General features: G+C 61.8%; 58 protein-coding genes and 4 pseudogenes. 43 read left to right on the top strand and 19 right to left on the bottom strand.

The window, feature by feature from the left end:
* Positions 1-432: 432 nt before the first annotated feature.
* The 3 genes and pseudogenes from E4Q08_RS00005 (at position 433) to E4Q08_RS00015 (ending at position 2,355) form a co-directional block, all read left to right on the top strand.
* Positions 433-1,008 carry a TerD family protein gene (locus E4Q08_RS00005; RefSeq protein WP_034909985.1) on the top strand — a complete coding sequence of 192 codons (576 nt, stop codon included), beginning with the start codon at positions 433-435 and terminating at the stop codon, positions 1,006-1,008.
* 5 nt (positions 1,009-1,013) lie between these two features.
* Positions 1,014-1,731, top strand: a pseudogene (locus tag E4Q08_RS00010) (TIGR00266 family protein).
* Positions 1,732-1,773: 42 nt separating this feature from the next.
* Complete coding sequence (locus E4Q08_RS00015) at positions 1,774-2,355, top strand: TerD family protein (RefSeq protein ID WP_034909988.1); 582 nt, start codon at positions 1,774-1,776, stop codon at positions 2,353-2,355.
* A 76-nt stretch (positions 2,356-2,431) separates the two neighbouring features.
* Here E4Q08_RS00015 and E4Q08_RS00020 read toward each other — a convergent pair whose 3' ends face one another.
* A complete protein-coding gene (locus E4Q08_RS00020) occupies positions 2,432-3,040 on the bottom strand; it encodes a sugar-transfer associated ATP-grasp domain-containing protein (RefSeq protein WP_169068902.1) in 609 nt (202 codons plus the stop codon).
* Positions 3,041-3,098: 58 nt separating this feature from the next.
* The gene (locus E4Q08_RS00025) at positions 3,099-3,539 is read right to left on the bottom strand and encodes a hypothetical protein (RefSeq protein WP_169068903.1); all 441 of its coding nucleotides are present in this window, start codon (positions 3,537-3,539) and stop codon (positions 3,099-3,101) included.
* Between the two features lie 474 nt (positions 3,540-4,013).
* On the opposite strand from E4Q08_RS00025, the gene leuC reads away from it, so the two are divergent.
* The 18 genes from leuC to E4Q08_RS00115 all read left to right on the top strand — a co-directional run bounded on the left by leuC (position 4,014) and on the right by E4Q08_RS00115 (position 22,506).
* A complete protein-coding gene (leuC, locus tag E4Q08_RS00030) occupies positions 4,014-5,438 on the top strand; it encodes a 3-isopropylmalate dehydratase large subunit (protein WP_169068904.1) in 1,425 nt (474 codons plus the stop codon).
* A gap of 14 nt (positions 5,439-5,452) precedes the next feature.
* On the top strand, positions 5,453-5,563 hold the full coding sequence (locus E4Q08_RS00035) for an entericidin A/B family lipoprotein (RefSeq protein ID WP_372703478.1): 111 nt from the start codon (positions 5,453-5,455) through the stop codon (positions 5,561-5,563).
* A gap of 142 nt (positions 5,564-5,705) precedes the next feature.
* Positions 5,706-6,344: a 3-isopropylmalate dehydratase small subunit gene (leuD, locus tag E4Q08_RS00040; protein WP_034915998.1), complete on the top strand. Its 639-nt coding sequence runs from the start codon at positions 5,706-5,708 to the stop codon at positions 6,342-6,344.
* Positions 6,345-6,354: 10 nt separating this feature from the next.
* A complete protein-coding gene (gene leuB / locus E4Q08_RS00045) occupies positions 6,355-7,419 on the top strand; it encodes a 3-isopropylmalate dehydrogenase (RefSeq protein WP_169068906.1) in 1,065 nt (354 codons plus the stop codon).
* Between the two features lie 22 nt (positions 7,420-7,441).
* Positions 7,442-8,572 (top strand): aspartate-semialdehyde dehydrogenase, encoded by a 1,131-nt coding sequence (gene asd / locus E4Q08_RS00050; RefSeq protein ID WP_169068907.1) that lies wholly within the window; start codon positions 7,442-7,444, stop codon positions 8,570-8,572.
* 142 nt (positions 8,573-8,714) lie between these two features.
* Positions 8,715-11,735 carry a motility hub landmark protein FimV gene (locus tag E4Q08_RS00055; protein WP_169068908.1) on the top strand — a complete coding sequence of 1,007 codons (3,021 nt, stop codon included), beginning with the start codon at positions 8,715-8,717 and terminating at the stop codon, positions 11,733-11,735.
* Positions 11,736-11,808: 73 nt separating this feature from the next.
* A complete protein-coding gene (locus tag E4Q08_RS00060; protein WP_169068909.1) occupies positions 11,809-12,405 on the top strand; it encodes a CbiQ family ECF transporter T component in 597 nt (198 codons plus the stop codon).
* A gap of 3 nt (positions 12,406-12,408) precedes the next feature.
* Complete coding sequence (gene truA, locus E4Q08_RS00065) at positions 12,409-13,194, top strand: tRNA pseudouridine(38-40) synthase TruA (RefSeq protein WP_169068910.1); 786 nt, start codon at positions 12,409-12,411, stop codon at positions 13,192-13,194.
* A 20-nt stretch (positions 13,195-13,214) separates the two neighbouring features.
* On the top strand, positions 13,215-13,862 hold the full coding sequence (locus E4Q08_RS00070; RefSeq protein ID WP_169068942.1) for a phosphoribosylanthranilate isomerase: 648 nt from the start codon (positions 13,215-13,217) through the stop codon (positions 13,860-13,862).
* Between the two features lie 144 nt (positions 13,863-14,006).
* Positions 14,007-15,206: a tryptophan synthase subunit beta gene (trpB, locus tag E4Q08_RS00075; RefSeq protein WP_034916005.1), complete on the top strand. Its 1,200-nt coding sequence runs from the start codon at positions 14,007-14,009 to the stop codon at positions 15,204-15,206.
* A gap of 2 nt (positions 15,207-15,208) precedes the next feature.
* A complete protein-coding gene (trpA, locus tag E4Q08_RS00080; protein WP_034916007.1) occupies positions 15,209-16,042 on the top strand; it encodes a tryptophan synthase subunit alpha in 834 nt (277 codons plus the stop codon).
* Positions 16,030-16,902 (top strand): acetyl-CoA carboxylase, carboxyltransferase subunit beta, encoded by an 873-nt coding sequence (accD, locus tag E4Q08_RS00085; protein WP_034916009.1) that lies wholly within the window; start codon positions 16,030-16,032, stop codon positions 16,900-16,902. The genes trpA and accD overlap by 13 nt, the downstream gene beginning before the upstream one ends.
* A 10-nt stretch (positions 16,903-16,912) precedes the next feature.
* On the top strand, positions 16,913-18,271 hold the full coding sequence (folC, locus tag E4Q08_RS00090) for a bifunctional tetrahydrofolate synthase/dihydrofolate synthase (RefSeq protein WP_169068911.1): 1,359 nt from the start codon (positions 16,913-16,915) through the stop codon (positions 18,269-18,271).
* The gene (locus tag E4Q08_RS00095) at positions 18,268-18,873 is read left to right on the top strand and encodes a hypothetical protein (RefSeq protein ID WP_169068912.1); all 606 of its coding nucleotides are present in this window, start codon (positions 18,268-18,270) and stop codon (positions 18,871-18,873) included. Before folC ends, E4Q08_RS00095 begins: the two co-directional genes overlap by 4 nt.
* A 190-nt stretch (positions 18,874-19,063) precedes the next feature.
* Positions 19,064-19,285, top strand: a complete 222-nt coding sequence (locus tag E4Q08_RS00100; RefSeq protein WP_169068913.1) for an SPOR domain-containing protein — start codon at positions 19,064-19,066, stop codon at positions 19,283-19,285.
* A complete protein-coding gene (locus tag E4Q08_RS00105; RefSeq protein WP_248594593.1) occupies positions 19,282-19,836 on the top strand; it encodes a CvpA family protein in 555 nt (184 codons plus the stop codon). Before E4Q08_RS00100 ends, E4Q08_RS00105 begins: the two co-directional genes overlap by 4 nt.
* Entirely contained in the window at positions 19,781-21,307 is a 1,527-nt protein-coding gene (gene purF, locus E4Q08_RS00110; protein ID WP_169068914.1) for an amidophosphoribosyltransferase, read from the top strand. The genes E4Q08_RS00105 and purF overlap by 56 nt, the downstream gene beginning before the upstream one ends.
* Before the next feature lie 17 nt (positions 21,308-21,324).
* Positions 21,325-22,506, top strand: a complete 1,182-nt coding sequence (locus tag E4Q08_RS00115; protein ID WP_169068915.1) for an O-succinylhomoserine sulfhydrylase — start codon at positions 21,325-21,327, stop codon at positions 22,504-22,506.
* Here the strand turns inward: E4Q08_RS00115 and E4Q08_RS24225 are convergent.
* Positions 22,503-22,805, bottom strand: coding sequence for a hypothetical protein (locus tag E4Q08_RS24225; protein WP_248594594.1), 303 nt, complete (start codon positions 22,803-22,805; stop codon positions 22,503-22,505). The two genes, E4Q08_RS00115 and E4Q08_RS24225, sit on opposite strands and share 4 nt — an antisense overlap.
* 66 nt (positions 22,806-22,871) lie before the next feature.
* Positions 22,872-23,054 (bottom strand): M23 family metallopeptidase, encoded by a 183-nt coding sequence (locus E4Q08_RS24230; RefSeq protein ID WP_248594595.1) that lies wholly within the window; start codon positions 23,052-23,054, stop codon positions 22,872-22,874.
* Here E4Q08_RS24230 and E4Q08_RS24235 point away from each other — a divergent pair.
* The gene (locus tag E4Q08_RS24235; protein WP_248594596.1) at positions 23,053-23,349 is read left to right on the top strand and encodes a hypothetical protein; all 297 of its coding nucleotides are present in this window, start codon (positions 23,053-23,055) and stop codon (positions 23,347-23,349) included. The two genes, E4Q08_RS24230 and E4Q08_RS24235, sit on opposite strands and share 2 nt — an antisense overlap.
* Positions 23,350-23,472: 123 nt before the next feature.
* Here the strand turns inward: E4Q08_RS24235 and E4Q08_RS24240 are convergent.
* Together E4Q08_RS24240 and ypfJ are read right to left on the bottom strand one after the other, a co-directional pair.
* Positions 23,473-23,745, bottom strand: a pseudogene (locus tag E4Q08_RS24240) (M23 family peptidase); the annotation flags it as partial.
* Between the two features lie 13 nt (positions 23,746-23,758).
* On the bottom strand, positions 23,759-24,616 hold the full coding sequence (gene ypfJ, locus E4Q08_RS00130; protein WP_169068916.1) for a KPN_02809 family neutral zinc metallopeptidase: 858 nt from the start codon (positions 24,614-24,616) through the stop codon (positions 23,759-23,761).
* A gap of 47 nt (positions 24,617-24,663) precedes the next feature.
* Between ypfJ and E4Q08_RS00135 the strand changes: the two genes are divergently transcribed.
* Both E4Q08_RS00135 and E4Q08_RS00140 read left to right on the top strand, forming a co-directional pair.
* Complete coding sequence (locus E4Q08_RS00135) at positions 24,664-24,903, top strand: hypothetical protein (RefSeq protein ID WP_169068917.1); 240 nt, start codon at positions 24,664-24,666, stop codon at positions 24,901-24,903.
* 99 nt (positions 24,904-25,002) lie between these two features.
* The gene (locus E4Q08_RS00140) at positions 25,003-26,193 is read left to right on the top strand and encodes a class I SAM-dependent rRNA methyltransferase (RefSeq protein WP_169068918.1); all 1,191 of its coding nucleotides are present in this window, start codon (positions 25,003-25,005) and stop codon (positions 26,191-26,193) included.
* A 9-nt stretch (positions 26,194-26,202) separates the two neighbouring features.
* Here the strand turns inward: E4Q08_RS00140 and msrA are convergent, their stop codons facing one another.
* Together msrA and msrB are read right to left on the bottom strand one after the other, a co-directional pair.
* Positions 26,203-26,814 (bottom strand): peptide-methionine (S)-S-oxide reductase MsrA, encoded by a 612-nt coding sequence (gene msrA, locus E4Q08_RS00145; protein ID WP_034909103.1) that lies wholly within the window; start codon positions 26,812-26,814, stop codon positions 26,203-26,205.
* A complete protein-coding gene (msrB, locus tag E4Q08_RS00150; protein ID WP_034909102.1) occupies positions 26,811-27,323 on the bottom strand; it encodes a peptide-methionine (R)-S-oxide reductase MsrB in 513 nt (170 codons plus the stop codon). Before msrB ends, msrA begins: the two co-directional genes overlap by 4 nt.
* Positions 27,324-27,619: 296 nt before the next feature.
* On the opposite strand from msrB, the gene E4Q08_RS00155 reads away from it, so the two are divergent.
* From E4Q08_RS00155 to E4Q08_RS00215, 13 genes and pseudogenes are all read left to right on the top strand, one after another.
* Entirely contained in the window at positions 27,620-28,075 is a 456-nt protein-coding gene (locus tag E4Q08_RS00155; RefSeq protein ID WP_034909101.1) for a Fur family transcriptional regulator, read from the top strand.
* 19 nt (positions 28,076-28,094) lie between these two features.
* Positions 28,095-28,676, top strand: a complete 582-nt coding sequence (locus tag E4Q08_RS00160) for a DOMON-like domain-containing protein (RefSeq protein WP_169068919.1) — start codon at positions 28,095-28,097, stop codon at positions 28,674-28,676.
* Positions 28,677-28,887: 211 nt separating this feature from the next.
* Positions 28,888-30,099, top strand: coding sequence for an exo-beta-N-acetylmuramidase NamZ family protein (locus E4Q08_RS00165; protein WP_169068920.1), 1,212 nt, complete (start codon positions 28,888-28,890; stop codon positions 30,097-30,099).
* Entirely contained in the window at positions 30,005-30,820 is an 816-nt protein-coding gene (locus E4Q08_RS00170) for a response regulator transcription factor (protein WP_248594597.1), read from the top strand. The genes E4Q08_RS00165 and E4Q08_RS00170 overlap by 95 nt, the downstream gene beginning before the upstream one ends.
* On the top strand, positions 30,817-31,515 hold the full coding sequence (locus E4Q08_RS24245; protein ID WP_308240020.1) for a sensor histidine kinase: 699 nt from the start codon (positions 30,817-30,819) through the stop codon (positions 31,513-31,515). The genes E4Q08_RS00170 and E4Q08_RS24245 overlap by 4 nt, the downstream gene beginning before the upstream one ends.
* Complete coding sequence (locus E4Q08_RS00180) at positions 31,494-31,799, top strand: hypothetical protein (protein ID WP_169068921.1); 306 nt, start codon at positions 31,494-31,496, stop codon at positions 31,797-31,799. The genes E4Q08_RS24245 and E4Q08_RS00180 overlap by 22 nt, the downstream gene beginning before the upstream one ends.
* 37 nt (positions 31,800-31,836) lie before the next feature.
* A pseudogene (locus tag E4Q08_RS24250) lies at positions 31,837-32,016 on the top strand (helix-turn-helix domain-containing protein); the annotation flags it as partial.
* A 91-nt stretch (positions 32,017-32,107) separates the two neighbouring features.
* Entirely contained in the window at positions 32,108-34,762 is a 2,655-nt protein-coding gene (locus E4Q08_RS00190; protein WP_169068923.1) for a type I restriction-modification system subunit M, read from the top strand.
* On the top strand, positions 34,752-36,071 hold the full coding sequence (locus E4Q08_RS00195; protein ID WP_169068924.1) for a restriction endonuclease subunit S: 1,320 nt from the start codon (positions 34,752-34,754) through the stop codon (positions 36,069-36,071). Before E4Q08_RS00190 ends, E4Q08_RS00195 begins: the two co-directional genes overlap by 11 nt.
* Entirely contained in the window at positions 36,071-36,289 is a 219-nt protein-coding gene (locus E4Q08_RS00200) for a hypothetical protein (RefSeq protein WP_169068925.1), read from the top strand. The genes E4Q08_RS00195 and E4Q08_RS00200 overlap by 1 nt, the downstream gene beginning before the upstream one ends.
* Positions 36,286-37,482, top strand: coding sequence for a Fic family protein (locus tag E4Q08_RS00205; RefSeq protein WP_169068926.1), 1,197 nt, complete (start codon positions 36,286-36,288; stop codon positions 37,480-37,482). The genes E4Q08_RS00200 and E4Q08_RS00205 overlap by 4 nt, the downstream gene beginning before the upstream one ends.
* Positions 37,483-37,543: 61 nt before the next feature.
* Complete coding sequence (locus E4Q08_RS00210; RefSeq protein ID WP_169068927.1) at positions 37,544-41,125, top strand: type I restriction endonuclease subunit R; 3,582 nt, start codon at positions 37,544-37,546, stop codon at positions 41,123-41,125.
* A complete protein-coding gene (locus tag E4Q08_RS00215) occupies positions 41,122-41,823 on the top strand; it encodes a M48 family metallopeptidase (RefSeq protein ID WP_169068928.1) in 702 nt (233 codons plus the stop codon). Before E4Q08_RS00210 ends, E4Q08_RS00215 begins: the two co-directional genes overlap by 4 nt.
* 274 nt (positions 41,824-42,097) lie before the next feature.
* Here E4Q08_RS00215 and E4Q08_RS25530 read toward each other — a convergent pair whose 3' ends face one another.
* Positions 42,098-42,433: a hypothetical protein gene (locus E4Q08_RS25530; RefSeq protein ID WP_308240021.1), complete on the bottom strand. Its 336-nt coding sequence runs from the start codon at positions 42,431-42,433 to the stop codon at positions 42,098-42,100.
* Between the two features lie 97 nt (positions 42,434-42,530).
* Here E4Q08_RS25530 and E4Q08_RS25535 point away from each other — a divergent pair, with 97 nt between their 5' ends.
* Entirely contained in the window at positions 42,531-42,965 is a 435-nt protein-coding gene (locus tag E4Q08_RS25535) for a DUF4351 domain-containing protein (RefSeq protein WP_308240022.1), read from the top strand.
* Between the two features lie 130 nt (positions 42,966-43,095).
* On the opposite strand, the gene E4Q08_RS00225 is transcribed toward E4Q08_RS25535, so the two are convergent.
* On the bottom strand, positions 43,096-43,821 hold the full coding sequence (locus E4Q08_RS00225; RefSeq protein ID WP_169068929.1) for an LrgB family protein: 726 nt from the start codon (positions 43,819-43,821) through the stop codon (positions 43,096-43,098).
* Positions 43,818-44,177, bottom strand: coding sequence for a CidA/LrgA family protein (locus tag E4Q08_RS00230; RefSeq protein WP_169068930.1), 360 nt, complete (start codon positions 44,175-44,177; stop codon positions 43,818-43,820). Before E4Q08_RS00230 ends, E4Q08_RS00225 begins: the two co-directional genes overlap by 4 nt.
* A 409-nt stretch (positions 44,178-44,586) precedes the next feature.
* On the opposite strand from E4Q08_RS00230, the gene E4Q08_RS00235 reads away from it, so the two are divergent.
* A complete protein-coding gene (locus E4Q08_RS00235) occupies positions 44,587-45,198 on the top strand; it encodes a CBS domain-containing protein (protein WP_034916303.1) in 612 nt (203 codons plus the stop codon).
* Between the two features lie 57 nt (positions 45,199-45,255).
* Positions 45,256-45,609: an arsenate reductase (glutaredoxin) gene (gene arsC, locus E4Q08_RS00240; protein WP_169068931.1), complete on the top strand. Its 354-nt coding sequence runs from the start codon at positions 45,256-45,258 to the stop codon at positions 45,607-45,609.
* A 345-nt stretch (positions 45,610-45,954) separates the two neighbouring features.
* Here the strand turns inward: arsC and E4Q08_RS00245 are convergent, their stop codons facing one another.
* From E4Q08_RS00245 to hemP, 8 genes are all read right to left on the bottom strand, one after another.
* Complete coding sequence (locus tag E4Q08_RS00245; protein ID WP_169068932.1) at positions 45,955-46,806, bottom strand: amino acid ABC transporter substrate-binding protein; 852 nt, start codon at positions 46,804-46,806, stop codon at positions 45,955-45,957.
* Positions 46,807-46,915: 109 nt separating this feature from the next.
* A complete protein-coding gene (locus tag E4Q08_RS00250) occupies positions 46,916-48,049 on the bottom strand; it encodes a DUF1513 domain-containing protein (protein WP_169068933.1) in 1,134 nt (377 codons plus the stop codon).
* An 11-nt stretch (positions 48,050-48,060) separates the two neighbouring features.
* The gene (locus E4Q08_RS00255) at positions 48,061-50,268 is read right to left on the bottom strand and encodes a TonB-dependent receptor (RefSeq protein ID WP_169068934.1); all 2,208 of its coding nucleotides are present in this window, start codon (positions 50,266-50,268) and stop codon (positions 48,061-48,063) included.
* Between the two features lie 120 nt (positions 50,269-50,388).
* On the bottom strand, positions 50,389-50,811 hold the full coding sequence (locus E4Q08_RS00260; protein ID WP_034911585.1) for an ExbD/TolR family protein: 423 nt from the start codon (positions 50,809-50,811) through the stop codon (positions 50,389-50,391).
* 12 nt (positions 50,812-50,823) lie between these two features.
* The gene (locus E4Q08_RS00265; protein WP_169068935.1) at positions 50,824-51,639 is read right to left on the bottom strand and encodes a MotA/TolQ/ExbB proton channel family protein; all 816 of its coding nucleotides are present in this window, start codon (positions 51,637-51,639) and stop codon (positions 50,824-50,826) included.
* A gap of 9 nt (positions 51,640-51,648) precedes the next feature.
* Positions 51,649-51,861 carry an energy transducer TonB gene (locus tag E4Q08_RS25925; protein ID WP_372703476.1) on the bottom strand — a complete coding sequence of 71 codons (213 nt, stop codon included), beginning with the start codon at positions 51,859-51,861 and terminating at the stop codon, positions 51,649-51,651.
* Complete coding sequence (locus E4Q08_RS00275) at positions 51,794-52,339, bottom strand: hypothetical protein (RefSeq protein WP_169068937.1); 546 nt, start codon at positions 52,337-52,339, stop codon at positions 51,794-51,796. The genes E4Q08_RS25925 and E4Q08_RS00275 overlap by 68 nt, the downstream gene beginning before the upstream one ends.
* Positions 52,340-52,419: 80 nt before the next feature.
* On the bottom strand, positions 52,420-52,605 hold the full coding sequence (gene hemP / locus E4Q08_RS00280) for a hemin uptake protein HemP (protein WP_169068938.1): 186 nt from the start codon (positions 52,603-52,605) through the stop codon (positions 52,420-52,422).
* Between the two features lie 434 nt (positions 52,606-53,039).
* On the opposite strand from hemP, the pseudogene E4Q08_RS26455 reads away from it, so the two are divergent.
* From E4Q08_RS26455 to E4Q08_RS00290, 3 genes and pseudogenes are all read left to right on the top strand, one after another.
* A pseudogene (locus tag E4Q08_RS26455) lies at positions 53,040-53,988 on the top strand (FAD-dependent oxidoreductase); the annotation flags it as partial.
* Between the two features lie 312 nt (positions 53,989-54,300).
* Positions 54,301-54,663, top strand: coding sequence for a glycerol-3-phosphate dehydrogenase C-terminal domain-containing protein (locus tag E4Q08_RS26460; RefSeq protein ID WP_505438004.1), 363 nt, complete (start codon positions 54,301-54,303; stop codon positions 54,661-54,663).
* Positions 54,664-54,739: 76 nt separating this feature from the next.
* Positions 54,740-54,934 carry a hypothetical protein gene (locus E4Q08_RS00290; RefSeq protein ID WP_169068939.1) on the top strand — a complete coding sequence of 65 codons (195 nt, stop codon included), beginning with the start codon at positions 54,740-54,742 and terminating at the stop codon, positions 54,932-54,934.
* Positions 54,935-55,229: the final 295 nt, after the last annotated feature.

A 55,229-nucleotide genomic window follows, 5' to 3' on the forward strand; every position in this document is an offset into this window, starting at 1 on the left:
GGCAGGGTGTTCCCCGCAGGCGCGGGGATGAACCGGAAACATAAATGCCGTGATCGACACGGTGATTGTGTTCCCCGCAGGCGCGGGGATGAACCGGGAGTGCTCTCGGTATCGTTCTTCAACATCTCGTGTTCCCCGCAGGCGCGGGGATGAACCGCATCAGCACTCCCAGCCACCATCACCATCAACGTGTTCCCCATAGGCGCGGGGGATGAATCGGTTTCGGGCCTAGATGATTCCTGTGGAAGCAGGATCGATATTTCACTGCTAATCGTTGTTTTCAGGTTTAATCATGGTCCCGGAAAGTGAAGCCTGGCCCTTGCCACCAGTCGAGTCCGCAGGCGCCGGTGTCATCCGTTTGTCCTCTACGGCCAATGACGTGTAAATCAGCATTTGCTCGACCAAATTTTTTCGACCACAAAGGAGTGTTACATGGCAATCAGTCTGCAGAAAGGCGGTAACGTCAATCTTAGCAAGGAAGCCCCGTCCCTCAAGAGGATGATCATCGGCCTCGGGTGGAATGCCCGGGCGACCGATGGCGCGGCCTTCGACCTGGACAGCAGCGCATTCATCCTCAAGAGCGACGGCAAGGTTCGCAACGACGCCGATTTCATTTTCTACAACAACCTCAAGTCATCCTGCGGTTCGGTCGTTCACAACGGCGACAACCTGACCGGCATTGGCGAGGGGGATGACGAAACGCTGACGATCGAACTCGGCAAGGTTCCTGCCGAGGTGGACAAAGTCACCATCGCCGTCACGATCCACGAAGCCGAAGCGCGCGGTCAGAATTTCGGCATGGTGAGCAAAGCCTACATCCGTTGCATCGACGCAGACACCAGCAAGGAGATTGCCCGCTACGACCTCTCCGAAGACAGCTCGATCGAAACGGCGATGGTCTTCGGCGAGATCTACCGGCTCGGCGCGGACTGGAAGTTCAAGGCCGTAGGCCAGGGGTTCAAGGGTGGACTCGCCCCGCTTGCCCGCTCCTTCGGTGTCAGCACCTAACGGTCATGGCTGTTTTCACGGTAACCGGAGAAGTGGATCCCTTTCTACATGTCTCGCTGAACAGGGGTGAACGAATCTATTGTGAATCGGACGCGATGGTGATGATGGAGGCGGCGCTCGATCTCAAGGGGAAGATGACCGGGGGAATTCTCGGGTCGCTGATGCGACGCCTGGCCAACGGCGAGTCGTTTTTTCAGCAGCACATCGAGGCGTCTCGCGGCGACGGCGACTGCCTGCTTTCTCCGGTTCTGCCCGGCGCGATGCAATTGGTCGATGTCGGGCCGCGACAATACCTGCTCAATGACGGCGCATTCGTCGCGGCCGAATCCGGCGTCGATATGCAGGTCCAGATGCAGAACATCGCCAGCGCCCTGTTTGCCCAGTCCGGCGGTTTTTTTTCTCATGAAGACCGCCGGGACCGGCAAGCTGGCTGTTTCGGGCTTCGGGTCGATGTTTGAGCTTGACGTGATGCCCGGCAAGGAGGTGATCATCGACAACTCGCATGTCGTCTGCTGGGACAGTTCATTGCACTACGAAATTTCGGTAACCACCGGTGGTGGCGGGGGTGGCATGCTCGGCAATCTGGTCAACAGCGCCACCAGTGGCGAGGGGGTCGTTCTGCGCTTTTCCGGCCAGGGGAAAGTTTTCATCTGCTCGCGCAACCGGGACGCGTTTCTCGAATGGATGCGCAAGGAAATGGCTGGACAGCGGAGCAACCGCTGAGCTTTGGATCGGACTACACTTTTCAACGACAGGAGAATCAAAATGGCGGTGAGCCTGCAAAAGGGTCAGAAAATTTCGCTCGAAAAAGAGGCTGGAGGTGCGCTCAACCGGGTCGTCATGGGTCTCGGCTGGGATGCCGTAAAGAAAAAGGGATTTTTCGGCTTGGGCGGGGGGCAGAAGGAGATCGACCTCGATGCCTCGTGCCTTCTTTTCGACGAGAACCGGAGCTTGCTCGACGTGGTCTGGTTCAGGCAGTTGCGCAGCAAGGACGGCAGCATCCAGCATTCCGGCGATAATCTTACAGGCGCCGGAGAGGGCGACGATGAGCAGATTATCGTCAATCTCAATGCCGTGCCGGCCAACGTGAAGTCACTGGTGTTTACGGTCAATTCCTTCACCGGACAGGATTTTTCGCAGGTCAATAACGCTTTCTGCCGGATCGTCGATGGGGCCAACGGCAAGGAGATTGCGCGCTATGACCTGAGCGTTCAGGGAAGCCACACGGCGCAGATCATGGCCAAGGTGTATCGGCACGCAGGCGAGTGGAAGATGCATGCCATCGGCGAGAACGGCAGTGGGGTCACCTTCCAGGATCTGCTGCCGCTGATCGTGCCGCACATCTGATCTGTTCCTGCACAGCTGACGGAGTCTTGGTTGCGGCCTGGCAATGCCGCGAGATCGATGGGTGTGATTTACTTCTTCAGTGATTCCGTAATGAGTGACGCGACAGAAACGATCTCATCGTCTCGTCAAGAAGCCCTTTGCGGTACAGCAGTTGTGTCAAATCACAGCCCCCGGTCCCGAAAAGGTTTACTTCGAGAGCCAACGGCCCGTCATTGGACAGTGCGATATCCCACTGCTGAAATCGCAACTTTGGCAAGGCAAGCGCAGCACCGAGGGTAAAATCAAGAACCTGTAGCCAATCCGGCACGAATAGCGTCTTGAGCAATACGCCGGTATCCGGATGCTGTTCGACCTCAACCACGTCCAGGCCTGTTCCGTTGATGACTCGAGTAATTTTACCTGTTTCCTGGTCAATTGCCGCTGCCAGATTTCCGGTCTTACCACCGTTGTAGTTGTCATGAGCATTGCTGCCGGTCGGCAACTTCCAGAAACAGCGATGCAGGATCGGCCCCTGATCTTCATCGCATAAGACGATCATGCGCAAACTTGAAACGATTTTTCCAAGGCTGTTAACAAGCCTGGCGTCGGGCTGTATCGGGGTCTGAAAGAGATATCCCAAACGCTCGGTGTCGTGGGACTCCTGGATAAAATCAGGAACCTTGACGCGGCTACCGCCCCGGAACAATACACAATCATGCTCCACATCATAGGCATCGGCAAGAAACGCTCCGCGGCCAAATCCACTAGCGGATGGCTTGGAAAAAAAATGGATAGTTTTCGGGAGTTCTCAACCACGCATGGAGTACGACGGGATCTTCAAGTGCGTCGGCTCCCGCAAGGGGTCGGAAACGACCCGGCAAATAGATGGCGCGGGTTTCGGGAATACGGAGGTTTATGCTTTGAAACAGTGAATACATCAGCACCTTGTCCAACCCGAGACAATGCCAGGATCGCTCATTCAGTGCGTCGAGCCGGGATTCTGCCTTCCAGCCAACAAAATTTTCCTTTTCGGCGCTGGGGAGCGACGCTTCAAAAAGACGATAGGAGTAGTAGTCGCCAGGCCCAATCCGCCCAGGATGGCGTGCGAGGTGAACAATTTCAGCAAGCTGGCGAATGATGGATATGCCGTGGTCAGTACTGACCCGGCGGGCTTGCTGAACATATGCAGCAATTTTCTTGAGCATTTCGAGCACGCATCCTTTGATGAAAGGTGGGCGAGTGAGGGGCGAGCAAGGCCACGTTCTCCACTCCCATCGGGCAAGGAACAAGGGCTTGCAGCTCGCTGGATGGATGCTCCTCAATGGCGGTACGGCTGTTCAGAGGATTGTAAGCGAGCAGGGCCATGGGTTCAAACCTGTTGCCGGCCTGGAACGGATCTTCAGCCGCTTCACGAGATCCTTCCTGGTCATTGCACCAGCTCCAGGGACGAACAAGATCGCTTGAAGGTGCCAAGATGGCTTCGCATGCTCTCCCCCCGCCATGCCCGGACAACCGCAGCGCAAGGTGGGCCACGCCTGGTCGCCGGCGAGCACTTCAGACAACCTCTTGCCGTGGAAGCGGACGGGTCGATGCTTGTGGCTGACAGCGGCGACAGCGGTGTGACATAATCCTTTTTCTTGCCCGCCGATGCGGGCCGAACTTCTTCGGATGATCCATCGATGCCGCAGACCCTGTACGAAAAACTTTGGCAGGACCACCTCGTCCATCAGCAGGCCGATGGGACCGCGCTGATCTATATCGACCGCCATCTGGTGCACGAAGTGACCAGCCCGCAGGCCTTCGAGGGTCTCAAGCTGGCTGGCCGCAAGCCCTGGCGTGTTTCTTCGATCGTCGCTACCGCCGACCACAACACCCCCACCGATCACTGGGATCGGGGCATCGAGGATCCGATTTCGCGCCTGCAGGTCGAAACACTCGACGCCAACATCCGTGCGGTCGGCGCGCTCGCCTATTTCCCGTTCAGGGATCCTCGCCAGGGAATCGTGCACGTCGTCGGCCCGGAAAGCGGTGCGACCTTGCCGGGCATGACGGTCGTCTGTGGGGATTCGCATACCAGCACGCACGGCGCTTTCGCGTGCATGGCACACGGCATCGGCACCTCCGAGGTCGAACATGTTCTGGCCACGCAGTGCCTGCTGCAGAAGCAGTCGAAAACCATGCTCCTGCAGGTGGATGGGAGGCTCGCCAGGGGAGTGACGGCGAAGGACCTGGCGCTGGCGATCATTGCCCGGATCGGCACCGCTGGCGGCACCGGTCATGCCATCGAGTTCGCCGGGAGCACGATCCGCGGCTTGTCGATGGAAGGTCGGATGACGCTCTGCAACATGGCCATCGAAGCCGGCGCACGCCTGGGTCTGGTGGCGGTCGATGAGGTAACCATCGACTACCTGCGTGGGCGACCTTTTGCGCCCAAGGGCGCGCAGTGGGAGCAGGCCGTTGCCGCCTGGCGTGGCCTGCACAGCGATGCCGATGCCCGCTTTGATCGCGTCGTCGAGATCACGGCCGAGGACATCCGGCCGCAGGTGACCTGGGGTACCTCGCCGGAAATGGTGGTGCCCGTCGATGCCTGCGTTCCCGATCCGGCCAATGAAGCCGATCCGGTCAGGCGCGAAGGCATGGAGCGGGCGTTGCGCTACATGGGTCTGAGCCCCAGGCAGCCGATCCGGGAGATCCGTCTCGACAAGATTTTCATCGGCTCTTGCACCAACTCGCGTATCGAGGACTTGCGGGCTGCTGCCGCGGTGGTCCAGGGCCGGAAAGTGGCCAGCAACATCCGGCTGGCGCTGGTGGTTCCGGGTTCGGGACTGGTCAAACGGCAGGCGGAGCGCGAAGGGCTGGACGAGATTTTTCTTGCTGCCGGTTTCGAGTGGCGCGAGCCCGGCTGTTCGATGTGCCTGGCGATGAATGCCGATCGCCTCGAGGCGGGCGAGCGTTGTGCCTCGACCTCGAACCGCAACTTCGAGGGGCGACAGGGTGCAGGTGGGCGGACCCACCTGGTGAGTCCGGAAATGGCCGCGGCGGCGGCGATTGCCGGACATTTCTGTGATGTTGGCGAGCTGCTTGGCCGCAAGGAGAAGGGATGAACAGGCTGACCTGGATGCTGCTGGTGATCGTTTCGCTGACTTCGCTGGCGTCCTGCAACACCATACAAGGGGTGGGCAGGGATATCGAAAAAGGCGGACAGGCCATCGAGAGGGCTGCCAAGTAACGGTCATGACTTTTTCAGGCACACCCGATCATGGAAGTCATGACCGTTTCCCTCTCCCCCGACCCCTCCCCCGCGAGGGGGAGGGGAGACTCGTGAGTCGCATACGCGACTTTCACATTAAGGCGCCCTGACAAGGAGGAGTATGGACAAGTTCGTTTGCCTGGAAGGACTGGTGGCGCCACTCGATCGGGCCAATGTCGACACCGATGCGATTATTCCCAAGCAGTTCCTGAAGTCGATCCAACGTTCGGGTTTCGGTCCGAATCTGTTCGACGAATGGCGTTATCTCGATGCCGGAGAACCCGGCAAGGAAGACTCGTTGCGGCGGCTCAACCCGGCTTTCGTTCTCAATCAGCCACGCTATCAGGGGGCGCAAATCCTGCTGACGCGCCAGAACTTCGGTTGCGGTAGTTCGCGTGAACACGCGCCCTGGGCTTTGCTCGACTTCGGTTTTCGCGCGCTGATTGGCGAGAGCTTCGCCGACATTTTTTTCAACAACTGTTTCAAGAACGGTATTCTGCCGATCGTGCTGCCGGCTGCCGAAATCGACGCGCTGTTTGTGCTGGTCGAGGCCACCCCGGGCTGCCGGCTGGTGGTTGACCTCGAGCAGCAGCAACTGCGCTGTCCGGATGGCAGGGTGCTATCGTTTGTCGTGGATTCCTTCCGGCGCGAATGTCTGCTCAATGGCTGGGATGATATCGGTCTCACCCTGCGCCATGCCGATCTGATCCGGGCTTTTGAAGACAAACGGCGTATCGAGCAGCCTTGGCTGTTCGCCTGAGGGAGCGGAAATGAAGATTTGTGTTCTCCCCGGAGACGGCATCGGCCCGGAAATCATTGCCGAAGCAGTGCGTGTTCTGCAGGCACTCGCAATCGGCTGCGAGATGGAGGAGGGACTGCTCGGCGGCTGCGCCGTCGATGCCACCGGTGATCCTTATCCGCCAGCGACGCAAGCGCTGGCTCAGCAGGCCGACGCGGTGTTGCTGGGTGCCGTCGGCGGCCCGCAATGGGACAATCTGCCGCGCGCGCAGCGCCCGGAGCGTGGCTTGCTCGGGATTCGCCAGCAGCTTGGCCTGTTTGCCAATCTGCGCCCGGCGATCCTGTATCCGGAACTGGCCAACGCTTCCTCACTCAAGGCGGAGGTGGTGGCTGGTCTGGACATTCTGATCGTCCGTGAACTGACCGGCGACATTTATTTTGGCCAGCCGCGCGGCATCGAGATGCGGGTCGTGGATGGTCGGCAGGAACGTTTCGCTTTCAACACCATGCATTACAGCGAAAGCGAGATTCGCCGCATCGTGCGGGTAGCTTTCGAGGCGGCACGCAAACGCAACCGGAAGCTGTGCTCGGTCGACAAGATGAATGTCCTCGAGACCACCCAGCTCTGGCGTGATGTGGCCAACGAAACGGCGGTCGAGTATCCTGACGTCGATCTCAGCCACATGCTGGTCGACAATGCCGCGATGCAGCTGGTACGCAATCCTTCACAGTTCGACGTGCTGGTTACTGGTAACCTGTTCGGCGACATTCTGTCGGATGAAGCGGCAATGCTCACCGGCTCGATCGGCATGCTGCCTTCGGCGTCGCTGGATGCGAACAACAAGGGCCTGTACGAGCCCTGTCACGGTTCGGCTCCGGATATCGCCGGTCGCGGGCTGGCCAATCCTTTGGCGACGATTCTTTCGGCAGCAATGATGTTGCGCTACACCTTCGCACAGGAGTCGGCTGCCTTGCGTATTGAAAATGCGGTCAGGAAAGTGCTGCAGCAGGGTTACCGAACGGCTGACATTTACGAGCCAGGGATGCAGAAGGTGGGTACACGCGCCATGGGCGATGCCGTTCTGGCGGCGCTTTGAGTTGAATGACAGGAGTGCAAGAATGAGGAAGCTGGGTCTGGTGGGTTGGCGCGGCATGGTGGGATCGGTCCTGATGCAGCGGATGCTCGAAGAGGGGGATTTCGAACAGGTCGATCCGCTCTATTTTTCGACTTCATCGGTCGGAAGCAAGGCGCCCGTGCTGGCCGGCAAGGACGCCGGCACATTGCAGGACGCGATGTCGATCGAGGCGCTGAGCCGGATGGACATGATCATCACCTGTCAGGGGGGCGACTACACCAAGGAAATCTTCCCTCGGCTGCGTGCTGCCGGCTGGCAGGGGCACTGGATTGATGCGGCTTCCACCCTGCGCATGCACGACGACGCGGTGATCATTCTCGATCCGGTGAACCTCGATGTGATCAAGGATGCGCTGACCAGGGGCGGTCGCAACTGGATCGGTGGCAACTGCACGGTTTCGCTGATGTTGATGGGCATTGGCGGTCTGTTCCGGCAGGATCTCGTCGAATGGGTCAGCGCCATGACCTATCAGGCAGCGTCCGGGGCCGGAGCACAGAACATGCGCGAACTGCTGCAGCAGATGGGCGCGCTGCATGACGCGGTGCGCTCCGATCTGGCCGAGCCGGCCTCGGCGATTCTCGATATTGATCGCAAGGTTGCAAGGAGCATGCGATCGCCGGATTTCCCGACCCGGAACTTTCGCAACACGGCTCTGGCCGGTAGTCTGATACCGTGGATCGATGTGCCGGTCGAGGGCGGCCAGTCGAAGGAAGAGTGGAAAGGCGGTGCCGAGTGCAACAAGATCCTCGGTCGTCCGGCCTTTCGCACGCCGGGCAGCATCCCGGTCGATGGTTTGTGCGTACGTATCGGTGCGATGCGTTGTCATGCGCAGGGTTTGACCATCAAGCTCAAGAGTGATGTGCCGTTGACTGATCTGAACGAGATCATTGCCCAGGCCAATCCGTGGGTGAAAGTGGTTCCCAATGAACGCGAGATCACCGAGCGGGAACTGACGCCGGCCGCGGTTACCGGGACCCTGGCCATTCCGGTGGGTCGTTTGCACAAGCTGGCGATGGGGCCGGAGTATCTCGGCGCTTTCACGGTCGGGGATCAGTTGCTCTGGGGAGCGGCCGAACCGCTTCGCCGAATGCTCCGTATTCTGATAGAGGACTGATTGAATCATCGGGTCCGGGAAGTCGTTTCTGACCTTGTCGAGGCCTTTGGACCAGAAGAATGTTTAGCTTGCATGGCTAAGTTCATGATGTTATTTTAATTATTCCGATGTGGACGCTCAGGGATGCGCCGTGGCCAAGAATATGAATGACACAACCGCTAATTTCCGACTACGGGTCTCGGCATGGGCAGTCGCGTCGTCTCTGGCGCTGGCGGCTTTGCCTTTGGCCGCTGAGGCTGCCGGGCTCGGCAAAATCACCATCTTCTCTGCGCTTGGTCAGCCTTTGCGCGCCGAAATGGAGGTCTTTGCGACCCGCGAAGAACTCGCGGGAATGAGGGCACAACTCGCCTCTCAGGATGCCTTCAAACAGGCTGGTGTGGATTACGCGCCGGCCTTGTCCGGCATTACGCTCAGACTGGACAAGCGCGCCAACGGCCAGCCGATCATCCGGCTGACCTCGACCCGGCCGATCAACGATCCATTTGTCGATTTGCTGCTTGAACTCAACTGGCCAAGCGGCCGCTTGATCCGCGAGTATACCTTTCTGCTCGATCCGCCCGAGTTCGCTGCCAAGAACGCCGCCGCGGCACCAGCCATTGTCAGGCCGCTCGCAGAAGCAAGTCCGCCGCTGGAGGACCGGCCAGCGAGGGCATCCTCCAGGTCGCGGGCCAGCGAGCAGGTGCAGAAGCCTGCGGATGGCGGTGCCACCTACGAAGTCAAACGCGGTGAAACACTGAGCAAGATCGCGAGTGAACTCCGGCCTGAGGGTGTGTCTCTGGACCAGATGCTGCTTGGGCTCTTTCAAGCCAATCAGAATGCCTTCGACGGTGGTGACATCAACCGCCTGAAGGCTGGCAAGATTCTTTCCGTACCGGACAAGGCGACCCTTGAGACGATTCCGAAAGGAGAAGCCAGGACCGTCATCGTCGCACAGTCGTCGAACTGGGGCACTTATCGTCGGAAACTCGCAACCGTCGCGGCCGATGCTCCCGGCAGAGAAGAAGGTGCCAGGCAGGCGGCGGCCGGCAAGGTCACCACCAGGGTCGAAGACCGGGGGGGGCCTGCTGCCGAACCCAAGGATCAACTGAAGGTATCCAAAACCGATCTCCCCGGTAGCAAATCCCTGCCAGCGTCCAAGCGTACCGACGAGGATCTGATTGCCAAGGAAAAAGCTCTCCGGGACGCCAACGAACGCCTGGCAAGCCTCGAGCGGAATGTTGCGGAACTGCAGCGCCTGGTGGAACTGAAGAGCCAGAACCTGGCAGATCTGGAGCGGCAGTCTGCTGCCAAGGCCGTGCCCGCGACCGAAGCAAAGAAGGTGCCGGAGGTCGCTGCCTCGCCTACGCCCGCTGCGGCGCCGCCGCCAGCCAGAGTGGAAGCTGCACCGGCAGCCGTCCCGGCAGTTCCCGCAAAGCCTCTGGAACCACCGGTGGATGTCAAGCCGGTGGAACCTGTGGCCAAGCCCGAGACCGTCGGACCCAAGCCGGAAGCCGTCAAGGCTGAGGTCAAAGCAGAAGTGCCCCCGGTTGCGGAGCCGCCAAAGCCGGTCGATCTGCCGAAACCCAAGGCGGTGGTTCCCCCACCGCCTGCAGAGGAGCCCGGTTTTATCGAAGAGTTGCTCAACAGTACGGCCTTCCTGGCGGCAGGGGGCATCATCATCGCGCTTCTCGCCGCGTACTGGTTTGCCAAACGTCGTCGCGCCGGCGATGGCGAGGCGCCGCTCGAGGACAACAGTACATTGGCGCCAGCCGTGGATGAAAACCTCGCGGCCAAGTCGGTTTTCCGCACTACCGGCGGGCAAACGGTCGATACCACCAATTCAATGCCGCAAACCGATTTCAGCCAGGCCGGTCCAGGCAGCATCGACACCGATGAAGTGGATCCGGTTGCTGAAGCTGATGTCTACATGGCGTACGGCCGTGACGCACAAGCGGAAGAGATTCTCCTCGAGGCAAAACAGAAAGATCCCAGGCGCCACGCCATTCATTTGAAGCTGCTCGAGATTTACGCCAGCCGCAAGGATGTCAAACCATTTGGCGTGCTCGCCACCGAACTGTTCAACGCCACCGGTGGGGTTGGCGCGGAATGGGAGAAAGCGGTGGCGATGGGTCTCCAGCTTGATCCCCGGAATCCGCTCTTTGGCTCTGCCGGGCAGCAGGCTGAAGCAGTGTCTGAGGAAGCTGAAGCACCCGCCACCTCTCCTGAATCCTTGCGGGACACGCTTACCAAGCCGGAGCAAATATTGGCGATGACGGCTGCTGCTGGTGTGGCTGCTGGCGTGGCCGCAGAGCGGTCGGCAGTGGGACTTGCCGGCGAGGTGCAGGAAGCGAGGCCGGAGCCGGTCTCTTTGGCGGATCTGGATTTCGATTTCGGCAGCAACAAGCCTCGTTCAGCGGCGCCGGAGGTCACTGATGATGCCTACCTTGAAGCCACTCTCGCCTACCCGAATCCTGCCAAACGGGACACCCTCGATTTTGATCTGGCCGCCTCCCTGCCGAATGCCGAGCCGCCTCCAGAGGAGGACAGGCATGATGTGCAACTGGTGGATGACGCCAGTTCTCTGGAGGTTACCATGCTGGTGGCTGCAGACTCGAAGCCGAGCGCCGGCCTGGATTTCGAGTTTGAGCTGGGATCCGACTTGCCTGACGAGGCCGGCTGGGATGAACGAACGGTTACGCACGCTGAGCCGGAACAGACCTTCGACATCGGATCGTCGGATACGGAAGCGCTGGAGTTCGATGTCGCGCTGACGGAGTCGACCGTCCTTGGTGACGCGATGCAGCATGCGGCGTTTGACATGTCGTCGATCAGTCTTGATTTGGCCAGCGACGATGCCTTCAACGAAGCCCCCACGGTATTGGTCAGCCGTTCAACGGGTTCTGCCTTCGAGGAGGATCAGGAGGATACCCTGGTGAATCCGGATTTTGCGATGGAAGAGACCGACACCGGGATAGAATCGCCGCTTGGCTCGCTGACCGATTCGACATTGAGCCCCGAGATCACCTCCAGCGAAGAGGTAGCCACCAAGATCGACCTTGCCAAAGCCTATCAGGAAATGGGCGACCTGGAAGGAGCGCGTGAACTCTTGCAGGAGGTTGTCAATGAGGGCGATGTGGCGCAGCGGCAAGAGGCGCTCAACCTCCTTGGCGGAATGCGCGAGTAGTCGTCGACGATACGGCCCTAGCCACCCAGGGCGATGGTCATCGCTCTCTTGACACGAAAGGTCGGAAGCTGCTGTGCATCCAAGCGCCCGTCTGCTCGTCTGGTTTCTGGTACTGGTGGCGATTCAAGGTCTGGAAGGCCGCCTGCTGCTGGCTGCCCTGCTGGTCTTGCCACTCTTCGGCAGGCCGGCTCTGCGACGCTGCGGGCAACTCATCCGGGGGGCGCGCTGGCTGTTGCTGTCGGTGTTTGTCATCCTTGCCTGGGGCGGTGCCGGTGATCCCGCCTGGAGCGGAGTGATGGCTCCCAGTCGTGAGGGGCTGGTTGATGCCTCGACGCATGTCGGACGTTTGCTGCTGATGTTGATGGCGGTCGCAGTGCTGCGTGAGCGAATGCCTCTGGCTGATTTGTTGACCGCCATACATCGCCTGCTGGAGCCGCTACGACACTGCGGACTCGATACCGAGCGCGGTCTGGTGCGGCTGCTGCTGGTGTTGCGCTATCTTGAGACGATGCCACGGCCAGGCGACTGGCGCCAGTTGCTTGATGTTCCGGCAAGTGCCAATAGCGAGGTCTTCGAACTCACGGATCGCCGGCTCTCCAGGCGGGACTACCTGATCATCATGATTGCGCTGGCCAGTATCCTGCCGGTGTTCTACTTTCGGCAGACGTGAGGGATGAGAATTGCCCTGGCTGTCGAGTATGACGGTAGCGGTTTTCGAGGCTGGCAGACGCAGCCAGGCGGGGGTACCGTTCAGGACGCGCTGCAGGATGCCTTGCAGCAGTTTGCCACGGTGCCGGTACAGGTGGTTTGCGCCGGGCGTACCGATGCCGGTGTGCATGCGACCGGGCAGGTGGTGCATTTCGATACCGCTCTTGATCGATCCATGTATGCCTGGGTGCGCGGAGCCAACACTTTTCTGCCAGCGGCAGTGGCAGTTCGCTGGGCGCAGGCCGTCACCAGCGATTTTCATGCGCGGTCTTCGGCGTATTCCCGGCATTATCGCTATCTGCTGATCAACCGGCCACATCGGACGGGCGTCTGGCACGGCAGGGTGGGTTGGTATCATCATCCGCTCAATCTGGAGCTGATGCAGGCGGCGGCGGAACAGTTGCTAGGCGAGCATGACTTTTCTGCTTTCCGTGCGGCCGAGTGTCAGGCCAAATCGCCGGTGAAGATCATGCGCCGAGCCGACATACAACGTTGTGGCGATTTGCTGGTTTTTGACTTCGAGGCTTCGGCCTTCCTGCACCACATGGTGCGCAATCTGGTCGGCAGTCTGGTGGATGTGGGTCAGGGCAAGCATCCACCGGAATGGATCGCCGAGTTGCTGGCGAAGGGGGATCGTCGTCTGGCTGCGCCGACCTTTGCTGCTGCCGGTCTGTATCTCGTTACTGTCCGGTATCTACCGCATTGGGGTTTGCCGAGCAGCGATGAGTCGCTGTTCCTGCCCTACCGCTGAGGAGTAAACGTATCTTGCCCATGCCACCGCGTATCAAGATCTGCGGACTGACCCGTAGCGATGACCTGCACTCTGCCGTGCAGGCGGGTGCTGATGCGCTTGGTCTGGTCTTTTACCCGCCGAGTCCGCGCTGCGTCGATCTGCCGACGGCGGCGCGGCTGGCGCGTGCCGTGCCGCCTTTCGTCAGCATTGTCGGTCTGTTCGTCAATGCGCATCCGGCCGAGTTGCGGGCAACCCTGGCTGCCGTGCCGATCCACCTGCTGCAATTCCACGGCGATGAGGATGAAGCCTATTGTCGGCAGTTCGATCGACCTTACATCAAGGCAGCGCGCGTCAGGCCGGGAATGGATTTGGTACAATACGCGGCTGCCTTCCCTTCGGCGCAGGCCATCCTTCTCGACGCTTTTGTGGACGGTTATGGCGGCGGCGGCAGGATTTTTGACTGGTCTCTGGTGCCGCCCTCGCTGGGCAAGCCGCTGATTCTCTCCGGTGGTCTGGATGCGGACAATGTCGGAGAAGCGGTGCGCCGTCTTCGGCCGGCGGCGGTCGATGTCTCGTCGGGAGTCGAGGCGAGCAAGGGAATCAAGGATGCCGAAAAGATGCGTGCCTTTGTAGTTGCAGTGCGGGCGGCTGGATCGATGGGTGGCGATGGATGCGACAGGTTTTGACGGGATTATCGATGCGCAGGACAACTGCTGGTCGGACGCGGACTTGCTGGCGGCACTACCTGGCCAAACATACCTGAGGGGGCGGCTCTTGCTTCCATGCAGATGCAGTGCAAGCTGTCCCAACCCGTCGCAAGGAGATGATTTTTGAATGACTACGATTTGCCAGACGCCAGAGGCCATTTCGGCCCCTACGGTGGCGTCTTTGTCGCCGAGACCCTGATCGCGGCACTCGATGAACTCAAGGAGGCGTACGCCGCCGCGCAGCGAGATCCGCAGTTCGTCGCCGAATTCAATGATGAACTCAAGCATTATGTGGGCCGGCCAAGTCCGGTCTATCACGCCAGGCGCTGGTCGGAAGCCCTTGGCGGTGCGCAGATTTACCTGAAGCGCGAAGATCTGAACCATACCGGTGCGCACAAGATCAACAACTGCATCGGTCAGGCCCTGCTGGCGCGGCGCATGCAGAAGCCGCGCGTCATCGCCGAAACGGGAGCCGGTCAGCATGGCGTGGCGACGGCCACCGTGGCCGCGCGCTATGGCATGGAGTGCGTGGTTTACATGGGTTCGGAAGACATCCGGCGGCAGGCGGCCAATGTGTATCGGATGAAACTGCTGGGGGCCGTGGTGGTACCGGTGGAAAGCGGTTCCAGGACGCTCAAGGATGCCTTGAATGAAGCGATGCGCGACTGGGTGACCAACGTCTCCGATACCTTCTACATCATCGGCACGGTGGCCGGCCCGCATCCTTATCCGATGATGGTGCGCGACTTCCAGTCGATCATCGGCCGCGAGTCGATCGTGCAGATGCAGGAACAGTGTGGCCGCCAGCCCGATGCCGTGATTGCCTGCGTGGGCGGCGGTTCGAATGCGATGGGGATCTTCTATCCCTACATTCCGGTCGCCGGGGTGCGTCTGATTGGCGTCGAGGCGGCGGGTGAAGGGATTGCCACGGGACAGCACGCTGCCTCATTGACGGCGGGTCGTCCCGGCGTGTTGCACGGCAACCGAACCTATCTGCTGCAGGATGAGAACGGCCAGATCACCGAGACGCACTCGATCTCGGCCGGGCTCGATTATCCGGGGGTCGGCCCGGAGCACGCGTGGCTCAAGGATAGTGGCCGGGCCGAGTACGTGAGCATCAGCGATGCCGAGGCGCTGCAGGCTTTTCATGACTTGTGCCGTCTCGAAGGTATCATTCCGGCGCTGGAGTCGAGTCATGCCCTGGCGTATGCGACCCGGCTGGCGCCGACGCTGGCGAAGGAGCAGATCCTGCTGGTCAACCTCTCCGGTCGTGGTGACAAGGATATGCACACCGTTGCCGACCAATCGGGCATCACCTTCTGATCATGACTACTATACAGTCTGTATTCGAGCGTTTGCAGGCACAGGGGCGCAAGGCGCTGATCCCGTTCATCACCGCCGGCGACCCCGATCCGGCATGGACCGTGCCCTTGCTGCATGCGCTGGTCCGTGCCGGCGCCGACATCATCGAACTGGGCGTGCCTTTCTCTGACCCGATGGCCGACGGACCGACCATCCAGCGGGCCTCCGAGCGGGCACTGGCGAAAGGTGTCAGCCTGCGCCAGGTGCTCGAACTGGTCGAGAGCTTCCGCGCCGATGACCAGCAGACACCGATCGTTCTGATGGGTTACGCCAACCCGATCGAATCGATGGGTGTCGAGGTCTTTGCCGGTGCCGCCTGCGCTGCCGGGGTGAATGGCGTGCTGGTGGTCGATTATCCTCCCGAGGAAGGTATTGATTTTGCCCGCATTCTGCATCGCCATGCCCTCGATCCGATCTTCCTGCTGGCGCCGACTTCGAGCGATGCGCGTATCTCGCAGGTGGGTGCCCTGGCCAGTGGTTACATCTATTATGTCTCCTTGAAGGGGGTCACCGGCTCGGCTGCACTCGACGTCGCTGCCGTCGCCGCGCGCATTCCGGAAATCCGGGCGCGCACCGGTGTTCCGGTGGGGGTCGGTTTCGGGATTCGTGACGCGGCGACTGCCGCCGCCGTGGCCGGGATTGCCGATGCCGTGGTGGTTGGTAGCCGGATCATCGAAGAAATCGAGCAATCGGCACCCGATCAGGCCTGCGCGAAGGTGCTGGCGCTGGTCGCCGATATCCGGCGCGGGATGGATGCGGCAACGAATGCCTCGGGAGGAACGACATGGGCTCGCTGAACAAACTGCTGCCGCCAAAAATCAAGCGTAACGACAGCGGTGTCGCACGCCGATCATCCTTGCCGGAAGGCCTGTGGAGCAAGTGTCCGGCCTGTGAAGCCGTGCTCTACGCGACCGATCTGGCGAACAACTGCAATGTCTGTCCCAAGTGTGCCCATCACAAGCGTCTCGAGTCGCGTGCCCGCGTCGATCTCCTGCTTGACGCCGATGGACGTTCCGAGATCGCTTCGGAGGTACTGCCGGTCGATTCGCTGTCGTTCAAGGACAGTCGCCGCTATCCCGAGCGCTTGCAGGATGCCACCGAGGCCACCGGCGAGACCGACGCACTGGTCGTCCTGAGCGGTTCGATCAATACCCTGCCGGTGGTCCTGGCCGTTTTCGAGTTCGATTTCATGGGCGGTTCGATGGGCTCGGTGCTTGGCGAACGCTTCGTGCGCGGTGTTCGGGCAGCGATCGAGCAGGCGCGGCCGTTCATCTGCGTCACCGCTTCGGGGGGTGCGCGCATGCAGGAGGGACTGTTTTCACTGATGCAGATGGCCAAGACGACGGCCATATTGACCCGCCTTTCGCAAGCCAGGCTGCCCTTCATTTCGATTCTGACGGATCCGACGATGGGTGGTGTGTCGGCGTCTTTCGCCTTTCTCGGCGATGTGGTGATTGCCGAACCCGGCGCCCTGATCGGTTTCGCCGGTCCGCGCGTCATCGAGCAGACCGTCCGTGAAACCCTGCCGGAGGGTTTCCAGCGATCCGAGTTCCTGCTCGAAAAGGGCGCGATCGACATGATCGTCGACCGCCGGGAAATGAAAGCGCGCGTTGCCGGTTTGCTGACCCTGCTGCAGAAGCGGCCGGCATTGCCGTGAGCAGCGCGGCGTGAGCAGCCAGGAGGGCAGGCCGCCGGCAGCCGCCGCGATTCCTGACCTCTCGCTGGAACTCTGGCTGGCCCACCTCGAAAGTCTCCACCCGCGCGGGCAGGCGGGAATCGAGCTGGGGCTGGAACGGGTCCGGCGCGTCAAGGAGGAGTTGGGTCAGCATCCGCAATGCCCGCTGATCACTGTCGGCGGCACCAACGGCAAGGGTTCGACCTGCGCCTATCTCGAAGCGATCTACCGCTTTGCCGGTTACCGCGTGGCCTGCTATACCTCGCCGCATCTCCTGGAGTACAAGGAGCGGGTGCGCATTGATCGAATCCCGGTAGAAGACGCCGATCTGTGCGAGGCCTTTGCCCGGGTTGAGGCGGCGCGACAGGCGGCTGGCGCTGTCGCACTGACTTATTTCGAGTTTGGTACTTTGGCCGCCATCGAGGTCTTCCGCGTCCGTGAGGTCGAAGTCATGATTCTCGAAGTCGGGCTGGGCGGGCGCCTCGATGCGGTCAATGCCTACGATCCCGATTGTGCCGTGGTGACCAGTGTCGCCCTCGATCATACCGACTGGCTCGGTCCGACACGCGAGAGCATCGGCTTCGAGAAGGCCGGCATTTTTCGTGCGGGCAGACCGGCAGTGTGTGCGGACCCCGATCCACCGTCATCGCTGCTGGCGCATGCGCAGGAGCTGGGCGCCGAACTGCACCTGCTGGGTCGTGATTTCGGCCATTTCGGAGACCGGCTGCAATGGACCTTCTGGCGGCATGGCGGCCGGCGGCGTGGTGGCCTGGCGAATCCAGGTTTGCGTGGCGCCTGCCAGCTACGCAATGCCTCGGCGGCGCTCACAGTCGTCGACCTGCTTGGACAGCGTTTGCCGGTTTCGATGCAGGCGATACGGCGCGGGCTGATCGAACTGGATTTGCCAGGGCGTTTTCAGGTGTTGCCGGGCCGCCCGGCAATCATCCTCGATGTGGCGCACAATCCACAGGCGGTGAGTGCCCTGGCAGACAATCTGCGCGACATGGCTTTCTTCACCAGGACGATTGCCGTCGTCGGCATGCTTGCCGACAAGGACATTGCCGGCTCGCTGGCACCCTTGGCCGGCATGGTTGACACCTGGCTGCTGGCCGACCTCGATGTGCCGCGTGGCGCGTCGGCGGCAGTCCTGGCGACTGCCATCAACGGCGCTGGCCTCGCTGGCCACGTCGAATGCTTTGCCTCACCGGCGCAAGCCTTCGCGCGTTCTCCCGAGCTGGCCGGGGAAAATGGTAGAATTATCGTCTTTGGATCGTTCTACACGGTCGCGGCCATCCTGCACAGCATGCATTTGGTCGATGATCGAAGCGACGCGAGTGGACTCCACCGATGACTGAATCACCTGACCCGCAACTGCAACTCAAGAAACGGGCTCGCCGCCGCCTCGTGGGTGCGGTCGCGTTTGCAGGACTGGCTGCCGTGATTCTGCCGATGGTCCTGGACGAGGAACCGAAGCAGTCGGTGCAGGACGTGCCGATACGCATCCCCGGTCAGGAGCAGTTGCCTTACCAACCCAAGGAACTGGCTGCCAGGGCAGCAGCCCCCGCAGCGGTTGCCGCTGGCGAGCCGCAGATGGCGGCGGGTGGCGCGTCTCCGCAATCGCCAGTGGCCGTGCCGCTTGCCAGGCCGGCTGCTGCTCCCGCCGCTGCCCCGGTCGTCAAGCCCGTCGAGAAAAGCGGCGACAAGGCTGTCCATGTCGCCAAACCGACGGAGAAAGTACCAGAGAAAGCGGCCGACAAGAAAGTCATCAAGCCGGCAGAGAAGGTGCCGGAGAAGACGGTCGACAAGAAATCCGACAAACTGGCGGAGACCTCGCCGGACAAGGCGGCCAAAACCGCTAAGCCTGTTGAAAAGGCGATCGAAAAGGCGCCTGAAAAGCCGATCGAAAAGAAAGTCGAAAAGAAGGTCGAAAAAAACTGCCGACAAGCTGCCTGAAAAGGCGATCGAGAAAACGGCCGAGAAGCCGCCTGAAAAAGCGCCGGTCAAGAAGGTCGACAAACCCGCCGAGAAAACGTCCGAGACCGCTTCCGAAGACGCCGTCAAACCTTCTGCCGACGATGCCTCGCATACGGCGCCAGCCGGCAAACCGCCTGAAGCCGCAGCAGCAAAATCTGGCGGGCAGCGGGTGATTCTGATCGGGGCTTTTGTCAATGCCGAAAACGTCAAGCAGTTGCAGAGCAAGATCAGCGCAGCCGGTGTCAATAGCTATACCGAAGTTCTTGATTCACCGGACGGCAAGAAAACGCGCGTGCGCGCCGGCCCTTTCCCAAATCGAGAAGCCGCCGAGAGGGCTCTCGAACAACTGAAGAAAATTGGCGTCACTGGAGTCGTCGCCGGTCGGCAATGACAGTCTTCGACTACCTTGTGCTGCTGATCGTCGCAACTTCCCTGTTGCTGGGCATGTGGCGTGGCGTGGTGGGCGAGATCATTGCCCTGGTCGCCTGGGTGCTGGCTTTCTTCGCGGCGAAGTGGTGGGGGACACCGCTTGCCCATTGGTTCACGGCCATTTCCGATCCGACGCTACGCATCGTTGCCGGCTGGGTGGCGGTGTTCATGGCCACGCTGGTCATCATGGCGCTTCTTCGCCTGACCGTGCGTAGCCTGATCAAGGCGCTGGGAATGACTCTGAGCGATCGCCTCCTGGGACTCCTCTTCGGTGTTGCCCGTGGCCTGGCGATCGTTCTGCTCCTGGTTGCCGTTGGCGGCATGACGCGTTGCCGAAAGAGAAGTGGTGGAGTGAGGCGTATTTCGCTGCCCCGCTCGAAACGGCCGTTCTGGCCAGCAAGCCCTGGTTGCCATCCGATGTGGCGAAACGAATCAGGTTTGGGTAGGGAAAAAGACTATGTGCGGAATTCTCGGGGTTGTCGCAACTACGCCGGTGAACCAGTTGCTTTATGATGGACTCATGGTCCTGCAGCATCGCGGACAGGACGCCGCCGGCATCGTCACCGCCGAGAACGACGCTTTTCACATGCACAAGGGGTCTGGGCTGGTGCGCGACGTTTTTCGCACCCGCAACATGCGGGCTCTGCCGGGCAACATGGGGATCGCCCATTGTCGCTACCCGACCGCCGGTTCGGCTTTCGACGCAGCCCTCTCGCAACCCTTTTATGTGAACTCGCCGTTCGGGATCGTTCTCGGGCACAACGGCAACCTGACCAACGCCGAGCACCTCAAGGAAGAGATGTTCTGTCAGGATCTGCGGCACATCAATACCAGTTCGGATTCGGAGGTGCTGCTGAACACGCTGGCGCACGAACTGCAGGCGACAGCCAAGGGATGTCGCCTGGATCTCGATACCATCTTTGCTGCGGTGGCGGCCGTGCATCGTCGTTGCCGGGGTGCCTACGCGGTGATAGCGATGATCGCCGGTCACGGCCTGCTCGCGTTCCGTGATCCCTTCGGCATTCGGCCGCTGATTTTCGGAACCAACGAGACCCCAGAGGGTACCGAATACCTGTTTGCTTCCGAGTCGGTTGCGCTCGATACTCTGGGTTTCCAGGTCCTTCGCGACGTCGACCCCGGCGAGGCAATCTTCATCGATCTCGATCACCGTATGCATCAGCGCCAGTGTGCGCAGCATGCGGCACTGTCCCCCTGCATTTTCGAATTCGTCTATCTGGCGCGGCCGGACTCGGTGATCGACGGGGTCTCGGTTTATGAAGCACGCTTGAGTATGGGTGAGCATCTCGCTGACAAACTGCTCAAACACATTCCCGTCGATCAGATCGACGTGGTCATCCCGATTCCCGATTCGAGTCGCCCTTCGGCGATGCAACTGGCACAGCGCATCGGCGTCCCGTACCGCGAAGGTTTTGTCAAGAACCGCTACATCGGCCGCACTTTCATCATGCCCGGCCAGGCGACGCGGGCGCGCTCGGTTCGCCAGAAACTGAACACCGTGGCGCAGGAATTCAAGGGCAAGCGCGTCCTGCTGGTCGATGACTCGATTGTGCGCGGCACGACCAGCCGCGAGATCGTCGAGATGGCGCGAGCAGCCGGAGCATTGAAGGTCTATTTCGCATCCGCTTCGCCGCCGGTGCGTTACCCGAATGTTTACGGAATCGACATGCCGACGCGTAGCGAGCTGATCGCGACCGGCCGCACCGGCGAGGAGATTGCCCGTGAAATCGGTGCCGACGCCTTGGTCTATCAGGATCTGGATGCACTCAAGGCTTCGATCCGTGAATTGAAACCGTCGCTTTGCCATTTCGATACTTCGTGCTTTGATGGTTGTTACGTGACCGGCGATGTCAGTGCAGAGTACCTGACGGCCATCGAGATGGCCCGTGAGGGTCACCACCCAACGACGAAGGAAGAGCGCTGGGCGTCAAAACAGTTGCATCTCAACCTGCTGTCGGCAGGCTGAGCATGATGGAGAACAGCATGGAGAGCAAGCGCAGACCTTCCCTGGAGACGCTGGCGGTGCGAGCGGGTCAGGAGCGTAGCCAGTTCAACGAGCACAGTGAAGCGCTCTACCTGACCTCGAGTTTTGTCTTCACTTCTGCTGCAGAGGCAGCCGCCCGTTTTTCCGGTGAGCAAGAAGGCAATGTGTACTCGCGCTTCACCAATCCGACAGTCGCTGTTTTCCAGGATCGCCTCGCCGCCCTGGAAGGTGCAGAGGCGTGTATTGCCACCGCCTCCGGGATGTCGGCGATCCTCTCGCTGGTGATGGCGCTCTGCAGCAGCGGCGATCACATCGTCGCCTCAACGGGTTTGTTCGGGGCCACGCAGCAGTTGCTCGGTACCATCATGCCGCGCTTCGGGATCCAGACCAGCTTTGTCGCCCAGACCGATGTCGCGGCCTGGCATGCCGCGATGCGGCCGGAAACGAAGCTGTTCTTCCTCGAAACCCCGTCGAATCCGCTGACCGAGATTGCCGACATTGCTGCTCTGGTAGGCATTGCGCACGCGCAGGGCGTGCTGGTGGCGGTCGATAACTGTTTCTGTACGCCGATTCTCCAGAGCCCGCTTGACCTCGGAGCGGATCTGGTCGTTCATTCGGCGACCAAATTTCTCGATGGGCAGGGCCGGGTTCTCGGTGGCGCGGTCGCCGGGCCGAGGAAACTGACCGATGAAGTGTTCAAGTTCCTGCGCACCGCCGGTCCGACGCTCTCCGCGTTCAACGCCTGGGTGTTGCTGAAAGGGATGGAGACGCTGCAGATTCGCCTCGAGGCGCAGTCGTCAAAGGCGCTGCAGTTGGCGCGATGGCTGGAAGATCATCCGCGGGTGGCGCGCGTCTACTATCCCGGCCTGCCTTCTCATCCGCAGTTCGAACTCGCGCAACGCCAGCAGAAAGGCGGTGGTGCCATTGTTTCCTTCGAAGTCAAGGGAGCCCGTGCAGAAGCCTGGAAGATCGTGGATCGCTGCCGCTTGCTGTCGATCACGGCCAATCTCGGCGACACCAAAACCACCCTGACGCACCCATCCTCGACCACGCACGGCCGTATCACGCCGGAGCAGCGGGCGGCGGCTGGCATCACCGAGGGCTTGTTGCGCATCGCCGTGGGTCTCGAAGCCGTCGTCGATCTGCAGGACGACCTCGAAACCGGGTTGTCGTTGATTTAGCGGTCGTTGCCGACAACAGGTTCCCTGCGTTTTGGCCGAGCCAGGTCTTCGCGCTCGCTGGCGGCTTTTCTGAGCGCCTCCTTGACCGCTTCCGGCATCATCGCGTAGGTCATCAGGCTGGAGCCGATGCAGACCAGCCAGAAGAGCAGGAAGCCCGTCGAGTAGGTCGCTATTGCCGACCATTGCACCAGTTCGCCAAACAGGTATAACTGTGCCGGATCGATCATCGTGAAGAAGATCACCTCGGCGATTCCCGCGGCGATGAACGCAGGCCACAGTACCCAGATCACGTGTTTCATGCTTTTCTCCATAAGTGCGCTTGCATGCAAGCGCCAATCGATTTCCCGACGCTGCAAGGGCCAGCGTCAGCGCATTCTGCCTGGACTGGCCACGAACAACTGCGGGTCGACCATCGCCCCGTTGAGAATCACGCTCCAGTGCAGGTGTGGACCGGTGGCGCGGCCGCTCATTCCGGACAGGCCGAGCCGCTGGCCCTTGCCAACCGTCTCGCCGGTCTGCACATCGATGCGCTCGAGGTGGCAGTACATGCTGATCAGGCCGTTGCCGTGGTCGACAAACACGGTCTGGCCGTTGAAAAAAATAATCACCGGTGGCGAGCACGATGCCGTGGGCATTAGCCTTGACGGCGCCGCCGCGTGGCGAGGCGATGTCGAAGCCCGCATGTGGCGAACGTGCCTCACCGTTGAAAAAGCGCCGCACACCGAAGCGGCCGGTGAGTCGACCCGCCGCCGGCAGGATGAAGTCGGTGTCGGTATCGTCGGCATCGCGCCAATGGCGCTTGATGCCCTGGATGGCGGCGATTTCGCCCTCGACGCGCGCTAGATCACTGGCCGAGAGCTGCACCTTGCTGCTGTCCTTGAGCGTGATTCGTTGTTCCGGATAGTCCTTGGCGCTGACATGAAAATGCACGCGGCGCGATTTTCCCTGTTCAGTCGCCTGGTCCTTTTCCTCCACCCGCAGTGCGTACGTTCCGGGGGGAGTGTCCAGCGCCAGACCGACCACGCCGACCCATTGACCGGCGTCGGCAGCGACCAGCACCGGCTGTTCACCGAGCCAGGCGCGTGGCGGTCTGGCGCCAGTCGCGACCGGGCCGAGCGAAACCACCGCCACGCCGCCGGGGACGCTGGCTGCCCTGGGCAAGGCGGCGTGCGTGAGCGAGGGTAACAGCAGGGGAAGCAAGAATCGCAGGCACAGGGCGACACGCTGGCGGAGCGTCATGGCATCCACCCCGCTACAGCGACGCAGCGCTGAAAGTGTCGCACTGGCGGACGTCGCCGCTGTCCATACCCCGCTTGAACCAGCGTACGCGTTGTTCGGAAGTGCCGTGGGTGAAGGATTCGGGGACGATCTGGCCCTGCGTCTGGCGTTGCAGGCGGTCGTCGCCAATCGCTGACGCTGCGGTCAGCGCCTGTTCGGTCTCTCCCGGTTCGAGGATTTTCTGCATGCTGTCGGCGCGATGGCCCCAGACGCCGGCAAAGCAGTCGGCCTGCAGTTCGAGCCGCACGGACAGCGCATTGGCGGCGGCCCGGTTGCCGCTTTTCTGCTGTGCCGCATGCACCTTGTCGGAAATGCCCAGCAGGTGCTGTACGTGATGACCGACTTCGTGTGCGATCACGTACGCCTGGGCGAACTCGCCGGGTGCGTGAAAGCGTTCTCTGAGATCGCGGTAGAACGCCAGGTCGATGTAGACCTTCTGATCGGCCGGACAATAAAAAGGACCCATGGCAGACTTGCCCGTGCCGCATGCGGTCGGTGTGGCGCCGGCGAACAGCACCAGTTTTGGTTCCTGGTAACGGCGTCCGGCCTCACGAAAAACCGTCTGCCAGGTCGCTTCGGTGCTGCCGAGTACCTTGGCGACAAAGCTCGCCATTTCATCATTGGCCGGGGGCTTCGCTGCCGGGCGTGCTGCGGACGAAGTGTTGTGGCTGCTGTTCGAAACCAGTCCAAGGATCACCGCCGGGTCGATGCCGAAAAAATAGCCGGCGGCGAGGGCGACCAGCAGTGTCCCGATGCCGACGCTGCCGGCCACGACGCCGCCACCTCGCCGGTCTTCGACGTTCTGACTCTCGCTCTGATCATCCAGGCGCATGGTTTGTCCCTGAGACACACTTGCAATGCTGCCGATGTTAACAGAACGTGGGCAAGATTACATCGCTGAAAGGCACTGTCAAAATAGGGGTTGTATTTCGCGACGGGAAGGCCTACAGTGGCTTCGCCAATGTCGGCAGCCACAAGGAGAAGCGTATGGGGAAACTAACCGCCGGCCTGTTGGCCGTGGCGCTGGCGCTATCAAGTGCACATGCTGTCGCCTGCTCGGCTGAAAAAGCCAAGGATGGGCAAACCGAAATGAGCACTCCGGCCAAACCCAAGACCTGACTTGTCGGTGTATGCAACACGCGCGGCGCGTACCTCTGGTATCGCGCCGCGTTACGTTTCAGCTCATTGTCGTCCGGCCACGGGCGAGGGATATTCAGCATGGCCCAACTCGTTCTTTTGCCCGGCAAGGATCGCTCGCTTGCTCGTCGCCACCCCTGGATTTTTGCGGCCGCGGTAGAGAAGCTCAGCGGTCGCGCGCGACCGGGCGATACCGTCGATGTCGTCGCTGCCAATGGGCGTCCTCTGGCGAAAGCGGCGTGGAGCCCGGAATCGAAAATCCGCGCCCGCGTGTGGACCTTCAACCCCGACGAGATCGTCGACGATGCCTTCTTCAAACGCCATATCCAGGCCGCCGTCGAACGCCGTCAGCTGACACCGGAATTGCGCGGGCAGGACGGTCTGCGGCTGGTTCATGGCGAGTCCGATGGCCTGCCGGGCCTGATTGCCGATCGCTACGGCGACACCGTCGTGCTGCAACTGACGGCGACCGGCCCCGAGAAATGGCGGCAGGCGATCATCCATGCACTGCAGCGTGCGACTGTCTGTGCGCGCATCTACGAGCGTTCGGATTCACATGTTCGTCGCCTCGAAGGGTTGCCGCCGGTGACCGGCTGGGTGTTCGGTGCGGCACCCGCAGAAAGACTCTGCATCGTCGAAAACGGCGTGCGCATGCAGGTCGACGTCGTTGCCGGCCACAAGACCGGTTTCTATCTCGACCAGCGTGACAACCGCCTGCTGACGCGCACCCTGGCCGCCGACCGCGCGACGCTCAATTGTTTCTGCTACACCGGTGGATTTTCGCTGCAGGCGCTCGCCGGCGGCGCCAGCAGCGTGCTTTCGATCGACTCGTCAGGGCCGGCGCTGGCTACGGCCATCGACAACCTGGCGCTCAACCCGCAGCTCGACGCGAACCGGGCCGAGTGGCGCGAGGCCGATGTGTTCACCGAATTGCGCGCGCTGAAGAGCGCCGGGCAGCATTTCGACCTGATCATTCTCGACCCGCCCAAGTTCGCCCCGTCGGCCGCGCATGCCGAGCGCGCTGCACGCGCCTACCGGGACATCAATGCTTATGCCTTCCGTCTGCTCAATCGCGGTGGCCTGCTGATGAGCTACTCGTGTTCGGGGGGCATCAGCAGCGAGTACTTTCAGCGCATTGTCGCCGATGCCGCCGTCGATGCCGGCCGTGACGCGCGCATCCTGCGCCGTCTCGCCGCGCCGCCGGATCATCCGGTAGCGCTGCATTTCAGCGAAGGGGAATATCTCAAGGGCCTGCTCTGTCAGGTCGATTGAGCCAGTGCGCTAACCACCTCCCCAGACCTGCTTGACGCGCGCGTCGCGGCCGCAACTCTGACGGTAATAGGTATAGCGGATCGGGTTTTTCTTGTAGTAGTCCTGGTGATACTCCTCGGCCGGATAGAAAGCGGCAGCGGCGGCGATTTCGGTCTCGATGCGCGGCAGCTTGCCACTTGCCAGCAGGGCGTCACGGCTGCTTTCGGCGGCCTTGCGCTCGGCCTCGTTCTGCCAGTAGATGCCGCTGCGGTATTGCGTGCCAATGTCGCAGAACTGCCGGTTCTTGACGGTCGGATCGATGTGCCGCCAGAAATAGTCGAGGAGTTGTGGATAGCTGACCTTCTGCGGGTCGTAGCTGACGCGGATGGCTTCGGTGTGTCCGGTGTTGCCTGCACTGACCTGTTCGTAGCTCGGGTTGACCGTCTGACCACCGGTATAGCCGGACTCGGCGCCGAGCACGCCCGGCAGTTTCTCGAAATCCGCCTCGATACACCAGAAGCAGCCGCCAGCAAAAATCGCCGTTCTGGTTTCGGCTCTCTTGTCGGCGGCTGGCTCGGCAGCGCCGGCGCCACCGCCAAGCGCCAGCAGCCACAACGCTGCCATGAGCAGGCGCGTGCTCATGTCCGCAATGCCGGTAGTGGCTCGGCGCGCGGCACGAATTGCAGGGCCACGCCGTTGTTGCAGTAGCGCTTGCCGGTGGGCTTGGGACCGTCGTTGAAAACGTGCCCCTGATGGCCGCTGCAGCGGGTGCAGTGGTACTCGGTGCGCGGATAGATCAACTTGAAGTCGGTTTTGGTGGCTACCGCTTCTGGCAGGGGTTGCCAGAAGCTGGGCCAGCCAGTACCGCTCTCGTATTTTGCCGAACTGTCGAAGAGTGGCAGGTAGCAAGCGGCACAGATGAAGGTGCCGTCGCGTTTCTCCTGGTTCAGCGGGCTTGTTCCGGCACGTTCGGTATCTTCCTCGAAGAGCACGCGATAAGCGGGCAGTGGCAGCAGGGTGGCCCATTCGGCTTGCGATTTCCGCAATTTATTGCCAGCGGCCTCGCTGGCCCAACCCGGGCCGGGGGCGGCTACAGGCAGGATGAAGGCGGATATGCCGCCCAGCCATTTCAGTGATTGACGACGATCCATGATGTTCTCCAGTAAAAACGGTTTGCGAATTCCCGCTGGCCAGGCTCAGTCGGGCATCAGTAACATTCGGCCGAAAAGCGCCGTGTCAGTTCCCCAAGCCAGCGATCCGCCGGCAGACGCCTGGCCGGGCAGGGCAGGGCACCGAGGCCTTTCCTGGCGAAGGTTTGCTCTATGGTCGTTGACCGGAGAAGAAAACTTACGTCTTTCTTCGCATCGCCAATCCTTGTCCTGCGGGTGAATCCCGACATTCGCAACTGTGTAGCATCTATGGGCGGGCTGTGATTAAATTCGCAGCCATGATGCTTCCCCATGCCACCCCTGTCGAGACCGCTGCAGAAGCGGAAACCGCCGTCTTGCTGATTCGCCGCACGGGTGCGCGCGCCACCCCGGCACGGCTGCGGGTCCTGCGGCTGCTGCGCGCTGCGCCGGCGGCGCTGACCCACCACCAGATCGAGCAGGCGCTCGGTGATCTGGCCATCGATCGGGTGACGCTCTATCGGGTGCTCGACTGGCTGGTCGAGAGCGGACTCGCGCGCCGCACGACCGATGCACAGCGGACGTTCCGCTATTCGCTTGCCGCTGGCGGTGAGCATGCCGCACATACCCATTTCCGCTGCGAAGACTGCGGGCGGGTGTTCTGCCTCGACGCTGCGCCGCCGGTGCCGCCCAGTCTGCCGGAAGGCTTCTGCCTGTCGCGCATCGAACTCGATCTGTGTGGCCGCTGTGCCGAGTGTACCGGCGAACGCCGATGAACCCTGTTGCATCCCTTCGATGTTTCCAGGCGAATTCACGCTGACCCTGCGTCGCCATCCGGCAACACCTGCCCCGGTGGTGCGCACGATCGAAGTGCATGCGGCGCGTGCCGCCGGTGGAGGCATTGCCCTGGCCTACTGCCTGCGCGGTGACATGGCCCGCCTGCGGATTCCGGCGCCACAGCCACCCGAACCTGCCGATGGACTCTGGGAACACAGTTGTTTCGAAGCCTTTGTCGGCGTCCTTGGCGAGGCCGGCTACCACGAGTTCAACTTTTCGCCGTCGGGTCAATGGGCGGCGTATGCGTTTTCCGGCTACCGCCAGCGCGACGACAGTCGGGTCCTGCTGGTGCCGCCGCAGATCACCGCCAAGCTGTTCGCCGGCAGGCTGGAACTCGAAGCCGTCATTGCCGCCGCCGTGCTGCCACCGCGAGCCGCCACGGCAACATTGCAGATCGGTCTGTCCGCCGTTGTCGAAGCCGCCGACATCATCGACGGCAGCCATAGCTACTGGGCCTTGCATCATCCGGCGGCCTTGCCCGATTTTCACCACCGCGACGGCTTTGCCCTCGAACTGGCGCCAGCGCACGAGTCAAGCTAACGGTCATGACTTTTCCAGGCACCCCCCGATCATGAAAGTCATGACCGTTTCCCTCCCTTGCAGGGCGCATTCCGGCTTGCACGCCGGAATCGTTCGATGGGCGCAGAGCATGCTCTGCGAATTCCCCATCTCACCCCCGACCCCTCCCCCACGAGTGGGGAGGGGAGATTCGTGAGTCGCTGACGCGACTTGCAGATTGAAGGAATCCAGAATGCCCGCCCTGCAATTCGGACTCGATCGCCTGCTCACCGACCCGGCCTTGCGCCGGCCCCTGCGCGGCCGTCGTCTGGCCCTGCTGGCGCATCCGGCGTCGGTCAGCGCCGATCTGAGGCATGCCCTCGACGCCCTGGCCGCTTTGCCCGATCTGCACCTCACCGCAGCCTTCGGCCCGCAGCATGGCTTGCGCGGCGACAAGCAGGACAACATGGTCGAGTCGCCCGAGTTTCTCGACCCGCTGCACCACATTCCGGTGTTCAGCCTGTACGGCGCCGTGCGGCGGCCGACGCCGGCGATGATGGCGACTTTCGACGTGCTGCTGGTCGACCTGCAGGACCTCGGCTGCCGCATCTACACTTTCATCACCACCTTGCGCTACGTGCTCGAAGCTGCTGCCGAGCACGGCAAGGCGGTATGGATCCTCGATCGCCCCAATCCGGCGGGACGTCCGCTGGAGGGACTGCTGCTGCGTCCCGGCTGGGAGAGCTTCGTCGGCGCCGGGCCACTGCCGATGCGGCACGGTCTGACCATGGGCGAACTCGCCGGCTGGTTCATCAGCCGCCTTGCTCTCGACCTGGACTGGACGCTGATCCCCATGCAGGGCTGGCTTCCCGAGGCGGCGCCCGGCTATGGCTGGCCGCTCGGCGAGCGCTGCTGGATCAACCCCAGCCCGAACGCCCCGAACCTGTCGATGGCGCGTTGTTATGCCGGCACGGTGATGCTCGAAGGCAGCACGCTCTCCGAAGGCCGTGGCACGACGCGCCCGCTGGAGCTTTTTGGCGCGCCGGACATCGACGCGCGCCAGCTGCTGCTGAGCATGGACGCGCTCGCAGCGCACTGGCTGCAGGGCTGCCGACTGCGCGAATGCTGGTTCGAACCGACTTTCCACAAACACGCCGGGCAGCTCTGCCACGGCGTGCAGATCCATGTCGACGATGGCTGCTACCGACCCGCCAGTTTCCGCCCCTGGCGCCTGCAGAGCCTGGCTTTCAAGGCGCTGCGGCAACTGCAGCCGGACTATCCGCTGTGGCGCGATTTTGCCTACGAATACGAATTCGATCGCCGGGCCATCGACCTGATCAACGGTTCGCCCTTGCTGCGCGAGTGGGTCGATGACCCGACCGCGACGCCGGCCGACCTCGACGCCCTGTGCCGCAGCGACGAGGAGGCCTGGGCGCAGGCGCGTCAGGAATTCCTGCGGTATTGAACCGGGTCGCTCGCCGACTGGTCGCCGTCAACTGCTGCTGGTCGAGGACGACGACGCGATCGCCGCCGCGCTGCGTCTGCACCTCGAAGAGGCCGGCTATCGCCTGCATCGCGAGTCCGACGGCTTGCAGGCGATGGCGGCGATCGATCGCCAGCGCTGGGACATGGTTCTGCTCGACCTGATGCTGCCCGGCGCCGACGGTTGGGACGTCTGCCGTCACCTGCGGGCGCAGCACGCGGATGTGCCGGTGATCATGCTCAGCGCCCGTTCGGCCGAGGCACACCGTATTCTGGGCCTCGAACTCGGGGCCGACGATTACCTCGCCAAGCCGTTCTCGATGCTCGAACTGGTGGCGCGCGTGCGGGCACTCCTGCGACGTATCGAGCAATTGCGTTCGTCGCCGGCGCCGGCATCGGAATTGCGCTTTGGCCCCTTCCGGCTCGATACCCTTCGCCGCGAGCTGCTGCGTGGCGCCGAAGCCGTTCCACTGACCCTTCGTGAATTCGACCTGCTGTACTTCCTGGTCCGTCATCCGGGCCGGGCCTTCAGTCGCAGCGAACTTCTGCAGCGCGTCTGGGGCGCCGCTTTCGACGGTTACGAACACACCGTGAATTTGCATATCAACCGCCTGCGGACCAAGATCGAAGATGACCCGCGCGACCCGCGCCGGATCGTCACCGTCTGGGGCGTCGGCTACCGCTTTGAAGAGACGCCCGCGTGATCGCTGCCCGCTCCTTCACCACCCGCCTGACGCTGCCCCTGCATCGCCTGGCTGGCCGCATGCGCGACTACTCGCTGCGGACGCTGTACGCCGCCGACGCCCGGCGCGACCGCTCGCCGACCAGCGGCGACGAAGTCAGCGCCATTGCCGCGGCCTTTGCCGAGATGACGCAGCGTATCGAGGCGCAGACGGCGCGCGAACAACAGCAGGCAAGCGCGCACCGCGAGATGATGGCCAGCGTCGCGCACGATCTGCGGACGCCCCTGACGGCGCTGCACGGCCATCTCGAAGCGATGGCCGGCAAGACACCCGCCGAACCGGGGCGGTGCGCTCGCCTGCTGGCCGCGGCGCTGGCGCAGAGCGACAAGGTACGCCGCCTGTCGCAGCAGTTGTTCGAGCTGGCGGCGCTGCAGTCCACCGACCAGGTGCTGCACTGCGAGCGTTTCCGGCTCGACGAACTGGTCACCGATGCCGTGCAGAAGTTCGATCTCGTCGTGGGCAGCGGCCTTGAGGACGGTGGTCTGGGTGTCGGTGAGTTTGGCTTGGGTGGTCATGATGATTGCCGGTGGTTAATGGGCGTCGTCACTCGTCGTCACTCGCCGTCGCCGCCGAGGATCGCCAGCAACTCGTCCAGCCCGGCCTCTACCCGCCCGAGGTTGCCAACGAGGCCCCAATGGATGGCATCGGGGTCGTGACCGAGGTGGTCGTCAGCGAGTTGCTGGAATCGTTCCAACTTGGCGTGGATAGCTGCAGTGCGGGCGAGATAGGCGTCCAGGGTGGTTTGCTTGGTGTCCATCGTTGGCTCCGTGATGTGATTGGCGACACCAGCATGAACGCGCTGTTCGATCAGGAAGCCTGGCTGAATGACGCGATAACGCGAGGAATTGTTGGGGCGATCAACTATGCAATCGGGCTGCCCCCTGTCTTGTCGACCCAAGAGTTGGTAAAGTGTCGGCTTTACGACTTGATTCGACTGTGACCAACTGTCTTTAAGGCAATTGGTGCGGGAACTGCCGATGAACGAGCATTGGGTGTCTGTTGAGCAGGTCGCCGAGCATCTCGGCGTAGTCCGGGATTCCATTTATCGATGGATTGACGCCAAAGGGCTTCCAGCCCACAAGATTGGCCGGCTTTGGAAGTTCAAGTTGTCTGAGGTGGATGACTGGGTGCGCGGTGGTGGTGCGCAGGACGACAACGACAAGCGACCGGCGATGAAACCCCAAAAGGACGCGGTCAGGAAAACAAAAAAATGCGACCGTGAAATCTGCGGTCCGACAGGACGATTGAATGGCACGGTTATCACTCGCCAAACTTGAACGGCATCTCTACGCTGCTGCAGACATTCTGCGCAGCAAGATGGATGCGTCGGAATACAAGGACTTCATCTTCGGCATGCTGTTCCTCAAGCGCTGCTCGGACGTCTTTGAGGCCGAGCGGGAGAAAGTCGTCGCCGACCACGGCGAGGCGTTTGCCTACGACCCGATGTTCTACGACAGCTTCTTCGTCCCATCGGAATCACGCTGGCAATATCTGATCGACAACCTCAATGCCGACCGTTACGCGACACTGCTCAACACTGCGCTGACCAAGCTTGGTGAACACAACGGTCCGCTGGAAGGTGTGCTCGACCATATCGATTTCATGAAGCAGGTCGGCAACAAGCGCGTCATCAACGACGAAGACTGCCGGGCACTTGCGCGACACTTCAACCGTTACCGCTTCCGCAATGGCGACTTCCAGTTCTCCGATCTGCTCGGTGCCGCCTACGAATTCCTGATCAACATGTTCGCCGAATCGGCGGGCAAGAAAGGTGGGGATTTCTACACGCCGCGCGACGTGGTACGTCTGATGGTGCGACTGCTCAAGCCGGGACAAGGCATGAGCGTATATGACCCGACCTGCGGGTCGGGCGGCATGCTCATCCTGTCCAAGGAGTACGTGGAACAGTGCGGTGGCAACAGTGCCGATATGCGCCTCGCCGGGCAGGTGCTCGACGTGTCCGCGTGGACCATCTGCAAGCTCAACATGATTCTGCATGGCATCCCCGACGCCCATATCGAGCGCGAAGACACCCTGCTGCACCCCCTGCACCGTGAGGCCGGCGAACTGGAGCGCTTCGACCGGGTGATCGCCAATCCGCCATTCAGCCAGAACTATTCTCGCACCAACATGGAATTCCCCGAGCGCTTCCGCTGGGGGTGGTGTCCGACGACCGGCAAGAAGGGCGACCTGATGTTCGCCCAGCACATGCTGGCAGTGTGCAAGCCGACCGGCATGGTCGCCACCGTCATGCCCCACGGGGTGCTGTTCCGGGGCGGCGAGGAAAGAAAGATTCGCCAGAAGTGGATCGAGCAGGACTTGGTCGAGGCCGTCATCGGGCTACCGCAGAACCTTTTCTACGGCGCCACCATCCCCGCCGGCATCCTGGTGCTGCGCCCGGAGTCCAACCGAAAGCCGGCCGGCCGGCGCGGGCAGGTGTTGTTCATCAATGCCGACGCCGAATATCACGCCGGGCGCGCCCAGAACTACCTCAAGCCCGAACACGTGGAAAAGATCGTCTCCACCTTCGAGCGCTTCGAGAATGTGCCCGCCTATGCCCGTGCCGTGAGCGTGCAGGAACTCGCCGACAACGACTACAACCTCAACATCCGCCGCTACGTGGACAACGCCCCGCCACCGGAGCCCCACGACGTCAGGGCGCACCTGCAAGGTGGTATCCCGGTTGCGGAAATCGAAGCCAAGCGTTCGCTATTCGAGGCGGTCGGGCTGAACCCGGAGCATCTATTCACGTTTCGCAACGGGCCATCTGCCAGCAGTGCGCACAGCGCGCCGGGTGTTCGCGAACCATCGGCGCATTATCTCGCGGCCCAAACAAGCTATGCGGATTTTGCCGACATACTGGATAGCCGTGCCGACATCCGCCGGTTAATCGAGGCCGACACCGGCATCCGCGACCGGCGCGAACAGATATTCGCGGCCTGCGACGATTGGTGGGCTACCCACAGCCACCAGCTGGCTGATCTGCCCAATCGCCGTGACCTCAATGGGGTGCGCAGCGAGTTCCTGGAAACCTTTGGCGTTGCACTGTCGCCGATTGGCGCGCTGGATCGCTTCCAGCTTGCCGGCGTGGTGGCCGGCTGGTGGAGCGACAGCCTGCCCGACCTCAAGACGCTGATGGAGCGTGGCTTCGCCGGCGTCATCGAGGGCTGGCTGGATGCCATCGCCGATGCGCTGGAGGACGACGAAAGCAGTGGTCCGATCTTCGACCCGTTCACCCATCCGCTGGTGCTGAGCACCATGCAGGATTACCTGGCGCGCATCGAGGCCGAGCGCCAGGAGATCACCCGCCTGCGGGCCGAGAAGGAGGCATGGGAAGCCGAGAACCCGCCCGAGGACGAGGAGGAGGCCGAGGGCTGGAACTACGCCAGGAACCTGGAACGCCGCATCAAGGAACTCAAGGACAGCATCCGTGAAGACCTGAAGCGCTTCAAGGAACTGGAAAAGAAGCTCGGCATGAAGAAGTACGCCGGCAATACGGCGTTCGCCGCCGAGCACGCGGGCATCAAAGCTCAGCTCGCGCCGACGCTCGAGCAGATCGCGGCGCTGCAAGCGGAACTCGAACCCTATGAAACCATCACAGCCGATCTGGCCGCTACCCGTGCTCGCTATCGGGAACTGCTAAATCAATTCCTCGATACGCTCACCAAGCGGTGCAACGACATGAGTGGTGAGCAAACTGCCACGATGGTGCTGCGACTCTTGGAAGAGCGGGTACAAGCAGCACTGGATGGAGCCATTGCGAGAAGACGGCAGGTATTGATTTCTTGCATCGAACGACTTTGGGACAAGTACAGCGTCACGTTGCATCAGATGCAGCGAACGCAGCAAGCGCTGCGGGGCAGCGTCGGTCAGTTGCTTCAAGGATTGGGCTATGTGCTCTGAAGCCTTGCCGATGGATTCACCCTCACCTGTAGAACTGCCCGTCGGCTGGAGGGAGGTGCCGCTGCGTGCCGTGGCAGACACGAAATTCAGTAATGTCGACAAGCTCACCAAGTCCGGAGAACAGGCGGTACGACTGTGCAATTACGTTGACGTCTACAACAACGATTATATCACCGAAGCCATCGAGTTCATGGAAGCCACCGCATCGCAGCCCGAGATCGACAGGTTCCACCTTCAGGTCGGCGATGTGATCATCACCAAGGATTCCGAGACTCCCTACGATATCGGGACTCCAGCACGGGTGGACTACGCGACCGACGACTTGGTTTGCGGCTATCACCTCGCATTGCTGCGCCCTGATCAGGATGCTGTTGATTCCGACTATCTGAGCAAGCAGATTGGGCATTCTCGGCTGGCCGGATACTTTGCGCGGATGGCGAACGGCCTCACTCGATATGGGCTATCAGTTGGCGCCATCAGCAGCGCCCCTGTCTGGCTTCCCCCTCTGAACGAGCAGCGACAGATTGGTCGAGCCTTGAGGGAGATTGATACCGCCATCGAGCAAGCCGAAGCGCTGATCGCCAAGCTCAAGCAGGTGCGGGCGGGATTGCTGCATGACCTGCTGATAAGAGGAATCAATGACAACGGCGAAATTCGCGATCCCATCGCGCATCCCGAACAGTTCCAGAACTCCCCTCTTGGGTTGATTCCATGCGGCTGGACAATCGAGACGCTCGTCAGTCGTATCGCGCTTCCGCAGGGCCAAGTTGATCCTCGACTCGCGCCGTATTGCGATTGGATCCTCGTTGCGCCAGACCACGTCGAATCAGTGACGGGGCGGCTGCTTGCGAGTGTCACTGCGGCTGAGCAAGGTGCCATATCCGGAAAGTATGTGTTTGGCCCTGGCGACGTCATCTACAGCAAGATTCGCCCGTATCTTCGGAAAGCTGTTCTGGCCTCTGGTGAGGGTCTATGCAGTGCCGATATGTATCCCCTTCGCCCCAATGACGGAGTCCATCCGCGATTCCTACTTGCAGTTATCTTGGGCGAGCCATTCTCAAGATTCGCTTCCGCCGTTTCAATGCGTAGCGGATTTCCCAAGATCAACAGAGAAGAGTTGGCCGAGTTCGTTACGAGCTGGCCACCGTTCGATGAACAGCAGCGCATCGCAAGCGCCATCGAATTGTGTGACCGCGAGCAGGACGCGATTGAGAACGAACTGACAAAGTTGCATCTTTTAAAATCCGGCCTGATGGCCGATCTGCTCAGCGGCCGCGTCCGCGTACCAGCCGGCCTGGAGGTGGCCTGATGCCCCCTCTGCACAAACTCCTCGCTGATTTCCCGTCCAACCACCCCGACGACGGCAGGCGCGAACAGACTCTGCCCGAGCGCATCGCCGAACTCGAAGCGGAAAACGCGCACCTGCGCGCCGCGCTGGAGCAAATCGCCGGGTTTCCTCACGCGCCGGACGCCTGGATCGTCGCCCGCTCGGCATTGCAGCCGCTGAAGGAAAAGCCCGAGCGATGAGCTTCTCACCTCGCTTCGCCTATTCCCATGCGATGGTGCGCAACCTCGGCCTCATCGAGTCCGCTCGCGCCGTGGTGGATGTGCTGCCCCTGCCGCCGGATCAGGAGCTGCGCCTGAAGCAGGCGGCCCGGCAGCGGGCGACGCGCCATTCCACGCGCATCGAAGGCAACACCCTGAACTCGGAGCAAGTGGGGCAGGCGGTGATGGCGGTGGGCAAGAGTCAGACCGAAATGCAGCAGGAGGTGCGCAACTACTGGCGCGCGCTGGAGTGGATCGAGGAGCAGTTGGAGGCCAATCGGCACCCGTCCGAGGAATTCATCCGCGAGTTGCATAGCATCATCCTGGTGCGCGGCATGGGCCGGCGGGGCCTGCGCAGCGACTATCGCAGGGAGGAATGTCCGGTGGTGGATTTGGCTACCCGCCGCATCGACTACGCTCCGCCGACGCCCGCCGACGTGCCGGTATTGATGCGGGAACTGGTGGCCTGGTGGCAAGGCGAAGCGGCGGCTGCGCTGCCTGGCCCGGTGCGCGCCGGCCTGCTGGCGCACCGTTTCGTCAGCATCCATCCCTTCGGCGACGGGAACGGTCGCACGGCCCGTGCCCTGGCGACGGCCGAGTTGTGGCGCAGCGGCTACGAGATGCGCGGCTTCCTGTCGCTGGAGGAACACTACACGGCAGACCTCGGCGCCTATTACGACCATCTTCAGATGGGTCTGCCGGTGAATTTCTACGACGGGCGCCATGACCCGGACCACGGCCAGTGGCTGGAGTTTTTCCTGGCCACGATGGCGCGTGCGGCGGACGATCTGCGCCGTCAGGCCGTCGACCTTTATGCGCCCCATCGCCGTCGGGCGCCGCCTTGGGAATCGCTACGCCGGGTGCAGCAACAACTCCTGACGCGCCTGCTGATGCGTGGTTTGGAAACCGGTTCGGAAGGCCTCGCGTTCACCCCCTCCGACATGGTCGAGTGGTTCGGTATTTCCGCCAACACCGGACGGGAATGGCTGGACCGCTGGCGCGGTGAGGGATTCGTGGAGCCGGCCAGGGCCGGAGTTCAGCGCGTTCGAGCGTATGTGCTGAGCTCCAAGTGGCACAGCCTGTTACGTGAGGCTATTGCGTTTAGCGCAAGCGTTAACACAAGCAAAACCAGCAAAAAAATGACCGAGTGCAAAGCTAAATCAAATGGTTGTTGACGTATCCACCAAGAAATAACACAAGCCTGCGGACGCGGATAAGGGACTTTGGGGAGGCGACATGAGCGATTCGGTTGCTCCGTACGTGGGGTGCAAGATCGAATGGGAGGGACTGCTGGTCGAGCAGCCCTTCTGCCAGCAACTCGAAAAGATGGGCTGGGAGTGGCTGACCGGTGACACCGATGTCCCCGAACTCACCGAGCGAGCAAATTTCCGTGAGGTGCTGCTGAAGGATCGGCTGACCAAGGCGCTGCACAAGATCAACCTTGGCCCGGACGGAGTAAACGGAGCGCAGCCCTGGCTGGATGAAGCGCGCATCGAGCGTGTGATTCACCAACTGGAGCTGACCGCCGGCTTGCGCCTGATGGAGGCCAACCGGCAGCTCACCGAGCTGCTGCTCAAGGGTACGGTGACCGATGGTTTGCCCGGATGGGACGCCGGCCGCCAGCAACCGCTGCGCTATATCGACTTCGATGACTGGAAGAACAACGATTTTCTGGTGATCAACCAGTTCAAGGTGCAACTGACCAGCGGGCGGGGACACATCATTCCCGATGCAGTCCTGTTCGTGAACGGCATTCCGTTGGTAGTGGCGGAATTCAAGAGCCCCGGCATCGAGGCACCCATTGCTCAGGCGATCAACCAGTTGCTCCGCTACACCAATCAGCGCAAGGAACTCTACCCTGAGCAGTACACCGAAGATGAAGGGACCGAGCGGCTGTTCCATTCCAACCAATTGCTGATCGCCAGCAATTTCTTCGAGGCCCGTGCAGCCACTATCGGTGCACCGCCCGAGGTCTATCTGGAATGGGCGGACACCAGCCCGCTGCCGATGTCGCAGGTAGGCGAGGAAGTCGGGCTGATTCCGCGCACACAGGACATTGCCGAAGCCGAAGAGGTGGCGTCCGCTGAACTGCGTGCGCTGGGGCCGGAGCAGGCGGATCGGGCAGGGACGCCGTTGTTCTATCGGCAGAAGGCCATCGAGGTATCGTCTGATACCGCGCAATCGGCAGTACCTTCCGCCACCGGCAAGGGACTGGCGAGCCAGCAGATTCTGGTTGCTGGCATGTTGCGCCCTGATCATCTATTGGACGTGATGCGCAATTTCACTTTGTACCAATCGGGTGAAGGCAAGACGCGCAAGGTGGTGGCACGCTACCAGCAGTTCCGCGCCGTTCACAAGGCCATCGAGCGCCTGAAAACCGGCCGCAGTCGGAAAGCAGGCGCGGAGCGGGACGAACGTGGCGGCATCGTCTGGCATACACAAGGCTCGGGCAAGAGCCTGACAATGGTGTTCCTGGTGCGCAAGATGCGCACGCTGGGCGATCTCAGAAAGTTCAAGATCGTTGTGGTCACGGATCGCAGCGACCTGGAGAAGCAGCTACGCGAAACAGCCTCGCTTACCGGCGAGACTGTGCGCCCGTCCGAAAGTGACAAGCAACGCAGGGAATCGGCGACCGCCGCAACGCAGCGGATTCTGGCCGAGAAATCCCCGGACATCGTGTTCGCCATGATCCAGAAATATCAGGATCAAGTGGCGCGGCGCGAGGCAGACAAGATCAAATTGACCATCGCCCGTAAGGAAATCCGCGTCGCCGAGCAGGGAGTGAACAAGGTTCCCAAACGTGTCGAGGAAATCAAACAGGTCACCTTCGAGGAAACCATCCAGTTCGAACGGTTCCCGGAGCTGAACGACTCCGAGAACATCCTGGTGCTGGTCGATGAGGCGCACCGTTCCCATACCCGGACGCTGCATCGGAATTTGCACAAGGCATTGCCGAACGCCGCCATCATCGGCTTTACCGGCACGCCCATTCTGTCCAAGGAAAAGACGGAGACGCGGAAAATCTTCGGCGACTACATCGACCGATATCTGCTACAGGACGCAGAGATGGACGGCGCCACCGTGCCCATTCTCTACGAGGGCCGCACCGCCGATGGCATGGTGAAAGACGCGACCAGTCTCGATCAGGTGTTCGAGGACTTGTTCCGTGGATACACCGATACCGAACTCGCCATCATCAAGGCCAAGTACGCCACTCAGGGGGACGTGCTTGAGGCACCACTGCTGATCGAGAAGAAGGCGGCGGACATGCTTCGGCACTACGTGAGCGTGGTGTTGCCGGAGGGGTACAAGGGCCAGGTAGTCGCCACCAGCCGCAATGCAGCGGTGATCTATTACGAGAAGCTCGCGGCAGCCAAGGGCGCTCTCGTGGCACAGCTGGAAGCCTTGTCAACGGCCATTCTTGCCCTGTCCGAAGATGACCAGGCCAAGCTGGATGCCGAAACGCGATTCTTGATCGACGCGCATCCGAAGCTTGACCTGATTCGAGCACTCGAATTCGCCGTAGTCATGTCCGGCAACCACAACGACCCCGAATCGTGGAAGAAGTGGACGGACAAGGAAAAACAGGAAGGACTGGTCGAGCGCTTCAAGCGACGCCTGGCGCCGGCCAAGTCGGACAAGACCGACCCCTTGGGCCTCCTGATCGTTACCAATATGCTGCTGACGGGCTTTGATGCTCCGGTCGAGCAGGTGATGTATCTCGACCGCAGAATCATTGCGCATGACTTGCTGCAGGCCATTGCTCGCGTGAACCGTACCAGTGGCCGTAAGCCGCGCGGCTATGTGGTGGATTACATCGGCGTGGCCCGTCATCTGAATGATGCCTTGGGCGATTACGACGCCGATGATCTCAAGGGCATCGGCCTCGACATCAACAACGAACTGCCGAAGCTACGCGACCGCCACGCCCGGGTGATGGCGGTGTTCTCGGACCGGGGAATTACGGACTTGCTCGAAGGTGTCCAGGCTGCGGTCGATTTGCTCGCCGACCTGAAAATTCGTGCCGACTTCATCAACAAGCTGCGTCTCTTCTACGAAACGCTGAGCATCCTCGAACACCGTCCGGAGGTAACGCCGGAAATGTTCCGCGATGCCAAGTTGCTGGGCTTCATCAACAAGGTCGCCGCCAATCTCTATCGAGACTCGACGCTGAATTTGCTCGGCGTGCCGGAACGTGTGCGCGCATTGATCGACAAACACGTCGCAGCCAGGGGCGTAGATCCCAAGATTCCACCGATCACGATTACCGATACGGACTTCGAGAAGGTGGTGGCAGGTCAGAAATCGTCGAAGACCCGGGCGGCCGAAATGCAGCACGCAGCGCGCTACCATATCGTCAGCTTTGAACTCCAGAACCCTGCCTACGCCAAGAAGATGAGCGAGAAGCTGGAGGATATTCTCAAATCATTCAAGGACAACTGGGAGGCGCTGGAGCAGGCGCTGAAGCAGTTCATCAAGGAGCTGAAGGAAGGCGACCGCAACGATTTCCCAGGGCTCGATCCGGATGTCCAGGTTCCGTTTGTACGGCTGGTTCTGGAAGTGGCATCCAAGAATGCGGCGTCCGACACGACACGGGAGCAACAACTGGTTGGCATGACCGTCGACCTCGTCGACCATATCCGGCAGGAGATCAAACGTGTCGGATTCTGGAAGAATGCTCACGCCCGCGACATGCTGACCAAACATCTGGTGCGCCAGTTGATGACCACGGGCGGACTGCAAGCCCAAGCTGCCCGGGATCTCGCCTTCCAGTTGGTGGCGCTGGCGAAACACAATCATGAGGTACTGGCGGGATGAGCGCGGAAACGCTCTCGGTTGGTGATCTGCTATTCGAGGTTCAGCGCAGCAGCCGGCGCAAAACCCTAGGGCTGACAGTTGATCGATCCGGCGAGCTGAAACTCTACGCTCCGGAGGCCACGCCTCGTGAGCAACTGGAAAAATGGGCGAAGAGTCGCCAGCTCTGGGTGTATCAGAAGCTTGCCATTAAGGAGGCATCCCGGCCGATCCCTCGCCCAGCAGGGTATATGAGCGGCGACGCCGTTTTCTACCTTGGCCGTAGTTACCGTGTTCGTTTCGTTACAGACCAGGAGGGGGCGGTACATTGCAGGACAGGATGGCTGGAACTGAGACTGTCGGATAAGACCGACGCCGAGGCACGGATCAGGGAGTGGTTTCAGGCGACGGGCGGGCACTGGATCAAGGAACGGGTGAAGTTGCTGTCTGACCGGTATGGACTTGTGCCGAGCACAGTCGAGATTCTCGACCTGGGCAACCGCTGGGGCTCCTGTAGCGCAGCCGGCCGACTGAATTTCAATTGGCGCCTCCTCCAGTTTCCAATCCGACTGATCGACTACGTGATCACCCATGAGCTGGTCCACCTCGTGGAGCCACATCACAACGACGATTACTGGCGCCGGCTGGAAGGGCTGATGCCTGATTACGCAGACCGAAAGGCGAAACTTCTGGAGACTACGAGAGAGTATGACCGGGTGTAATCTGGTCGATATGAAGACTGGCCTAAGCATTGGTGGTGCCCCGTGGTTTGTTGGCTGGTAATGCTCCGCAGGACTACGCTCTATTGCTCATTGGCCCCTTCGCCGCGGCTTCGATAGGTTGGGCTGAGGAACGAAGCCCAACAAACAGCACGTCTTTGGCTGCGCCCTTGGGCGGTTGGGCTTCGCAGGCTCAGCCCAACCTACAAGTCAGCGACGATTGCGACAGCCCATGGAAAGAAGCCGTCGAGCACTACTTTCCTGAATTCATGGCCTTCTATTTCCCGGCCGCGTATCCCGCATCGACTGGTTTGCGGGCCACGAATTCCTTGATCAGGAACTCCGCGCCGTGGTGCAGGACGCTGAACTCGGTAAGCGCCTGGTCGACAAACTGGTCCGCGTCACCCGTCTGTCGGGAACAGAAGACTGGATCTACCTCCACATCAAAGTGCAGGGCAGCCCGCAGGCGGAATTCGCCGAACGGATGTTCGTTTACAACTACCGCCTGTTTGACCGCTACCACCGCCCAGTCGCCAGCATGGCCTTGCTCGCCGACCAATCCGAAGGCTGGCACCCGAGTTCGTTTGGCTTCGAGGTGCTCGGTTGCGAACATATGCTGAAGTTTCCAACCACCAAGCTATTGAACTTGACGGGCCGCGAAGCTGAACTGCAAGCGGAACCGAATCCCTTCGCGCTGGTGACTCTGGCCCATGACGCGCCAGGACATGGCAGCTCGCTTTGCCGCCAAGTGGAAGCGGATCCAGTTGCTCTACCAGCGACGCTGGGAAAAACAGCGCATCATTGACCTGTTTGTCGTCCTTGACTGGATGATGCGGCTGCCCGAACATCTTGCGCAGGAGCTGTGGCAGAATATCGACCTGCTTGAGGAGCAAGAACAAATGCGCTACGTGTCGTCGGTTGAACGAATCGGTATCGAGAAAGGCCGCGAGCAGGGCCGCGAGCAAGGCCTGCAGCAAGGTGAGGCCTTGGCACTTCAGCGCCTGCTGCGCAAACGGTTCGGCGCCATCCCGTCGGAGATCAGCGCCCGGATTGCGGCCGCGTCGCTGTCAGAAATCGAAGGCTGGTTCGACCAAGCCATCGAAGCGGGTCGGATCGACGACGTCTTCGGGCCGACCGCACACTGAAGCCGGCGCCTTGTCCGGGTCGCTGCCTTCGTCGTTGCCGATGGGGTAAGTTCCTGCTTCGATGGCGACCAGCGGCGGCAGGCCGGGAAAAATAGTCACCTTCAGGTCGGCTTGCCGTCGCCTGGCGCTGTTACCAACTCAGCAACCACGGGGTTACCAGCGGCAGCAGCAGCGCCGTCATCAGACCATTGAGACCCATCGCCAGCGCGGCAAAGGCCCCCGTCTGCTCATTTTCCTGAAAAGCGCGCGCGGTACCGATGCCGTGTGCAGCGATTCCCATGGCGAAACCGCGCACGGCGTCATCTTCGATATGCAGGGCGCGATAGACGTAGCGCGCGCCGATGGCGCCGACGATTCCCGTGATGATCACCAGTACCGCGGTAAGCGACGGCAGGCCGCCGATGCGCTCGGCGACGCCCATGGCAATCGGTGTGGTCACCGACTTCGGAGCCAGCGAGAGCAGTGTCACCCGGCTGGCGCCAAACAGGCTGCCGATGGCGACGGCAGACAGGGCGGCGCTCAGGGAGCCGACCAGCAGCGCGACCAGCAAGGGTAGCGCCAGACGCTTCAGGCGCCCAAACTGGGCGTAGAGCGGAATGGCCAGCGCCACGGTGGCCGGCCCGAGCAGAAAGTGTACGAACTGCGCGCCGTCGAAGTAGGTGCGGTAGGACGTGTCGGTCAGCGACAGCAAGGCGACCAGCGTCGCGACCGCGAGCAGGACCGGGTTGGCCAGTGGATGCCCGCGGCAACGCTTGTGCACCCAGGTGGCGCCCTGGTAGGCGAGCAAGGTCAGCGTCAGGCCAAGCAGCGGCGACGCCGCAAGATATACCCAGACTTCACTGATGCGTGGCGTCATGGTGTCTCCTGCGGGAGGTCGCGGCGGCGACTCAGGAAGCGCAACACCAGGGCTGTCACGGCGATGGTGATCAGCGTGCTGGCGACCAGGGAGATGAGCAGCGGCAGCCATTCGTCGGACATCCGCTGGAAGTGCAGCATGACGCCGGTACCGGCGGGAATGAACAGCAGGGAGAGATGCTGCAACATGTCCTGCGCGGTCTTGCGCAGGTCGGTCGCGGGACCGCCTCGCACGGCGAGCGCGGCGAAAAGCAGGGCCATGCCGATCACCGGCCCCGGGATGGGCAAGGCCAGGCCGCGGGCGATGACCTCGCCGAGAAGCTGGAAAACGAGGAGCAGGGTGATGGCGCCGATCATGTTTGGTCCGGTCGGGGTGGCCGAAATGGAGGGCTATGGGGCTGTCGAGTATAGAGGAATTGGCGAGGGGGGTGGCGACGTAGCAAGCGCTCGGGCCGTTGCTTGACGGCTGTAGGGTGGTGTTCCTCAAGTGGATATGCTAAGCACTAACATATTGATTAAAAAATACTATATGGGGTTCAAATCGACGTCTGGAGCACTCCCCTCTGCTGCGCTTTCCCCGCCATTTCTTCCGTCCAAAAGACGCAAGTAGTCGAGCAGGGCAGATCCATAAAAACATTTATATCATAATGGTTTTAATTCTGGAATTGCTGCTGCTCGCGGCGGCCGGCACGTCTGGCGTACGCGAGCCGCTATAATGGACGGTGATCGCTGTTGCAGCGCCGTTGCGCCGGACGAGGAGAAGAACGTGTTTGCGGTCTATGGCTTGAGTGGTCCAATTTTCCAGGGTACGTTCGAAGGCCTCAAGGATGTCGCCGGAATTCATCGGGGCTCCGCTGTCCGACCCATTGCCGAGGGCGAGCCGGCACCCGTCTTCAACGCTCCCGCGGCGCAGGCCGTGAGCGCTTACCGGGAAATGCTGCGCAGCGACCCTGAGCGGGGTCCGCTGTACCATGCCTATCAGATCATGCAACGGCAGATCGTCTCGGTGACCAGCAGCGATCCCGTCGAGCGGGCCTGGCGGATACTGCTCGAACGCCGCATCCACCAGGCGCCGGTGCTCGACCCGACTCATCGGCTGGTGGGCATCGTCAGTGAGCGCGACCTGCTGACCGTGGTCAACGTCGAAGACGGGCGCGTGCGCGATGTGCTGGCGAGGAAGGTGAGCGACGTGATGACGACGCCCGTGGTCAGCGCCGACCCGATCACCGACATCCGGCGGATCGCCTGGGTGATGCTCGAACACCAGGTCGATGGCGTGCCGATCGTCAATGAAACGCAGGCGCTGGTCGGTTTCGTGTCGCGCAGCGACATCCTGCGTGCGATCATCACCGATCCGCCGCTGAGCCTGTGGCGCTAGGAGGCTGCCTGCCTGCGGCGTTACCATTCGCGATCGTCCTTTGCCTGAGGAAAGCAGATGAGCCATGCGTCCGTCCGCATCTACCACAACAACCGCTGTTCGAAGAGTCGCGCAGCGTGCCAGCTGATTGCCGAAAAGGGTGTCGATGCCGAGATCGTCGACTACCTGAAGACGCCGCCGAGCCACGAAGAACTGCGCGAACTCCTGCGAAAACTCGGCATGCGGCCATCGGAACTTGTGCGTCGCGGTGAAGCGGTGTTCAAGGAGCATTACGCCGGACGCTCCCTGAGCGACGACGAATGGCTGCAGGCGCTGCTAACGCACCCGATCCTGATCGAGCGTCCGATCGTCGTGCGCGGTGACCGGGCGGTGCTCGGTCGACCGCCGGAGAAGGTGCTCGAGCTGCTGTAGCAAGCGCTCGGGATTCTTCCGCAAAGGCCATTCGCGGCGAAGTTCGACATGGTCGGCGAGCCGAATCTGATCGGTCCTGCGCGTTCAGCAAAGCGACGATCAGGTCTCGCTGATCAGACTCCAGTGATTGTCCAGGGCCATCGGCTGCGGCCATGGCAGGGCAACGGGTTTGAGCCGCGGGTGACTGCGCGCCAGTCCCAGGGCCGTTGCGACGAGGACGCCGCCGGACGGGCAAACATAGGGCCTTTCCGTGCTGCGTGGTCTGACCCCCGGTTTCCTGGTCTGACCCCCGGTTTCCCCTGCAACGCCAGCTGGACGCCGCCCTGCCGCCCGCCTGAAAATCCTTCAGTCCGGCAGGCTGTTGAGCATGAACATCGCCTGCAGCACCTCGCCGGGTTCGCCCAGCGGCTCGAACCAGCGCTGCAGGATCTGCCCGATATCGCCGCTGCGATAGAGGCGTGACAAGGAACGATCGACAAGCAGCCGGAATTCAGCATCACGGCGCATCATCAGGCCGTAGGGCTCGTAGGTGAACTGGGTCTCCGAGACCTCGTAGGAACGCTCTTCGCCCTTCACGACGGCGATCGTCACCAGCACGGTGCGATCCGCCGCATAGGCCGTGGCGGTTCTGTCCTGCAGCGCCTTCAGGGCGGCATCGTGGTCGGCGACCTTGAGCAGGCGGATACCGATTTTCTCCATCGCTACCAGTGCGTCGAAGACCTTTTCGGTCGTCGTGCCCGCAACGACGGCGACGCGCTGGCCGTTGATCTCTACCAGGGACTTCGGTTTCTCGCCCTTCAGGAAGAGCAGGCTGGCGCCATCGACGTAGGTCATCACGCTGAAGTCGAAGTCGGCACGGCGCGACAGGGTCTGTGTGGTGTTGCCGCACTCCAGATCGATCTTGCCGCTTTTCAGCGACTCGAAACGGCTCTGCGCCGTGACCGGCACCCAGCGCACCTGGAGATTCGGCATGTTCAGCTGTTTGGCCACGTCTTTGGTAACGATCTCGCACAAATCGATGCTGTAGCCGCGCGGCTTGCTGTCGCCGGCAATGAACGAGAACGGCATGGAGTTCTCGCGGTAGCCGAGCTTGAGGACGCCGCTTTGCTTGATTTTCGCCAGGGTGGGTTCGGCGGCAGCCGCGGGCAAGGCAATGGCCAGGCTCGCGGCAAGGATGGCAACGATCAGCTTGCGCATGGTGGTTTTCTCCTTGGGGTGGGAACGGAAGTAAGTGTAGCGCGAGTCGGTCCGCTTGCGTTAAGGCGAGCCGAATCTGATCGGTCCTGCGCGTTCAGCAAAGCGACGATCAGGTCTCGCTGATCAGACTCCAGTGATTGTCCAGCGCCATCGGCTGCGGCCATGGCAGGGCAACGGGTTTGAGCTGCGGGTGACTGCGCACCAGTCCCAGGCCCGTTGCGACGAGGACGCCGCCGGACGATCCGGCGCCCCGCCATGAAGTCAGGGCGTAAGCCTCCTTCATCCTGACCAGCGGCGTCATGCGTTCGCCAGCAGCAGGGTGCCAGAGGTGGGCGAGGCCGATCTGGTTGCTCGACAATACGAAGCCGCCGTCCCAGGCGGCAGCAATGTCGCCGGCGTAGCCGATGCCGTCGTTGGCCCGGGTCGGCACGAACAGGCGGTCGCCGTCGAGGACGGCGAGGATGGGGGCCTGTGCGCGCTCCTCGCTGCGCTCATGCTCGGCCTGGATGGCGATGCCGAGATAGGCCTCATCGTCGACCGGCGAGTGGCTCCACGCGATATGCCGCAGGCTGAGGCGCGGGTCGTCCAATCGCCACTGGCGCAATAGCTTGCCGCTGGTGGTGTCCAGGCGGACGAGCGAGGACTCCATGCGCTGCAGATCATGCTTCTTGTCGGCCAGCGTTCTCGGCACGCCGCCGTTGGCGACGATCAACTGGCCAGCGGCGTCGAGCGCGAGCTGGTGCGGATCGATGCCGTGCGTATCCCATTCGTCGAGCTTCTGCAGCGTTCGCCGGTCGCGCACGCCGATGCGGCCACGTCCCTTGCCGTACTCCGTTTCGGTGGTCAGCAGCACCTCGCCGTTGGCGGCGACGACGGCGTGGCCGCAGAAACGCAGCGCCGACGATTCCTCCAGCGATACCTGCTGCTGCACCTTGCCCTGCGCGTCGCACCGCATCAGCCAGGCGCCGGGGCGCGCCGCCACGACCAGCATGCCGCCATCGGCCTCCGGCAGGAGGCCGTGTGGTCGCGATGGCAGTGGCACGGCGTGGCGGATGTCGAGCTTGCGGGTTTCCCAGTCGGCGACCAGGGCGCCGGCGAAGTAGGGATCGCCCTGGTTCGGACCGCGCCAGGCGGCGGCCACGACGGCCTGCCGGGGAGTCGTGGCCAAGACAATACCCGGAAGAGCACTGCCGGCGACGCCGGCAGCAACAGCGGCAATGAACTGCCGGCGATTCGTCGTCATGCCTTCCTTCCTCAGAACTTCAGCTCGCCAGTGAGGATTGCGGCACGTCGCGTACCCGGTACCGTGAAGCCGCCGTTGTCGTAGATCGAGTCGTAGTAGAGCCTGTCGAATACATTCTTGATGTTCAGGCGCACGGCCCAGTGCTTCTCTTCATAGGCGACCATGGCATCCCAGCGCTGATAGGCTTCTGCCGTGTTCGGGGTGAACTGTCCGTTGACGAAAGCGCCGCTGACCGCCTGTTGCGGCTGATAAGCGAAGCGCCTGCCCTTGGCCTCGATGCCGCCGCCGATCTTCCAGTGGCCGGTCAGCATGTAGGTTGACCACAGGTTGAAGGTATAGACCGGTGCATTGCGCGCGCGCTCGCCGACGAGACGTGGGTCGCCCTGGGTGACGGTGCCGGTCGCGGCGTTCACGTTGATCGCGGTTTCGAGAATCGTGGCGTTCATCAACGCAAGGCCGGAGAAGACTTCCCAGCGCTCGCTCAGGCGGCCGGCGAGCTCGATTTCGAAGCCATCGGTACGGCGCTTCCTGGTCAGGATGGCGGCCGTGGATTCAAGATCGGTATTCCGTTCCCAGGCCTTGTTGGCACGGTAGAGGGCCGTGCGCAGCGCGAGGTCGCCGCCGAGCAGCAGCCACTTGGCGCCGAGTTCGGTGACCTGACTGCGCTCGGCCGGCATCGGCGTGACCGTCAACTGATAGAGGTCGGCCGTCGGACTGAAGGAGTCGCTCCAGGCGAGGTAGTAATTCGCTTCCTCCTGCGGCTGCCAGGACAGCGCGGCCCGCGTGCTCCATTCGCCGTACTTCAGGCTTGGCGAGGTGGTGCTGGAATATTTTGCATCCATCTCGTCACGGCGCAGGCCGATGGTGGCCTTCCAGTGCGGGATGAATTCGATGCTGTCCTGCAGGTAAAGTGCGTAGGAGTCGCTGGTGAATTTCGTCGGTGTGCCGGCCAGCGCTTCCTGGTAGGGATGGAACAGCGGCGGGTTGGCATTGGTCGTGCCACCGAAGTTCTGCAGGCCGTGGCGGAAGCTGTCCTCCTTCAGGTATTCCATGCCGGCCAGGAATTCGTGGCCCATGCCACCGGTCTTGAAGCGCGTCGAGTAGTCGGACTGCAGCGTCACCGTCTCGTAATGGGACGAGCGTGTGACGTTGCCGCCGTTGACGCCGTTGGCGCTCGGCGGCAGGGTCAGGTTCGGCGTCTTCGCCCAGTAGCTGCGCTGATAGTCGGCAACACGGACCTGCGTGCGCAGCATCGATTCGGGGTCGAAGAGATATTCGTTGACCAGCGTCGTGATCGTCGTGTCGCTGTCGTCGAGGGTCTTGTCGGTGCCCCAGTACGCCCGCGCCGGGAAGCGTTCGTTCGGGCGGCGCGTGACGCCGTCGAAGGAGATGCCGTAGTCGGGGTTGTCGCGGGTCTTCAGGTAATAATGGTTGAGCCAGAAGCGGTTGTGCGAATTCTGGTTGAGCGCGAGGCTGATCGCAGCACCCTGGCGGTGCACTTCCGGCTCGTCGCCGTTGGCGAGATTTTCGCGCCAGCTTCCCTCGTCACGATTCATCAGGTTCACGCGCAGGCCGACATCGGCGCTGAAGCGCTTGTTCAGGTCGGCGGTCAGCTCGCGGTAGCCGTAGGTGCCGATGCTGCCGGTCAGCCTGTATTTGTCTATCTGCAGGGGAGTCTTGCTCACCTGGTTGATGACGCCGCCGGCCTGGCCGCGGCCGAAGAGCATCGAACCGGCGCCGCGCAGTACGTCGATCTGTTCGTCGTTGAAGGTTTCGCGGTTGTACTGGGCCGTGTCGCGGATGCCATCGAGATATATGTCGCCGAAGGTATAGAAGCCGCGCAGATTCATGTTGTCGCCCGAGCGGCCGCCCTCGGCGGCGTTGAAAGTGATCCCGGAGACGTTGCGCATCGCCTCGCGCAGCGAGCCGACCTGCTGTTCTTCCATCAGTGCACTGGTCACCGTGGTGATGGCCTGCGGAATCCTGTGCGGATCCTGTTCCACCTTGCCGACGCGCGTGCGCGTGGCAAGGTAGCCATCGGGCTGGCGCTCGGCGGTGTCGGTGACGACGACCGGTGCCATCGTCTGTTCACCGGCGGTTTGCGCGCCGGCAGCGAAGGAGAGGGCCATCAGTGCGGCCAGTGGCAGCCGGCGGGGCAGGGAAGGGGTCGGTGCGCAGGAGCGCGGGCGGGCGGTCTGGCGAGAGGCGTCAGCAGGCATACAAATCTCCGTGGGGTGAGGTTTTGTGGCTGGCTGAACGGCATCGCGTCTGGCTGGCTAGTCAATTGGTGTCGCCTTGTTTCTTTTTGAAAGTCATGAACATTCGGATGAGCTGCTCCGTCAGCGCGCTCCGGACGGATCGGTAATGAACCCGATGCGCAACAGGCCGACTCTTGCGGCTTCCGACATGACCTGCGCAACTTTCTCGTACGGCGTCGTGCGCTCGGCGCGGATGTGCATTTCCGGCTGCGGCTGCATGGCGCTAACGGCCTGCAGTCGTTCGGCAAGCCCGGCGGCATCGATCGGCTCGCCGTTCCAGAACACCTGGCTGGTGGCGTCGATGGCGAGCTGCACGTTATCCGGCCTGGTCTGGTTGACCGAGGACGAAGCCTTCGGCAGGTCGACCTTGACGGCATGCGTGAGCAGGGGGGCAGTGACGATGAAGATGATCAGCAGGACGAGCATCACGTCGATCAGTGGCACCATGTTGATTCCGGTCAGCAGCGCGTCGTCGTCGCCGGATTCCATGCTGGCGAAGGCCATGTTCCGTCCTCCTCAGCGAACGGCCAGGCCGGGGTGGGCCGACTGACGTTCTGCACCGGCAGCGACGCCCTGTGCGCGCGCCATGGCGATCACCTTCTCGCTCGTCGTGCGGGCATCGGTGAGCATTGGCGAGGTCTTGACACCTGTGGCGAGGAAGGCAAACACGTCGTAGGCGAAGGAGTTGAGCTGCGACAGCGTACTGCGGTTCTCGCGGGCGAAATGGTTGTAGGCGACGGCGGCCGGTATGGCGACGGCAAGGCCGATGCCGGTCATGATCAGTGCTTCGCCGACCGGGCCGGCGACCTTGTCGAGCGTGCCCTGTCCGGACATGCCGATGGCGATCAGCGCATGGTAGATGCCCCAGACCGTGCCGAAGAGGCCGACGAAGGGCGCGGACGATGCGACCGTGGCAAGGAAGGTCTGGCCGAATTCGAGGCTCGCCTTGTCTTCGTCGATGGCACGCTTCAACGCACGGGTGAGCAGGTCTTCCGGGTTGCCGGCGTTGACCAGGTTGGCGGTGCTGCACTCGCCACCGTTCTTGCAGCGGTTGTGCTGCTCGATGGCGGTAAAACCGTGGTGTACCAGATGCGAGAAGGGTTCGGTCGTGCCCTTCTCGCGGATGCGGGCGGCAACGGCTTCGAGGTTGGGTGCTTTCCAGAATGCGGCGAGAAATTCAGCACTGCGGCGGCGCATGCGCAGCCCGCGGATGCCCTTGCTGGCGATCAGGTACCAGGTGCCGATCGACGCGATCAGCATCAGGCAGAGCACGATGCGGGCGACGATGTCGGTGTGGGCGAGGAAGTGGGCAAAGCCCAGCGGATTTTCCATGACGACCTTTCAGTTTTTCAGGTGGAATGTGATGGGGACCAGAACCCACGCGGCGAGGGCTTCCTCGCCCCGTTTGGCCGGAACGAACCGCCAGTGCCAGACGGCGTCCAGTGCCGCCTGGTCGAGACGTGGGGAGCCGCTCGATTTCCTGACTTCAATTTGCGACGGTCGACCGCTGGTCTCGACATGAACCCGCAGCACGACCTGTCCTTCTTCGCCCATGCGGCGAGAAAGGGGGGGGGTAGGCGGGTGCGGGATTGGAGAGGTAATCGGCGGCGAAGCGGGGCTGGCTGATGGTGGCCGGTGCTGGCGGGGCGGGTAGGTCTGGCAGGGTGGGTGGAGGTGGGTCCCTGACGATCGTCGTTTCTGAAAAGGCGGCAGGCGAATTGGTCTGCGCGGCCAGCATCTGCTGCGGTACAGGGGCTGTCTGGCGTCGCGGCTTTGCTTCGACGGGTGTCGGCTTCGGCAGTTCCGGCGTCCTGTCGACGGGCAACTCCGGGCGGAGGATATCAACCATCAGTGTGCTGACGCTGGTCGGCATCGGCACGACATCCATCTTGGTGAGCAAGACAAGAATGCCCGCGTGCATCGCAGCGATCAATGTCACGGCGCACAGGGACAGCCTGGGCGCGTACGTGGCGTATGGATTGGCGGCGTGAGTGATGGTATTCATCTTCTTTGGCGGCACCTTCTGTTCCATTCGTCCAGTGCGCAGACATGTGGCTGGCGGGAACGAGCGAAAGATGCGGTGGTCGATCGCTACGCAGAGATGCAGGGTGCTTACTTGGTCAGGATCAGCTTGTTGTCCCTGGTGAGGCGTAGTGTGTAGCGCTGCTCGCCATGGGTGATCTCGACCGTCTTCTGGCCGCGGAATATCTGGCCGCTGTTCAGGCTCGACGGTAGATCCGGCTGTGCCGTCGCAGTTGCCTGCGTCGGCAAGTGCGACGAATGCGGGGTCGGGGTCATGTCGGGATCCGTAGTCATGGCGTGGGCTGTACTTTATGAGTAATAATGAGAACCATTCTCATTCTATAGAATTCGGTCGGAGCGTCAAGCGAATTTTCGTCCCGCCGGATTCCCGCTTCCCAGCACTGCATTCCCGTCGTGGCGGGGTAGCGAACCCAAAGCGATATAATTTCGGCTTTTCGTAAAGGCTTACCATGAAAGTCGCGTCAGCGACTCACGAATCTCTCCTCCCCACTTGCGGGGGAGGGGTTGGGGGAGAGGGAAACGGTCATGACTTTCTTTCATGATCGGGGGTGCCTGGAAAAGTCATGACCGTTAGGGGCGTGCCTACTCGGAGTCACCGTTCACCGGGTACTACCCCGAACCAGGCTGGGTGGAATCAGGCGTTGGCACGTTCCAAGGCCTGGGCACTCGATGACGAGTGAGCGGCACCCATGAATCTACGTGACAGCAATATCGGCAAGCTGGATCAGCGCGTCTACGACGTGCTGATCATTGGCGGCGGCATCAACGGCGCGGTGTCTGCTGCCGCCCTGTCGGGCAAGGGCGCGGCCGTGGCCTTGATCGACAAGCGTGATTTTGCCGGTTTCAGCAGCCAGCAGTCATCGAACCTGGCCTGGGGGGGGCATCAAGTATCTCGAAAGCGGCGATTACACGCTGGTCAGAAAGCTGTGTCTGAGCCGCAATCATCTGATTCGCCACTATCCATCGCGAGTCAAGGAGATTCGCTTCTTTGCCACGATAGAAAAGGGTTTCCGCTTTCATCCCCTGATTCTCTGGGCGGGTACCTGGGTGTACTGGCTGTTCGGGAACGGTTTCACCAGGATGCCGCGCCGCTTTTCGAGGCAGGCCATCGCGCACGAAGAACCGCTGGTCGACACGCGCTACGCCGCGGGCGGCTGCGAATATTCAGACGCCTACCTGCACGACAACGACTCCCGCTTTGTTTTTCAGTTCGTTCGCTCGGCAATGGACCGCGGCTGCATCGCGGCCAATTACGTGGAATCGCTCGGCGCCCGCCGTGCAGGCGGGTACTGGCGGACCAGGGTGCGCGATGTGATCAATGGGCGGACCCTCGAAATCTGCTCGAAGGTGCTGATTAACGCTGCCGGTCCGTTTGTGGACGAGCACAATGCACTGACTGGCGAAGAAACGGATCATCATCATCTGTTTTCCAAGGGCATCCACCTGATCGTGCCGCAGATCACTCCGAAGCAGCGAATCCTGACCTTTTTCGCCGACGACGGGCGCCTGTTTTTCGTCATCCCGATGGGCGTTCGCACCTGCATCGGCACCACCGACACACGGGTGGACTCGCCGTTCACCGAGGTGACCGACGAAGATCGTCAGTTCGTTCTCGACAACATCAACAAGCGCCTCAAGATCGCGCGGCCACTGAGCCGCGCCGACATCATCGCCGAGCGTTGCGGGGTGCGCCCGCTGGTGGTCAAGGCGAGAGGCGACGGCGGGCTCCGGGACTGGATGCAGTTGTCGCGCAAGCACGAGATCGATGTCAATTGGGCCACGGCTCATCTGAGCATCTTTGGCGGCAAGCTGACCGACTGCGTCAACGTGGGTGACGAGGTATCAAAGATCGTCACCCGGCTTGGTGTCGCGCTGCCGTACCGGCAATACAAGTGGTATGGCGAACCGCACCCTTCGGTACGCGAGGAATACATGCATCAGGCCAGGCTGATGAATCTCGACAGCTATACCTCGCCGGAGTCGATCGAGAGCCTGAGCAGTCGGCTATGGCGGCGCTACGACCAGCAGGCACTGGCCCTGCTTGCCGAAATCCGCGAGAACCCGAGGCAGGCGGAAGTCTTGATCAAGGGTACCGACTACATTCGTTGCGAGATTCGGCTGGCCAGACATCAGGAAATGATCGTCAAGCTCGAAGATTTCCTGCGGCGCCGCTCCAAGATCGCCCTGGTGGTGCGCCGGGAAGACATCAGAAACGCCAACGGGCTGATGGAGGCGTGTGAAATCCTGTTCGGCGATCAGGCCAGGGAGAAATACGACGAGTATTTCCTGGAGCGATCAGACGCTGGGGGATAGCCCACCCTCGAGCTTCCCGAAGACCCGCCCTTGCCGAGAAACAGGCAAGGCGCACAACGACGTCGAGGAGAACTCGGTGACCCGCTTCTTGGCGAAGTTCTGGATGCACGAAGCAGCACGCGCGCTCGGCTTCCGGACCGGCGTCGTCGCACCGGCAGACGTCGATTGGCAGAAGCTGCCACCGCCGGCCACCAGGAAACAGCCGACCCTCACGATCTCATCTGCGCGCACAAGTCCTTCGGTTTTGACTGGTTCGTTCCCGAACGGTTGAAGATCTCTATGTGCAGGGAGGCGCCCATTCCGATAGAATTTTGGGTTGTTATTCCGTGAGGATATGGCCCGATGCTCCACCTGGGCTTCTTCCAGTTCGTGCACAACGCCAGAATCCGTGGCAAAGGCTTGCTGAAACATCTCCTCAATGCCCTCTTGGCCTAGCCGTCCGAAACGCATAAAGAGCCAAAAAAAAGACCTCGAACCGCGTTTGGCTCAGGCGGAACAGGGTCAGCGAGCCGTGTTCTTCGTAGACGCGGCGCACTTTGTCCTTGGTGCCTTCATGTCGGTGGTGT

Source organism: Candidatus Accumulibacter contiguus (assembly GCF_012940005.1).
In the GTDB taxonomy this organism is placed as follows: domain Bacteria; phylum Pseudomonadota; class Gammaproteobacteria; order Burkholderiales; family Rhodocyclaceae; genus Accumulibacter; species Accumulibacter contiguus.

Coding starts and splice junctions, on each gene's coding strand:
- E4Q08_RS00005 (WP_034909985.1), top strand. CDS start 433: ATGGCAATCAGTCTGCAGAAAGGCGGTAACGTCAATCTTAGCAAGGAA.
- E4Q08_RS00015 (WP_034909988.1), top strand. CDS start 1,774: ATGGCGGTGAGCCTGCAAAAGGGTCAGAAAATTTCGCTCGAAAAAGAG.
- E4Q08_RS00025 (WP_169068903.1), bottom strand. CDS start 3,539: ATGCTCAAGAAAATTGCTGCATATGTTCAGCAAGCCCGCCGGGTCAGT.
- leuC (WP_169068904.1), top strand. CDS start 4,014: ATGCCGCAGACCCTGTACGAAAAACTTTGGCAGGACCACCTCGTCCAT.
- E4Q08_RS00035 (WP_372703478.1), top strand. CDS start 5,453: ATGCTGCTGGTGATCGTTTCGCTGACTTCGCTGGCGTCCTGCAACACC.
- leuD (WP_034915998.1), top strand. CDS start 5,706: ATGGACAAGTTCGTTTGCCTGGAAGGACTGGTGGCGCCACTCGATCGG.
- leuB (WP_169068906.1), top strand. CDS start 6,355: ATGAAGATTTGTGTTCTCCCCGGAGACGGCATCGGCCCGGAAATCATT.
- asd (WP_169068907.1), top strand. CDS start 7,442: ATGAGGAAGCTGGGTCTGGTGGGTTGGCGCGGCATGGTGGGATCGGTC.
- E4Q08_RS00055 (WP_169068908.1), top strand. CDS start 8,715: ATGAATGACACAACCGCTAATTTCCGACTACGGGTCTCGGCATGGGCA.
- truA (WP_169068910.1), top strand. CDS start 12,409: ATGAGAATTGCCCTGGCTGTCGAGTATGACGGTAGCGGTTTTCGAGGC.
- E4Q08_RS00070 (WP_169068942.1), top strand. CDS start 13,215: ATGCCACCGCGTATCAAGATCTGCGGACTGACCCGTAGCGATGACCTG.
- trpA (WP_034916007.1), top strand. CDS start 15,209: ATGACTACTATACAGTCTGTATTCGAGCGTTTGCAGGCACAGGGGCGC.
- accD (WP_034916009.1), top strand. CDS start 16,030: ATGGGCTCGCTGAACAAACTGCTGCCGCCAAAAATCAAGCGTAACGAC.
- E4Q08_RS00095 (WP_169068912.1), top strand. CDS start 18,268: ATGACTGAATCACCTGACCCGCAACTGCAACTCAAGAAACGGGCTCGC.
- E4Q08_RS00105 (WP_248594593.1), top strand. CDS start 19,282: ATGACAGTCTTCGACTACCTTGTGCTGCTGATCGTCGCAACTTCCCTG.
- purF (WP_169068914.1), top strand. CDS start 19,781: ATGTGCGGAATTCTCGGGGTTGTCGCAACTACGCCGGTGAACCAGTTG.
- E4Q08_RS00115 (WP_169068915.1), top strand. CDS start 21,325: ATGGAGAGCAAGCGCAGACCTTCCCTGGAGACGCTGGCGGTGCGAGCG.
- E4Q08_RS24225 (WP_248594594.1), bottom strand. CDS start 22,805: ATGAAACACGTGATCTGGGTACTGTGGCCTGCGTTCATCGCCGCGGGA.
- E4Q08_RS24235 (WP_248594596.1), top strand. CDS start 23,053: ATGCTGATCAGGCCGTTGCCGTGGTCGACAAACACGGTCTGGCCGTTG.
- E4Q08_RS24230 (WP_248594595.1), bottom strand. CDS start 23,054: ATGTACTGCCACCTCGAGCGCATCGATGTGCAGACCGGCGAGACGGTT.
- ypfJ (WP_169068916.1), bottom strand. CDS start 24,616: ATGCGCCTGGATGATCAGAGCGAGAGTCAGAACGTCGAAGACCGGCGA.
- E4Q08_RS00140 (WP_169068918.1), top strand. CDS start 25,003: ATGGCCCAACTCGTTCTTTTGCCCGGCAAGGATCGCTCGCTTGCTCGT.
- msrA (WP_034909103.1), bottom strand. CDS start 26,814: ATGAGCACGCGCCTGCTCATGGCAGCGTTGTGGCTGCTGGCGCTTGGC.
- msrB (WP_034909102.1), bottom strand. CDS start 27,323: ATGGATCGTCGTCAATCACTGAAATGGCTGGGCGGCATATCCGCCTTC.
- E4Q08_RS00155 (WP_034909101.1), top strand. CDS start 27,620: ATGATGCTTCCCCATGCCACCCCTGTCGAGACCGCTGCAGAAGCGGAA.
- E4Q08_RS00160 (WP_169068919.1), top strand. CDS start 28,095: ATGTTTCCAGGCGAATTCACGCTGACCCTGCGTCGCCATCCGGCAACA.
- E4Q08_RS00165 (WP_169068920.1), top strand. CDS start 28,888: ATGCCCGCCCTGCAATTCGGACTCGATCGCCTGCTCACCGACCCGGCC.
- E4Q08_RS00170 (WP_248594597.1), top strand. CDS start 30,005: ATGACCCGACCGCGACGCCGGCCGACCTCGACGCCCTGTGCCGCAGCG.
- E4Q08_RS00180 (WP_169068921.1), top strand. CDS start 31,494: ATGGATGGCATCGGGGTCGTGACCGAGGTGGTCGTCAGCGAGTTGCTG.
- E4Q08_RS00190 (WP_169068923.1), top strand. CDS start 32,108: ATGGCACGGTTATCACTCGCCAAACTTGAACGGCATCTCTACGCTGCT.
- E4Q08_RS00195 (WP_169068924.1), top strand. CDS start 34,752: ATGTGCTCTGAAGCCTTGCCGATGGATTCACCCTCACCTGTAGAACTG.
- E4Q08_RS00200 (WP_169068925.1), top strand. CDS start 36,071: ATGCCCCCTCTGCACAAACTCCTCGCTGATTTCCCGTCCAACCACCCC.
- E4Q08_RS00205 (WP_169068926.1), top strand. CDS start 36,286: ATGAGCTTCTCACCTCGCTTCGCCTATTCCCATGCGATGGTGCGCAAC.
- E4Q08_RS00210 (WP_169068927.1), top strand. CDS start 37,544: ATGAGCGATTCGGTTGCTCCGTACGTGGGGTGCAAGATCGAATGGGAG.
- E4Q08_RS00215 (WP_169068928.1), top strand. CDS start 41,122: ATGAGCGCGGAAACGCTCTCGGTTGGTGATCTGCTATTCGAGGTTCAG.
- E4Q08_RS25530 (WP_308240021.1), bottom strand. CDS start 42,433: ATGTTCGCAACCGAGCACCTCGAAGCCAAACGAACTCGGGTGCCAGCC.
- E4Q08_RS25535 (WP_308240022.1), top strand. CDS start 42,531: ATGACGCGCCAGGACATGGCAGCTCGCTTTGCCGCCAAGTGGAAGCGG.
- E4Q08_RS00225 (WP_169068929.1), bottom strand. CDS start 43,821: ATGACGCCACGCATCAGTGAAGTCTGGGTATATCTTGCGGCGTCGCCG.
- E4Q08_RS00230 (WP_169068930.1), bottom strand. CDS start 44,177: ATGATCGGCGCCATCACCCTGCTCCTCGTTTTCCAGCTTCTCGGCGAG.
- arsC (WP_169068931.1), top strand. CDS start 45,256: ATGAGCCATGCGTCCGTCCGCATCTACCACAACAACCGCTGTTCGAAG.
- E4Q08_RS00245 (WP_169068932.1), bottom strand. CDS start 46,806: ATGCGCAAGCTGATCGTTGCCATCCTTGCCGCGAGCCTGGCCATTGCC.
- E4Q08_RS00250 (WP_169068933.1), bottom strand. CDS start 48,049: ATGACGACGAATCGCCGGCAGTTCATTGCCGCTGTTGCTGCCGGCGTC.
- E4Q08_RS00255 (WP_169068934.1), bottom strand. CDS start 50,268: ATGCCTGCTGACGCCTCTCGCCAGACCGCCCGCCCGCGCTCCTGCGCA.
- E4Q08_RS00260 (WP_034911585.1), bottom strand. CDS start 50,811: ATGGCCTTCGCCAGCATGGAATCCGGCGACGACGACGCGCTGCTGACC.
- E4Q08_RS00265 (WP_169068935.1), bottom strand. CDS start 51,639: ATGGAAAATCCGCTGGGCTTTGCCCACTTCCTCGCCCACACCGACATC.
- E4Q08_RS25925 (WP_372703476.1), bottom strand. CDS start 51,861: ATGGGCGAAGAAGGACAGGTCGTGCTGCGGGTTCATGTCGAGACCAGC.
- E4Q08_RS00275 (WP_169068937.1), bottom strand. CDS start 52,339: ATGGAACAGAAGGTGCCGCCAAAGAAGATGAATACCATCACTCACGCC.
- hemP (WP_169068938.1), bottom strand. CDS start 52,605: ATGACCCCGACCCCGCATTCGTCGCACTTGCCGACGCAGGCAACTGCG.
- E4Q08_RS26460 (WP_505438004.1), top strand. CDS start 54,301: ATGAATCTCGACAGCTATACCTCGCCGGAGTCGATCGAGAGCCTGAGC.